The sequence below is a fragment of the Gluconobacter albidus genome, from assembly GCF_002723915.1.
Lineage (GTDB): Bacteria > Pseudomonadota > Alphaproteobacteria > Acetobacterales > Acetobacteraceae > Gluconobacter > Gluconobacter albidus.
The window spans coordinates 1-57,671 of the sequence record NZ_BEWL01000011.1 but is presented as its reverse complement, the minus strand read 5'-3'; the positions used below and the strand labels follow the sequence as shown (position 1 = coordinate 57,671).

General features: G+C 60.7%; 45 protein-coding genes (1 of these 45 running past the window's edge). 20 read left to right on the top strand and 25 right to left on the bottom strand.

Annotated elements, in window-relative coordinates; all coding sequences use genetic code 11:
• The 3 genes from GAL01_RS12350 to GAL01_RS12340 form a co-directional block, all read left to right on the top strand.
• On the top strand, window positions 1-101 hold the 3' portion of the coding sequence (locus GAL01_RS12350) for a TonB-dependent receptor (protein ID WP_082780135.1). Its footprint begins 2,290 nt before the window's first position; only the last 101 of its 2,391 coding nucleotides appear in the window; its start codon lies off the left edge, out of view; its stop codon occupies window positions 99-101.
• A gap of 65 nt (window positions 102-166) precedes the next feature.
• Window positions 167-1,843 (top strand): urocanate hydratase, encoded by a 1,677-nt coding sequence (gene hutU / locus GAL01_RS12345; RefSeq protein WP_103143254.1) that lies wholly within the window; start codon window positions 167-169, stop codon window positions 1,841-1,843.
• Window positions 1,844-1,909: 66 nt separating this feature from the next.
• Window positions 1,910-3,112 (top strand): MFS transporter, encoded by a 1,203-nt coding sequence (locus GAL01_RS12340; protein ID WP_062032450.1) that lies wholly within the window; start codon window positions 1,910-1,912, stop codon window positions 3,110-3,112.
• On the opposite strand, the gene GAL01_RS12335 is transcribed toward GAL01_RS12340, so the two are convergent.
• Window positions 3,051-4,559 (bottom strand): HAL/PAL/TAL family ammonia-lyase, encoded by a 1,509-nt coding sequence (locus tag GAL01_RS12335; RefSeq protein WP_062032453.1) that lies wholly within the window; start codon window positions 4,557-4,559, stop codon window positions 3,051-3,053. The genes GAL01_RS12340 and GAL01_RS12335 overlap by 62 nt on opposite strands.
• 93 nt (window positions 4,560-4,652) lie before the next feature.
• A complete protein-coding gene (hutC, locus tag GAL01_RS12330) occupies window positions 4,653-5,378 on the bottom strand; it encodes a histidine utilization repressor (RefSeq protein ID WP_062032547.1) in 726 nt (241 codons plus the stop codon).
• A 124-nt stretch (window positions 5,379-5,502) separates the two neighbouring features.
• Here hutC and GAL01_RS12325 point away from each other — a divergent pair, with 124 nt between their 5' ends.
• On the top strand, window positions 5,503-6,087 hold the full coding sequence (locus GAL01_RS12325) for a HutD/Ves family protein (protein WP_062032457.1): 585 nt from the start codon (window positions 5,503-5,505) through the stop codon (window positions 6,085-6,087).
• A 3-nt stretch (window positions 6,088-6,090) separates the two neighbouring features.
• Here the strand turns inward: GAL01_RS12325 and hutG are convergent, their stop codons facing one another.
• Together hutG and GAL01_RS12315 are read right to left on the bottom strand one after the other, a co-directional pair.
• Entirely contained in the window at window positions 6,091-6,894 is an 804-nt protein-coding gene (gene hutG / locus GAL01_RS12320; protein ID WP_174694487.1) for an N-formylglutamate deformylase, read from the bottom strand.
• A gap of 19 nt (window positions 6,895-6,913) precedes the next feature.
• On the bottom strand, window positions 6,914-8,284 hold the full coding sequence (locus GAL01_RS12315; RefSeq protein WP_062032465.1) for a formimidoylglutamate deiminase: 1,371 nt from the start codon (window positions 8,282-8,284) through the stop codon (window positions 6,914-6,916).
• A gap of 133 nt (window positions 8,285-8,417) precedes the next feature.
• On the opposite strand from GAL01_RS12315, the gene hutI reads away from it, so the two are divergent.
• A complete protein-coding gene (gene hutI / locus GAL01_RS12310) occupies window positions 8,418-9,656 on the top strand; it encodes an imidazolonepropionase (protein ID WP_062032469.1) in 1,239 nt (412 codons plus the stop codon).
• Here hutI and GAL01_RS12305 read toward each other — a convergent pair.
• The 4 genes from GAL01_RS12305 to GAL01_RS12290 are packed head-to-tail and all read right to left on the bottom strand — an operon-like array spanning window position 9,644 to window position 13,891.
• A complete protein-coding gene (locus tag GAL01_RS12305) occupies window positions 9,644-11,041 on the bottom strand; it encodes a PepSY-associated TM helix domain-containing protein (protein ID WP_062032473.1) in 1,398 nt (465 codons plus the stop codon). The two genes, hutI and GAL01_RS12305, sit on opposite strands and share 13 nt — an antisense overlap.
• A complete protein-coding gene (locus tag GAL01_RS12300; protein ID WP_062032476.1) occupies window positions 11,041-11,340 on the bottom strand; it encodes a hypothetical protein in 300 nt (99 codons plus the stop codon). Before GAL01_RS12300 ends, GAL01_RS12305 begins: the two co-directional genes overlap by 1 nt.
• The gene (locus tag GAL01_RS12295) at window positions 11,337-11,615 is read right to left on the bottom strand and encodes a hypothetical protein (RefSeq protein ID WP_062032481.1); all 279 of its coding nucleotides are present in this window, start codon (window positions 11,613-11,615) and stop codon (window positions 11,337-11,339) included. Before GAL01_RS12295 ends, GAL01_RS12300 begins: the two co-directional genes overlap by 4 nt.
• Window positions 11,612-13,891 carry a TonB-dependent siderophore receptor gene (locus GAL01_RS12290; RefSeq protein WP_062032484.1) on the bottom strand — a complete coding sequence of 760 codons (2,280 nt, stop codon included), beginning with the start codon at window positions 13,889-13,891 and terminating at the stop codon, window positions 11,612-11,614. Before GAL01_RS12290 ends, GAL01_RS12295 begins: the two co-directional genes overlap by 4 nt.
• Window positions 13,892-14,087: 196 nt before the next feature.
• On the opposite strand from GAL01_RS12290, the gene GAL01_RS12285 reads away from it, so the two are divergent.
• The 5 genes from GAL01_RS12285 to GAL01_RS12265 all read left to right on the top strand — a co-directional run bounded on the left by GAL01_RS12285 (window position 14,088) and on the right by GAL01_RS12265 (window position 20,511).
• Window positions 14,088-15,104, top strand: a complete 1,017-nt coding sequence (locus GAL01_RS12285) for a threonine ammonia-lyase (RefSeq protein WP_408735591.1) — start codon at window positions 14,088-14,090, stop codon at window positions 15,102-15,104.
• 18 nt (window positions 15,105-15,122) lie between these two features.
• A complete protein-coding gene (locus GAL01_RS12280; RefSeq protein ID WP_099253315.1) occupies window positions 15,123-16,193 on the top strand; it encodes a DUF4392 domain-containing protein in 1,071 nt (356 codons plus the stop codon).
• Window positions 16,186-16,647 (top strand): RidA family protein, encoded by a 462-nt coding sequence (locus GAL01_RS12275; protein WP_062032488.1) that lies wholly within the window; start codon window positions 16,186-16,188, stop codon window positions 16,645-16,647. Before GAL01_RS12280 ends, GAL01_RS12275 begins: the two co-directional genes overlap by 8 nt.
• Window positions 16,648-17,090: 443 nt before the next feature.
• A complete protein-coding gene (locus tag GAL01_RS12270; RefSeq protein WP_231865413.1) occupies window positions 17,091-19,463 on the top strand; it encodes a TonB-dependent receptor plug domain-containing protein in 2,373 nt (790 codons plus the stop codon).
• A 157-nt stretch (window positions 19,464-19,620) separates the two neighbouring features.
• On the top strand, window positions 19,621-20,511 hold the full coding sequence (locus GAL01_RS12265; RefSeq protein ID WP_231865414.1) for a LysR family transcriptional regulator: 891 nt from the start codon (window positions 19,621-19,623) through the stop codon (window positions 20,509-20,511).
• A 3-nt stretch (window positions 20,512-20,514) separates the two neighbouring features.
• On the opposite strand, the gene GAL01_RS12260 is transcribed toward GAL01_RS12265, so the two are convergent.
• Complete coding sequence (locus tag GAL01_RS12260) at window positions 20,515-21,792, bottom strand: MFS transporter (RefSeq protein ID WP_231865415.1); 1,278 nt, start codon at window positions 21,790-21,792, stop codon at window positions 20,515-20,517.
• Between the two features lie 36 nt (window positions 21,793-21,828).
• The gene (locus GAL01_RS12255; protein ID WP_062032495.1) at window positions 21,829-22,668 is read right to left on the bottom strand and encodes a putative hydro-lyase; all 840 of its coding nucleotides are present in this window, start codon (window positions 22,666-22,668) and stop codon (window positions 21,829-21,831) included.
• A 289-nt stretch (window positions 22,669-22,957) separates the two neighbouring features.
• On the opposite strand from GAL01_RS12255, the gene GAL01_RS12250 reads away from it, so the two are divergent.
• The 3 genes from GAL01_RS12250 to GAL01_RS12240 all read left to right on the top strand — a co-directional run bounded on the left by GAL01_RS12250 (window position 22,958) and on the right by GAL01_RS12240 (window position 25,930).
• Window positions 22,958-24,214, top strand: coding sequence for an MFS transporter (locus GAL01_RS12250; protein WP_197458992.1), 1,257 nt, complete (start codon window positions 22,958-22,960; stop codon window positions 24,212-24,214).
• A gap of 35 nt (window positions 24,215-24,249) precedes the next feature.
• Window positions 24,250-24,903: a DUF2848 domain-containing protein gene (locus GAL01_RS12245; protein ID WP_062032503.1), complete on the top strand. Its 654-nt coding sequence runs from the start codon at window positions 24,250-24,252 to the stop codon at window positions 24,901-24,903.
• Window positions 24,904-24,985: 82 nt separating this feature from the next.
• Window positions 24,986-25,930: a hydroxyacid dehydrogenase gene (locus tag GAL01_RS12240; protein WP_062032508.1), complete on the top strand. Its 945-nt coding sequence runs from the start codon at window positions 24,986-24,988 to the stop codon at window positions 25,928-25,930.
• A gap of 48 nt (window positions 25,931-25,978) precedes the next feature.
• On the opposite strand, the gene GAL01_RS12235 is transcribed toward GAL01_RS12240, so the two are convergent.
• Window positions 25,979-27,547 carry a hydantoinase B/oxoprolinase family protein gene (locus GAL01_RS12235; RefSeq protein WP_062032511.1) on the bottom strand — a complete coding sequence of 523 codons (1,569 nt, stop codon included), beginning with the start codon at window positions 27,545-27,547 and terminating at the stop codon, window positions 25,979-25,981.
• Window positions 27,547-29,637 (bottom strand): hydantoinase/oxoprolinase family protein, encoded by a 2,091-nt coding sequence (locus GAL01_RS12230; RefSeq protein WP_062032516.1) that lies wholly within the window; start codon window positions 29,635-29,637, stop codon window positions 27,547-27,549. The genes GAL01_RS12235 and GAL01_RS12230 overlap by 1 nt, the downstream gene beginning before the upstream one ends.
• Window positions 29,638-29,712: 75 nt before the next feature.
• Between GAL01_RS12230 and GAL01_RS12225 the strand changes: the two genes are divergently transcribed.
• Window positions 29,713-30,276 carry a winged helix DNA-binding protein gene (locus GAL01_RS12225; RefSeq protein ID WP_062032519.1) on the top strand — a complete coding sequence of 188 codons (564 nt, stop codon included), beginning with the start codon at window positions 29,713-29,715 and terminating at the stop codon, window positions 30,274-30,276.
• Window positions 30,277-30,286: 10 nt separating this feature from the next.
• On the opposite strand, the gene GAL01_RS12220 is transcribed toward GAL01_RS12225, so the two are convergent.
• From GAL01_RS12220 to GAL01_RS12185, 8 genes are read right to left on the bottom strand one after another with little or no spacing between them, the layout of a single operon-like run.
• The gene (locus tag GAL01_RS12220) at window positions 30,287-30,685 is read right to left on the bottom strand and encodes a hypothetical protein (protein ID WP_062032523.1); all 399 of its coding nucleotides are present in this window, start codon (window positions 30,683-30,685) and stop codon (window positions 30,287-30,289) included.
• On the bottom strand, window positions 30,682-32,052 hold the full coding sequence (accC, locus tag GAL01_RS12215) for an acetyl-CoA carboxylase biotin carboxylase subunit (RefSeq protein WP_099253313.1): 1,371 nt from the start codon (window positions 32,050-32,052) through the stop codon (window positions 30,682-30,684). The genes GAL01_RS12220 and accC overlap by 4 nt, the downstream gene beginning before the upstream one ends.
• Window positions 32,045-32,497 carry an acetyl-CoA carboxylase biotin carboxyl carrier protein gene (locus GAL01_RS12210; protein WP_062027906.1) on the bottom strand — a complete coding sequence of 151 codons (453 nt, stop codon included), beginning with the start codon at window positions 32,495-32,497 and terminating at the stop codon, window positions 32,045-32,047. The genes accC and GAL01_RS12210 overlap by 8 nt, the downstream gene beginning before the upstream one ends.
• A 25-nt stretch (window positions 32,498-32,522) precedes the next feature.
• Complete coding sequence (locus tag GAL01_RS12205) at window positions 32,523-33,287, bottom strand: LamB/YcsF family protein (protein WP_062027903.1); 765 nt, start codon at window positions 33,285-33,287, stop codon at window positions 32,523-32,525.
• A gap of 54 nt (window positions 33,288-33,341) precedes the next feature.
• A complete protein-coding gene (locus GAL01_RS12200) occupies window positions 33,342-34,313 on the bottom strand; it encodes a 5-oxoprolinase subunit C family protein (RefSeq protein ID WP_062027902.1) in 972 nt (323 codons plus the stop codon).
• Entirely contained in the window at window positions 34,310-34,951 is a 642-nt protein-coding gene (pxpB, locus tag GAL01_RS12195; RefSeq protein ID WP_062027901.1) for a 5-oxoprolinase subunit PxpB, read from the bottom strand. Before pxpB ends, GAL01_RS12200 begins: the two co-directional genes overlap by 4 nt.
• The gene (locus GAL01_RS12190) at window positions 34,948-36,189 is read right to left on the bottom strand and encodes an MFS transporter (protein WP_062027900.1); all 1,242 of its coding nucleotides are present in this window, start codon (window positions 36,187-36,189) and stop codon (window positions 34,948-34,950) included. The genes pxpB and GAL01_RS12190 overlap by 4 nt, the downstream gene beginning before the upstream one ends.
• 51 nt (window positions 36,190-36,240) lie before the next feature.
• A complete protein-coding gene (locus GAL01_RS12185) occupies window positions 36,241-38,739 on the bottom strand; it encodes a TonB-dependent receptor plug domain-containing protein (protein ID WP_062027899.1) in 2,499 nt (832 codons plus the stop codon).
• A gap of 267 nt (window positions 38,740-39,006) precedes the next feature.
• On the opposite strand from GAL01_RS12185, the gene GAL01_RS12180 reads away from it, so the two are divergent.
• The 5 genes from GAL01_RS12180 (at window position 39,007) to GAL01_RS12160 (ending at window position 43,563) form a co-directional block, all read left to right on the top strand.
• Window positions 39,007-39,897, top strand: coding sequence for a LysR substrate-binding domain-containing protein (locus GAL01_RS12180; protein ID WP_062027894.1), 891 nt, complete (start codon window positions 39,007-39,009; stop codon window positions 39,895-39,897).
• A 506-nt stretch (window positions 39,898-40,403) separates the two neighbouring features.
• Window positions 40,404-41,318: a LysR family transcriptional regulator gene (locus GAL01_RS12175; RefSeq protein ID WP_062027892.1), complete on the top strand. Its 915-nt coding sequence runs from the start codon at window positions 40,404-40,406 to the stop codon at window positions 41,316-41,318.
• Between the two features lie 101 nt (window positions 41,319-41,419).
• Complete coding sequence (locus GAL01_RS12170; protein ID WP_062027890.1) at window positions 41,420-42,202, top strand: class I SAM-dependent methyltransferase; 783 nt, start codon at window positions 41,420-41,422, stop codon at window positions 42,200-42,202.
• Window positions 42,203-42,220: 18 nt separating this feature from the next.
• Window positions 42,221-42,967 (top strand): SDR family oxidoreductase, encoded by a 747-nt coding sequence (locus GAL01_RS12165; RefSeq protein WP_062027888.1) that lies wholly within the window; start codon window positions 42,221-42,223, stop codon window positions 42,965-42,967.
• A 200-nt stretch (window positions 42,968-43,167) separates the two neighbouring features.
• The gene (locus tag GAL01_RS12160) at window positions 43,168-43,563 is read left to right on the top strand and encodes a (R)-mandelonitrile lyase (protein ID WP_062027885.1); all 396 of its coding nucleotides are present in this window, start codon (window positions 43,168-43,170) and stop codon (window positions 43,561-43,563) included.
• A 22-nt stretch (window positions 43,564-43,585) separates the two neighbouring features.
• Here GAL01_RS12160 and GAL01_RS12155 read toward each other — a convergent pair whose 3' ends face one another.
• The 5 genes from GAL01_RS12155 to GAL01_RS12135 all read right to left on the bottom strand — a co-directional run bounded on the left by GAL01_RS12155 (window position 43,586) and on the right by GAL01_RS12135 (window position 57,015).
• A complete protein-coding gene (locus GAL01_RS12155) occupies window positions 43,586-45,601 on the bottom strand; it encodes a phosphocholine-specific phospholipase C (RefSeq protein WP_062027883.1) in 2,016 nt (671 codons plus the stop codon).
• A gap of 29 nt (window positions 45,602-45,630) precedes the next feature.
• On the bottom strand, window positions 45,631-48,021 hold the full coding sequence (locus GAL01_RS12150; RefSeq protein ID WP_062027909.1) for a TonB-dependent receptor: 2,391 nt from the start codon (window positions 48,019-48,021) through the stop codon (window positions 45,631-45,633).
• Window positions 48,022-48,259: 238 nt separating this feature from the next.
• Window positions 48,260-50,569 carry a GH92 family glycosyl hydrolase gene (locus tag GAL01_RS12145; protein WP_082790625.1) on the bottom strand — a complete coding sequence of 770 codons (2,310 nt, stop codon included), beginning with the start codon at window positions 50,567-50,569 and terminating at the stop codon, window positions 48,260-48,262.
• 29 nt (window positions 50,570-50,598) lie between these two features.
• On the bottom strand, window positions 50,599-53,829 hold the full coding sequence (locus tag GAL01_RS12140; RefSeq protein ID WP_255308590.1) for a GH92 family glycosyl hydrolase: 3,231 nt from the start codon (window positions 53,827-53,829) through the stop codon (window positions 50,599-50,601).
• 126 nt (window positions 53,830-53,955) lie between these two features.
• Entirely contained in the window at window positions 53,956-57,015 is a 3,060-nt protein-coding gene (locus GAL01_RS12135) for a TonB-dependent receptor plug domain-containing protein (protein WP_082790573.1), read from the bottom strand.
• 420 nt (window positions 57,016-57,435) lie between these two features.
• On the opposite strand from GAL01_RS12135, the gene GAL01_RS12130 reads away from it, so the two are divergent.
• Window positions 57,436-57,671 (top strand): solute carrier family 23 protein (locus tag GAL01_RS12130; protein ID WP_276526890.1); only part of this gene is annotated, 236 nt, incomplete at its 3' end.

Genomic DNA, 57,671 nt, shown 5'->3' with positions numbered 1-57,671 from the left:
CCACCCGTGGCATTTACGGGACATCCATTGATGGAAGCTCCCCCGGATATTACATCGCGCCGCGATTTACGACGGCGATGACCGTGGCTGCGGGCTTCTGAACTTTTCCAAACCTCTTTCTGTTTTTCTGAAAATGGAGACCTTACTCATGGTCAATTCTCCTTCCGTGTCGTCCCGTCTGTCGAATGATCGTGTGATCCGTGCCGACCATGGCTCCGAGATCAGTGCGAAGTCGTGGCAGACCGAAGCGGCCATGCGGATGCTGATGAACAATCTCGATCCGGAAGTCGCGGAGAAGCCGTCGGAGCTTGTGGTTTATGGCGGGATTGGAAGGGCTGCGCGGAACTGGGACTGCTATGACCGGATCGTGGAAGCCCTGCGAGAGCTGGAGGATGAAGAGACGCTGATCGTTCAGTCCGGCAAGCCGGTTGGTGTGTTCCGGACGCATGCCAATGCGCCGCGTGTTCTGATTGCGAATTCCAATCTCGTGCCGCACTGGGCGACCTGGGAGAAGTTCAACGAGCTCGATCGGGCGGGGCTGATGATGTACGGCCAGATGACGGCCGGGTCCTGGATCTATATCGGAAGTCAGGGGATTGTTCAGGGGACGTATGAGACGTTCGTTGAGATGGGGCGCCAGTATTACGGTGGCGACCTCAAGGGCCGCTGGATTCTGACGGGTGGTCTGGGGGGTATGAGCGGTGCGCAGCCGCTGGCCGCCGTGATGGCCGGAGCGTCCATGCTGGCGGTGGAATGTGAGCCGTCGCGCATTCAGAAGCGTCTGGAGACGGGCTATCTGGACCGGCAGGTGCAGGATCTGGATGAGGCGTTGCAGATCATTCATGAGGCCTGCGCGAAGGGCGAGGCGGTTTCCGTGGGGCTTCTGGGCAATGCGGCTGAAGTCTTCCCGGAGCTGGTGCGCCGTGGCATCCGTCCGGATGGTGTGACGGACCAGACATCCGCGCATGATCCGCTGAATGGATATCTCCCGGCTGGATGGTCGCTGGAGAAGGCCGAGAAGCTGCGGATTACGGACCCGGCGGCGGTTGAGAAAGCGGCGCGGGAGTCCATGCGGCTTCAGGTCGAGGCAATGGTAGAGTTCCATCGGATGGGGGTGCCGACCTTCGATTACGGCAACAACATCCGCCAGATGGCGCTGGAAGAAGGGCTGGAAGATGCCTTTGCGTTTCCGGGATTTGTACCGGCCTATATCCGCCCGCTGTTCTGCCGGGGGATCGGTCCGTTCCGCTGGGCGGCGCTGTCAGGCGATCCGGAGGACATCTACAAGACCGATGCGAAGGTCAAGGAACTGCTGCCGGACGACAAGCATCTGCACAACTGGCTGGATATGGCACGGGAGAAAATCCAGTTCCAGGGTCTGCCGTCCCGGATCTGCTGGGTGGGGCTCGGGGACCGTCACCGGCTGGGTCTGGCGTTTAACGAGATGGTGGCCAAGGGTGAGCTGAAGGCGCCGATTGTGATCGGACGGGATCATCTGGACAGTGGGTCGGTGGCCAGTCCCAATCGTGAAACGGAGGCCATGCGGGATGGATCGGACGCTGTTTCCGACTGGCCGTTGCTGAATGCTCTGCTCAATACCGCTTCGGGTGCGACCTGGGTATCACTGCATCATGGCGGTGGTGTCGGGATGGGATTCTCCCAGCATTCGGGCATGGTCATTGTCGCAGATGGCACAGAGGATGCCGCAGCCCGTTTGGGGCGTGTGCTGTGGAATGATCCGGCCACGGGCGTGATGCGGCATGCTGATGCCGGCTACGACATTGCTGTTTCCTGTGCGCATGAAAAGGGCTTGAACCTGCCCATGATTACGAACAAGGAATGAGGTCTCAGAGGCGCATTCTTCGGGAATGCGCCTTTTTTTGATTATGACAGGATAACTGCGATCATCATGACAGGGATACAGGCGACCCGTTATCTTCCGGGGCGGCAGCTTCTGCTGCTGTCTCTGGGGCTCAGCATCTGCTCCGGGTGTGCGTATCTCGGTTCGTCCGTGATGCCCTTTCAGATTGATGCACTGATGTCAGGGCTGCATCAGTCCGCCAGTCGGGCGGGGATGTTCGGCTTTTTCGAAATCATTTCCTTTGCGGTTTTCATGGTGGTGCTGTCCCGTCTGACGGGGCGCGTTTCGGTGGTCATGACGGCGTTTCTGGGTGCGGGGCTGGCGGTTCTGTCGTCTCTGCTGACGGCGACAGGCCTGTCTTCTTCGGCATGGACGTGGGGCTGTGCGCTTCTGTTTGGTCTGGGCGAGGCGCTGCTGGGGCGGTCCTATGTCTGTGCGGCGTCGGCGAGTGAAAACCCTGACCGGATGTATGCCATTTCCAATGGCGGGGGGCTGATCGTTCTGGTGGCGGTGATCGACGCCATCCCTTACGCCACGCGCAGTTTTGGCGAACTGGGGGTTTTTGTCGGGATCGCGGTTATTGTTGCGGTGATTGCGCCGTTCATGGCAACACTGCGCCATGCGCCCCCATTGCCGGTCCGGCAGAGTACGGAAAAGATGCGTCTGACGCGTGGCGGGGTGGCGCTGCTGTTTATCTGGGTGGGGTCGTCTCTGGGATCGAGCATGGCGTGGTCCTTTGCCGAGCGGGTCGGGCGGGCCATTCATCTGTCAGTTGATTATATCGTTTTTCTCTCGACGGTGGGTATCGTGTCCAGCGTTCTGGTCAGTTTCATTGTCGGCGCGCTGGCGCAGCGGCTGCGGCGGGAGATCATTCTGCCGCTGACGCTGGTGGGAACGGGCGTGGGCGGGTTGCTGGCGTGTTGCGCGTGGGATTCCTGGAGCTATACGGCGGGCGTCATCATCTACTGGAACTGTTCCATGCTGTCTTATGCGTGGCTGCTGGGAAGTGCAGCTGCGCTGGATCATACGGGTCGGGTCGGGACGTTCTGCGGCGGCATGGACCGTATGGGATATGCCCTGGGGGCACCGCTTGGGGGGCTGATTGTTGATCATGCCTCTTTCACGATGCTTGGCATTGCCGGGTGTGTGGCCTGTGTGGTCAGCCTTCCGTTCGGGCTGCCTGTTCTCCTCAGGGAGATCCGGGCGTCCGGCACGGAGGGTCGGCCTGCATCAGGGCTTCAAGTCGGGTGATATCGTCCGCTAGCGGGTGGTCTTCCTCGTAAAGGGGCAGGACGGCCCGCACGCTGTTGTAAAGCTCCAGCGTTCGGGGGGCGATTTTTCCGGTGAGGCCGGCGAGGTCCACGGCCTGACAGAGGGCCAGAAGTTCGATCGCGAGAATGGATCGCGTATTGGCGACAACGTCCCGTGCCTTGAGAGCCGCTGGTGTGGCGTGGACAAGAATGTCTTCCTGAAGACCTGAGGTAATGCCGCCATCCAGACTGGCGGGGAGGGCGTTGCGGCGGTTGGTGCTGACAAGCGAGGCCGCCGTGTATTGCGCGATCATGAAGCCGCTTCCCGTGCCGGAATCGCTCGACAGGAACGCCGGGAACGGGCTGAGCAGGGGGTTGACCATGCGGTCCAGACGGCGTTCGGAGACGGCGCCCAGAGAGGCCAGCGCGATGGCGGCTTCGTCCATGACGCGGGCGATGCTGGCGCCGACGGCATGGGCTTCGGAGAATGCGCCGATGCCTGTTTCGTCCTCAATGATGGCGGGGTTGTCGGACAGGCTTTGCAGTTCGTGTGTGACGGTGTGGCGGATGCCGGTCAGGGCGTCATGGACCGATCCATGAATATGGGGGATGGCGCGCAGACTCAGGGCGTCCTGTGTGCGCTGGCCACGGGCGTCCGCAAGGCGGGCGGAATCTGCCAGATTCTGGTTGAGGGTTTGTGAGACGGCGCGATGGCCGGGCGGGATGCGGAGGTTTGCAGAGCGTGGATCGAAGGCGCGCTGTTGTCCGCCAAGGACATCAAAAGTTGCGGCGGCGATCCGATCTGCCCAGTGGAGGCAGGCGGCGGCTTCTTCCGTGACGAGGCTGGCAATTCCGGTGGCGCAGGAGAGGCCGTTGACCAGACACAGCCCTTCCTTGGCTTCAAGAACGAGTGGGGTGAAACCGAGCCGTTCCAGCACCTCGGCGGCGGGCTGTTCCGTGGCATTGGTCCGGAGCGTTCCGTGACCGATCAGGGTCAGGGAAATATGGGCCATGTGTGTGAGATATCCGACCGATCCGTCTCTTGGCACGATCGGCAGGCAATCGTGGTTGAGGAAAGCGACGAGGCGATCGACGATCTCCGCGCGCAGGCCGGAATAGCCCAGACAATACTGGTTGACGGCGCAGGCCATGATGGCGCGCGTTGCTTCGGCACTGAGGGGCGGGCCGAGCCCCGTGGCATGGCTGAAGAGAATCTTGCGGGAGAGAGTGGACTGTTTTTCGGGCGTGATGCGTGTGTCCGACAGGCCGCCCACGCCCGTATTGAGGCCGTAGGCGGCGGACTTGCTCTCGACCAGCACACGCAGGCGCCGGTTGGCGTCCTCAAGCCGCTGCCGCGCGGCCTGCGACAGCCGGACCGTTTTTCTGTTCCGGGCAATGTCGCAGATGTCCTGCGGAGAGAAAGGCTGATCGAGCAGAAGTTCGGTCACGGCGGGTCTCTTGGTTGTCTATACAAGAGAGAACTCTAGAGGCGGCGTGTCGGGGGCGTCAATCCGCCGGGCGTTGTTTTCAGGGTGTTGTCTTTAGGGGCGGTAGCGCCCGCCGAAGCTGTAGCGGTTGCCGGAATAGGTGAAGATGCCCTTCATGACGACGCGGCCGTCGACCCATGTGCGGCGCATCAGTTGCAGGCAGGCTTCCGGTTCGTCGAGTTGCAGAAGGGTGCAGATCTCCTGCGGCGGCGTGACGGCGAAGACCACATGTTCGATTTCTTCCGGTCCGGCGATTCCGTAGAGATGGCGGTGCGGATTGATGTGGGTGAAATCCTGTTCCAGATAATCCGGGGCGAAATGCGGAGAGACGTAGCGCTCTTCAAGCTGAAGGGGCACATCGTCTTCGTAATGGACGATCAGGGAGCGGAACAGACGTGTGCCGGGGCGCTGTTCGAACGCCGTGGCCAGATCGCTGTCGGCGCGCACCGTCTCCACGGCGATGACTTCGGCGCGGTGCTGGTGGCCGCTGGCGACGATGTCGTCGATGATATCGCGGATTTCCAGAAGTTCGACGCGTTTGGCGGGCTGGGCCACGAAGGTGCCGACCCCCTGTGCCCGTCGGACGATCCCTTCGGCTGTCAGTTCCCGCAGCGCCCGGTGGATCGTCATGCGGGAAATACCGAGCTGTTCGACGAATTCATGTTCGGAGGGGAGGCGGTGGCCGACTTTCCATTCCCCGCAGTCGATCCGTTCGATGATGAATGCTTTCACCTGCTCGTAACGTGCGATGGTCTTCGTCTTGTCCAGGATCTGCGACACGGCGCCCGCTGCCTTTTCTTCTCTTGAGGACTGGTCTGCCCTCTGTGGGCGGGAGAGCATTTCTGATCCTGCCGGGTTGTTGTACTTACATATGAGACACACCCCTAAGCAGGCGTATGACCATATGAAGCCGGATCCGGAAAATGACAATCTTTTCCCGTTGTCCCGTGGGCCGCAGCCGGTTGAAAACCTTGTCGCGCAGGCGTGGAAAAACGGTGGTGGCCTGACGCGGGTCATTGTTTCTGGCGAAGAGTGGCGTCTGAGCGTTGCGGAGATTACGCAGGATGGCGCTTTCTCGCGGTTTCCGGGAATTTCGAGGCAGATTGCGCTGCTGACGGGGCAGGGCGTGCGGCTTCGTCTTTCGGACGGGACGGAGCGGGAAGTCGTCCGGGCCGGGGAAATTCTGACGTTTTCCGGTGATCTGGATGTGGAAGCCGTTCTTGTGGACGGGCCGGTTCAGGTGGTGAACCTGATGCATCCTGCGGACCGCCCGTGGCGGATGGAGGCGGTTCGGGGCGGGGATGCTTCGGGTTTTGAAGTGTCTGCGGCGCGCGCGGTGGTTGTCGCGCGGGGATGCTGGGTGTTTGAGGGAGCGTCGGGGCAGCCCCGGACCTGCGTGGCCGGGGCGTATCTGGTGCTGCCGGAAGGGAGTGGCAGGCGGCTGGAATCGGCCGGGGACGGCCTTTTGTATTGCGTTGCCCCCGGCTGATGTTCAGGAGCTTTCGGGGCGCCAGTCTGCGGCTGTTGCCAACAGGGGTTCGATGGCGGCCGAGAGACTGGCGGCGGCCTGAAGGTCGATGGGCCAGGGGTCCTGCTCTGAGGCAAGATAGGTGGACTGGGCGATTTCGAGCTGGATGGCGTGGATGTTGTCCGCTGGCTGGCCGTAATGGCGCGTTGTGTAGCCGCCTTTGAATCGGCCGTCGCGGACATGGGTGTAGGCGGTGAGCGTTTCTGCGCGGGCAAGGAGCGCTTCGGCCAGTGAGGGTGCGCAGGAGGTCCCGCTGTTGGTGCCGAAGTTCAGGTCCGGCAGGCGCCCTTCGAACAGTCTGGGAATTTCCGAGCAGATGGAATGGGCATCCCACAGGATCGCCCATCCGAACTGTTCCCGGAGGCGCGTCAGTTCGGCCTGTACGGCGTCGTGATAGGGCTGCCAGTACTGCTCTGTCCGTGCGGCGATTTCGTCGGCATCCGGCGCCTGACCGTCCTGATAGATGGGCTGTCCGTCAAAGCCCAGCAGCGGCACCAGACCCGTGCTGGGCCGTCCGGCATAAAGGGCGGCGTCATCCCGGCCTCGGTTCAGGTCCACGACATAACGGGAGAAATTTGCGCGCAGGATGCCGATCCCTTTTGACAGCGCGAAGGCATAGAGATGTTCCATGTACCAGTCGGTATCGGGCAGTTTTCTGCCGCGCGGGGTCATGCGCTCGTCCATGCCCGGCGCCAGACGGTCGCCCGCATGGGGGATTGTGATCAGGATCGGGAGGGTGCCGGGAGTAAAGGAAAAAACGGTCGTCATGGTTGTGATCCGGGAAATCTCAGGCAGCCATCAGGGTGCGCAGGGTTGCATGAAAAGCCCTGGTCAGGCGGGCTTCGTCGGGGTGGTGGCCATCGGTGATGCGCCATTGTCCGGCGCACATGACGTGCCGGACGGGGGGGCTTGAGGTCGCGAAAATGGCAGAGTCGAGAATGTCGTCGTTCTGAAGGTCCGGCAGGGACAGGGCCTGTTCGTCGAGGACGCACAGATCGGCGCGGGCGCCGGGTTGCAGGCCGCTGAGGGGCAGGCCGCTGGCCTGCGTCCCCCCGGCGAGGCTCTGGCGGTACAGCCATGCGCCGATCGACCCCTTGTGGTCCGGGGGGAGGGCCACGCAGCGTCTCTGGCTTTGCAGGCGCAGGCCATATTCCAGAAGGCGGAGCTCTTCCCACGGGCTGAGCAGGACGTTGCTGTCGCTGCCAATGCCGAAGCGACCTGATTGCGCGACATAGGCTTCGAACGGGAAAATGCCGTCTCCCAGATTGGCTTCCGTGATCGGGCAGAGACCGGCCACGGCCTCGGAGCGGGCGATGGCGGTGACTTCTTCGGCCGAGAGATGGGTGGCGTGGACGAGGCACCAGCGGGCATCGACGGGCAGGTGGCTCATCAGATGCTCTACGGGGCGTTGTCCCGTGACGGAGAGGCAGGTTTCCACCTCGCGCTGCTGTTCGGCGATGTGAATATGGATCGGGGCGGCGGGGCCTGCTGCGCGGAGCAGGTCGCCGAGGGTGTGGATGTCCACGGCGCGGAGGGAGTGCAGGCCTATCCCGGCCGTCACCAGTGGCGAACCGTGCCAGTCGGACTGGAGGTCGGACAGGATGCGGGCGATCATGTCCGGGGTGCTGGCGAAGCGTTTCTGGGCGTCGTTCAGCGGGCTGCCGTCAAACCCGCCACGGGCGTAGAGGGTGGGGAGGAGCGTGATGCCGATACCTGCATCGGTGGCGGCTGCGGCGAGGCGTGAGGACATTTCGGCCGGGGACGCATAGGGGCGTCCGTCGACGGCGTTGTGCAGGTAATGGAATTCGGCGACCTGCGCGTAGCCGGCCTTGAGCATCTGCATATACAGGAAGGCGGCCACGTCCTGCATCTGCTCCGGGGAGATGCGATGCGCGAGCTGGTACATGCGCGTGCGCCACGTCCAGAAGGTGTCGTCCGGGTTCTGTCGGCGCTCTGCCAGTCCTGCCATGGCGCGCTGGAAGGCGTGGGAATGCAGGCTGATCTGCGGGGGCACGACCATGTCCAGAAGCTGCATATCCGGGCCAGGTGTGCTGTCGGGGGTGACGGAGGTGAACGTCCCGTCAGCGGCGATGGTGATCTGGACGTTGCGGCGCCACCCCTGTGGCAGGAGGGCCTGTTTTGCAAACACTTCGGTCATAACAAAATTCCAGGTTGCACGAGGGGAAGGCGCTTTGGGCAAGCGGGTTCCGTTTTCCGGGCAGGATCATAATGGGATTGACTGATATGTATATACATATATCACCGTAACCGGAACAATTCGGAGAAGAACCATGTGGGACGTCCTTTGGCTCAATGTCCATCTTGCGACGGGTGGTGAGGCTCTCGTCACGGCCGGGGATGGGTATGGATGTATCCGCAATGGTGCAGTGGGCGTGCACGACGGGGCGATCTGCTGGATTGGCGCGCAGGCGGATCTGCCGGATGTGCCGGAAAATCTGGCCATCCGGATCGAGGACGGGCGCGGCGGCTGGCTGACGCCGGGGCTGGTCGACGCGCATACGCATGTCGTGTTTGCGGGCGATCGCAGTCGTGAGTTCGCGGAAAGGCTGAACGGGGCGTCCTATGAGGAGATTGCGCGCAAGGGCGGCGGTATTCTCTCGACGGTTGCGGCGACGCGCGCGGCATCGGAGCAGGAGCTTCTGGAGGCGTCCCTCAAGCGGGTGCGTACGATGATCCGCGAAGGCACCACGACGCTGGAAGTGAAGTCAGGCTACGGACTGACCCTTGCGGACGAACTCAAACAGTTGCGGGTGGCGCGGGCGATCGGCGAGCAGCTGCCGGTCCGTGTGCACAAGACGTTTCTGGGCGCGCATGCGGTGCCGCCCGAATATCAGGGGCGTGCGGACGCGTATGTGACGTTTCTGGTCGAGGAAGTTCTGCCGGTTCTTCATGAAGAAAAGCTGGTTGATAGCGTGGATGCGTTCTGTGAGACGATCGCCTTTTCACCCGCCCAGACGGAAATCCTGTTCGAGGCGGCCCAGACGCTCGGACTGCCCGTCCGCATTCATGCCGAGCAGCTTTCTCTGGGCGGAGGGACGGTTCTGGCCGCGCGGTATCATGGGTTGTCTGCGGATCATCTGGAATATGCGGATGAGCAGGCTGTCATGAGCATGGCGCGTCATGGGACGGTTGCGATGCTGCTTCCTGGCGCATTCTATTTCATCCGCGAAAAGCAGCTTCCGCCTGTCGCATTGCTGCGTGAGCATGGCGTGGGTATCGGACTTGCGACAGACTGCAATCCGGGGACGTCCCCTGTTCTGGGGCTGACGGCCGTCATGAACATGGGCTGCACGCTGTTTCGTCTGACGCCCGAAGAGAGCTTCCGGGCGGTGACGTCCGTGGGGGCGCGGGCTCTGGGGCTGGGGCAGCAGGTGGGTATGCTGCGGCAGGGGATGCGGGCGGATATGGCGCTGTGGGATGTGACTGGCCCGCATGAACTGTCTTACTGGGTGGGCGGTCTGCGCCCCACGCGTCGTATTTTTGAGGGGCGCTGCGTTCAGGACATTTGAGACGTTGACTGGGGCGTTGAGCGGAGCCTCTGGGGTTTGAACAGGAAGACCGCGATGCATCCGAGGAAAACGCCGTAATATGCGGAGGTCACGACGGTTTCGGTCATGAGGTCAGGCTTTAGCAGTCCTGCCAGAAGGATCACGCCGGTTCCGCTGATGCAGCCTGCGGTCCAGCCGGGGGTCAGGCGGGCCAGAATGCTGGTGGGGAGGCTGTCATGGGGAAGGCCTGCCGCTTTTTCGCGGCGGCGGCGGGCGTCGATCCAGAGCCGGTTGCCGGTATAGAACATGCCAGCCCCTGCAAGACCCAGAACGACATAGCCCCAGCGGATTGCGTTGCCGCCGAAACTGCCGAAATGCAGGGCGAAGAAAACCGTCAGGATGGCAAAGCCGGTTTTCTGATGGCCGGGGAGATAATCTGCGGACAGGATTTTGCCGCTGCGGGGATCGACCGTGGCGAAGCCTGCCGTGGGGCCGCGCATGCTGTAGCGGCTGTCCTGCCCGCTGACACGCAGCATCATGCCGCCATGGCCCTGGCTATAGGCCAGTGTGGTGGGGACGAAGCCAGGGGCCTGTGTTCCGAGGGACGTCACGAGTTCGGTCGGGGTGAGGAGCCGTGCGTCGGGGTGTTGGTCCGCAGTGATGGGATGAGGCCTTGTATGCGTCGGAAGATGCTGGGAGGCATGGGATGTGGCGAAAACCCGGCTTTGCACTGCGAAAATGGGGTCATGGAATGCGAAGACCACAGAGGTCAGGGCCATGACGATGTGAAAGGGCAGCGAAAAGAAACCCAGCAGATTGTGCAGGTCCAGCCAGAGTTTGCGCGGTCCCTCGCGGAAGCGGAACGCGAACAGGTTGCGGGCCAGCGTGGGCAGGAACAGCAGCACGCCCGAGATCAGGGCCATGCCGTAGAGGAGCGCGATGATGCCCATGAACGGTCGGCTGATTGCATGGGGCAGGGGGATGCCCAGTTCCTGATGCAGCATGTCGATGAAATGCGCGACCGGGGTGATGGCCTGCTGACGGACGACCAGCGCGCCGTCGGGGGCAAGCGTTGCGACGAACATCGGCCCTGCGTCGTGGCCGTGGGGCGGGTGTACAGGCCATGCCAGGCGGCCAGGAAGGGTGCGGTCCGGGGCGAGCAGGATTGTGTAGGTCTGCCGGGCCTGCGGATAGGCGCTGAAGACCTTTTCGAGCAGATCTGGTGTCTTGGACAAAGGTACCGGGGGCGGCATGTCGAGTTGGGGTGAGGTCAGGTTCTGGAGGGGCTGTTCGAACATGCTGATCGCACCGGCGAAGAACGCCACGAACAGAAGCAGTCCGGCACAGATCCCGACCCAGCTATGGACCTCGCGGTAGACGCGCAGGATGTCGGAGCGGATTTTCATCAGGATAATGCTCTCAGGAGCAGGAAGAGACCCCAGAAGGCGACGCAGCCCCCGCCCAGCACCGCCCAGGCCCGGCGGCCCGTGGAGAACAGGAAGCAGGTTCCCAGCATCAGCACCCAGAGAACGGCCGTCAGCCACATCAGGGCCTGGGCAGAGAGGCTTCTGGGGTCGCCATTGGCGCCGATGAGTCGTCCGAGGACGGCCATGATGGCGAACGTCATCCCGCCGCCCGCGAGGATGGCGGCGGAGACTTTCGCGACCCAGTGCCGGTTGTCGAGGGTTTGGGGCAGCTTCGTCATGGACGGGATCTGGCCGCGAGAAGAGATGCGCTCAATGGCAGCAGGCACCAGACGATCATGAGCAGGGTCATGCTCATCAGGCAGGCGGTGCAGAAGCTCGTTGTGGTTGTCAGGATGGCCGTTCCGGCAGGCAGAAACCCGACCCCGAGCAGAACCGGAATGTTGCCTTGCAGGGGGTGGTTCAGGAGTTTCTGGTTGGCGGAACATGCATAGAGCAGTGCTCCGCCCCCTGCGATGAACAGGGTTGCGAGAGCGTAGGACAGGGGCGGACTCACCAGCGGTATTCCAGCCGGGCGGTGAGATTTCTGCCCTGTCCGTAATAGCAGGCGGCCACCGCCGTACAGGTTGCGACGAAGCGCTTGTTGGCGACGTTGCGCATGTTGAGCGAGAGCATCAGGCCCTTATAGGCGGGGTGGGCATCGCCGACATCGTAGCGGAGGAAAGTGTCGAACAGTGTGTAGTCCGGGATGGCCAGTTTATTGGCCGTGTCGCCGTAGCTTGTGCCGGTGTAGCGCACGCCGCCGCCGACCCCCAGACCGCGGAGAGCGCCGTAGCGGATGCGCTGGTCGATGAAGAGCGAGGCCATCCATTTCGGGGCCTGCGGCAGGTAGTTGCCGATCTGCCCTGCCGTGTTGGACTGCCGGATGCGGGCGTCGCTGCGCGTTCCGGTGAAGATCACGGCCATGTCCCATGGAAGGGTGGCGCGCCCTTCGAGTTCGAGGCCGCGGACGCGACCTTTGCCTGTCTGGATCAGGCAGGTCGCGGTGCCGCAGGTTTCGCCGTCGGGGTCGGGGGTCGTCATGTTCTTCTGGGTGATCTGATAACCGCCGAACGTGACATAGATGCTCTTGCCGTACTGGTAGCGGATGCCGGCTTCGTACTGGTCTCCGGTGGTCGGCTTGAAGGGCAGGCCGTTCTTGGCCGTGGACGGATCGGAGACGGTCGGCTGGAAGGACTGGGCATAGCTGAAATAGGGTGCCAGTCCGTTATCGAACAGATAGACGCCGCCCGCGCGCCAGGTGAAGGCCTGCGAGGGGGTGATGTAGCGTTTGCGGGTCAGGATATTGTAGGTGTTGTCATTGGCCCAGTCCTGACGGCCGCCGATCGTAACGCGCAGGCGCTCGAACTTGAGCTGGTCCTGAAAATAGATTCCGTTCTGGCGGCTGACCGTGGACGTATAGACCTGCGGGGACAGGTTGCTTTCGTAACCCGCGCTGCCGCGGCTGACAGGATCGAAAATGTTCAGAAGCGGCTTGACCAGTGTCGCGCTGACGAGATCGCGGTCATGGTTCCAGTCCGTATAGAAATAGTCCGTTCCGGCAAGGATGAGGTGACGTACGGGGCCGGTGCGGACATGGCCTTCGACCTGTGTGTCCATGGCGACGCCCTGTGACCGCCCCCGGCCTTCGACGGCGCGGCGGTTGACCGTCTCTCCCGCCACGCATCCCGCAACGGTACTGGTACATTTCGCAAGCGTATCGCCTGAGAGGACCGTGGAGCGGTAGAGCGTGTCGAGATAGGTGTAGCGGACGTTGTTCCGAACCGTCAGGAAACGGTTGAAGCGATGTTCCAGGAACGATCCGAAAAGAGCCTGATTGCGGTCGAATGTGTTCCAGTCGGGTTCGCCGATATTGGCATCATTGGCGATGTAGCGGCCTTTGGATGCGTAAAGCGTGCCTGTTGCGGGCAGGAACTGGAATGTCGAGCCGCCGACATCGCGCTGGTATTGCGCAAGCAGTGTCCATGTCGAATGGGGGGCGAATTTCCATGTCAGACTGGGCGAGACATAATAGCGGCCTGCCGTGACATCATTGACCTGTGTGCCGCCATATTTCGCCAGAGCGACCATCCGGCCCGTGAGGCTGCCGCTATGGGTCAGTTTTCCCGATATATCGCCGGAAGCCTGCCCCTGCCAGTTTTCCAGATCGGTATATCCGCTGCTCTGGAGGAAGAACTCGCCTTCGCTTTTTTCCGTCGGACGTTTCGTGACCAGATTGACCACGCCGCCGGGCGCCGTCTGGCCGTACAATGCTCCGGAGGGGCCTTTCAGGACGTCGATCTGCTGGAGGGCGAACGGATCGAACGATGTGCGCGTCCACTGGCCGCCGGCGGGCAGGCGCAGGCCGTCCACGAAATTGTTGTTCGATGAAAAACCGCCCGCCCCAAATCCACGCACGGACACTTCGTCAACCCGGTTGTCGATGCCCTGTGGTTCGGCCTGGACGCCTGCGGTGTAGGCGAGGGCGTCGGCGATGGTGGGGGAGGAGCGCAGTTCGATTTCGTCGCGGCTGACGATCGAGATCGTCTGGGGAGATTCGATGATGGGTGTGCGGGTTTTGGTCGAGGCTCCGGCCTGCGACAGGCCTGTTGCGGTGACGGTGATGATTTCGGCAGGCGAACCCGTCGCTTTCGGTTGCGCAGGCCCGGCGGTCTGGCCGGACGTGGTTTTCCCCGTGCGCTTGTCCTGCGGATCAGAGGGGGTTGCGGATGCGATCTGTGCGCTCAGGGCGAGGCAGGACGCCGTACCACAGATAAGCCGGGAGAAACTCATGGAGCGCCTTCATTAAAACTAAATTTACCCTTCCTATTTCGATAATGAGAATCATTGTCAACTGGAGATTTTTTAAAAACGGGATTTTTCAGGCGAAACGCGAGGCCGCATCGGGCGCGAAGGTGCGGCAGGCATAAGCGTTCTTTATGGCGGGTTATACAAAGATAATATTTGATTTGAGAAACGTTTGAAAAGAATGATGACCCCATCAGAAGTGGGGAAAGTATCTGTGATGCAGTCTGAAAACAGAACGCTGAATTTTTCCGAAATATTCGCAGCGTCGTGTCGCATACGCGATCATGTGGTCCGGACGCCTCTTCTTGAAAGTCCCGTGTTGAACGAAAGGCTGGGGGGGCGTATTCTGGTTAAACCGGAAATGCTTCAGAAAACGGGTTCGTTCAAGTTTCGTGGGGCCTGTAACCGTATTCTGCAACTCACGCCGGGCGAACGGCGCGGCGGTGTGGTGGCGTGGTCTTCGGGAAATCATGCCCTGGCGATTTCGGCGGTCTGTGCGCTGCTGGATATTCCGGCTCATATCATCATGCCCGAGAGTGCCCCGCAGATGAAAATCGAGGGTGCGCGCCGTTATGGCGCCAAGGTCAGGCTCTATGACCGCGCGACGGAAAACCGCGAGGAAATCGGCGCGCAGATTGCGGAATCCGAGGGCGCCGTCATTGTTCCGCCCTATGATGATTTCAACGTCATGGCGGGTCAGGGCACGGTGGGCCTTGAGATCATGGAGCAGTGCCGGGAGCTGGGTGTCATGCCCGACAATGTGCTTTCCAGTGCGAGTGGCGGTGGACTGGTGGCGGGGATTGCGACGGCTGTCCGCACCTGTCGCCCGGAAACGTCCATCTATTCCGTGGAGCCCGCAGGGTTTGACGATCTGGCCAGATCGCTGGCGTCCGGGCATCGGGTCGAGAACGCGGCTGGCATGAACACGCTGTGTGATTCGCTGATGGTGCCTACGCCGGGCGCACTCACCTTTCCGACCAATCACGCCCTGCTGGCGGACGGTCTGGTTGTGAATGATGCCGAGATCCGGGTCGGCATGGCCAACTGCTTCGAGCATTTCAAACTTGTGGCGGAGCCCGGCGGAGCCGCACCGCTTGCGGCTATTCTTTCGGGAAAGCTCGATGTACGGGGGAAGGTGACGGTGGCGGTGCTGAGTGGCGGGAATGTCGATCCGTCTGTCTATTCTTCAATACTGTAAATAAAAGGCGTATTCAGAATGTTGAAGAGTGGAACAGCGCTGTATGAACGTCTGTCCGCAACCATTGATGACTTCATGGTGCTGGATTATACGGGTGTTGGCAGTATCGGCATGATTTACGCTGCGCTCCAGAAGCGTCAGCCGGGCAGCATGTGCATGGCTGCGGCCGAGATGATTGTCGGACAGGTGGCGGAGCGTCCGGGGCCTGTTCTGATCGCCACGGGTTTCCCCGAAGGCGGCGGCGTTCCGGAAACGGATGGGCCTGTGGGCGCTGCATTTATTGCGCGCTCGATCTTTCTGGGCCTGTCGCGCGAAACGGTCATTGTCGTGGACGAGGACTGGCGGGAGATGATGTTCGCGACCTGTCGCGGCGCGGGTCTTGCACCGTTCGATCTGCCCGCAGACGGGAAGATCGTACCGGTTCCCTATCTGCGGCCGGTTTATGTTGCGACTGTGCCCAAGGATGACGCCGGCAGTCGCAAAGCGTGCGATGCATTGCTCGATCAGGTTCAGCCGAGCCTCCTGATTGCGATCGAACGGCCTGGCGTCAATGACAGGGGATTGTATCATGGTCTGGGTGGCCGTCCGCTGGATGGAATGGTTGCGGATCTGGACTACCTGTTCGCACAGGCACGGGTGCGGGGGCTGCGTTCCATCGGGATCGGGGATGGCGGCAATGAACTCGGCATGGGTGTGATCGCTGCGGAACTGAAACAGAAGATCGCCAAGGCCCGTGACTGCGGCATTGAAGGACGGGGTGGTGTGGCGGCTGAGACGGCAACGGACCATCTTATCGTCGCGAATGTCTCGAACTGGGGGGCGACCGGTCTTGTGGCGGCTCTGGCCTGTCTGGTGGAAAATCAGGCTGTTTTTCACGAGCCGGAGCTGGAAGTCCGCTGTATTGAAGCCTGTGTGGCGAGTGGCGGTGTGGACGGGATGTTCATGGGGCCGGAGCCTGCGACGGACGGAATTGCTGCGGAGGAATGGCGCGGTTTGATTCAGGTATTCCGTAAAACGTTGCAACGTCATCTCGGGATGGTCACCAACTGGCAGGGCCAGTCCGGGGACTGGAGGCAGATCCGTGCGTGAGGCGGGGGCTGTGCTTGAGGGTGGCGTAATTCTTCCGCCCGTCAGTGTTCCGCGAGGCAATTATACGCCGATCCTCTCCTGCGACGGTTTTCTGTTTGTCGCGGGACAGGGGCCACGCTGGGGAGACGATCTTCGCTACAAGGGGGTCGTGGGCAGGGATCTTTCCGTCGAGGAGGGGCAGCAGGCGGCGCGGCTGTGTGGGCTCAACATCCTGGCGCATGTCTGGAATTTCCTTGAGGGAGATTTGTCCCGGATCAGGCGGCTCGTCCGGGTGGCGGGGGTGGTGCGGTGTTTGGAAGACTTCGAACAGCAGGCCAAAGTTTTGAACGGTGCCTCCGATCTGTTCGGGGAGGTTCTGGGGGACGCAGGATGCCATGTGCGGATCGCGACCGGGACCTCCTCGTTGCCATCCGGGATGGCGGTCGAGGTGGAAGCCATGTTCAAAATCGACTGATTCCTGTCCGGCCGGTCGGCTGTGATCGTCCCCCAGAGGGGTATAAAAGAAATTTATTGGCGCGGATAACAAGATAAACGTTCCAATAACGTATCAAGTTTTCGTATTATCAACTGGAAATGAAAGCGAAAATACTGACCGGGCGGAACGAACACTGCCGGAGGGAAGGTAATCGCGTCTCATATGAAGAAATTCCGGCGGAAAGCTGCCTTTTGATCCCCAGATCCCAGGAGTGCGTGAAAATGTTCGCCTTGAAATACCTCTCCCGCTCTCTCTCCCTGAGCACGGCGTGTCTTCTGACGACGTCGCTGTGTCATGCTGCACTGGCGCAAGGAACATTACAGGGCAGGGACGTGACTTCGTCGTCCGGGAAAAAGACCGTCCATGTTGCTCATCCCACTGACGCCTCCTCTCGTTCCGTTAAAAAAACGGATCGCAGGAAGGTGACTCAGATCAGTGCGAAGGACACGGAAAGCATTGCCGTTCGCGGGACGCAGGTTCCAGGAGAAAGCGTTTTTTCGGCCTCCACGCGGGAGCATAGTACGGTACAGGTTTTCCGGTATTCCTCGCAGCAGCTCAAGGAGACCGGTCAGACCAACATCCTCGCCGCGCTGTCCCAGCTTTCCGCTGCCGTGACGTCATCTCCTTTCGGCGGCATGGGCAGCAACGGCTTCAACAAGACGATGCAGTTGCGAAATCTTGGCGCGGATCAGACGCTGATGCTGGTCAACGGCAAGCGCCGGCATGTGGACGCCAATTTCAATTATTATCAGGCCGGTCCGAACTACGGGACGGACCCGGCGGATCTGTCCCTGATCCCGGTCAGCGCGATTGACCATGTCGAGATCATTACTGAAGGCGCGAGTGCGCTGTACGGTCAGGATGCCGAGGCCGGTGCGGTCAATATTGTTCTGAAGAAAGACAGCAAGGGCGGCTCGATCAATCTCCAGAACAGCGGCTTTTATGCGGGAGACGGGCAGTCCTTCGATGGCAATGCCGATTACGGCTTTGCCCTGGGGCGTCATGGTGGTTATCTGAACGTGGCGGCCCAGATCAACAACCAGCTTTCCACCAACCGTTCGGGCGATTATCCGTCCAACCTGTATTTTGCGGGGGATCCACGCAACGAGACCGCCAGCAAGGACGTGCAGCGTCTGGCAGGCAATATCCGGATGCTGCTTGAAACCGCCAGCGTCAACATGGCCTATCCGGTGACGGATAACTGGGAAGTCTACAATACCTCGACTTTTGCCCATAAGGACATCATTGCGCCTGAGACGTATCGTGCGCCGTCCAACGATAACGTTGTGCGCGCGCTCCATCCGAATGGTATGGAGCCGATGTGGCATGCCGCGGAATGGGATTTTCAGGTCAATAATGGTATCCGCGCGCATAGTTTTCTGGGAATGCAGTGGGATTTCTTCGTCAATTATGGTCGTAATCAGCAGATCAACCATATTGTTGATACAGACAATCCCACGATGGGACTGGACAGCCCGACGAGTTTTTACACGGGACAGTTTGTCTCTACCGAGCTGGATGCCGGGTTCAACAGCACGAAGATCATCAAGACGTCCTTTCTGCCACGTCCGGTCAATCTGAGTTATGGTTTCGATTATCGTTTCGATACCTATCAGGTTGGCAAGGGTGATGAAGCGTCTGTGGAGAATGGCGGGGTTCCCATTCTCGATGGGCCTAATGCCGGAAAAATGGCGTCTGCGGGTGCGGTGGACAAATTCGGAATTCCTGCGGCGGCTGGCAGCATTCTGAACCGTGGTATTTTTGATGGGCACGTCAATCTGGATTTCTACGTCACGCCCAAATGGGAATGGACGCTCGGTGGCCATGCGGTCAGCTATGACGATCTTGGCGTTCATCCTTCGGGGTCAGTCGGAACACGCTATAATGTGAGCAAGAACCTTGCGTTCCGGGGGAACGTCAACACGGGATACCGGGCGCCGACGCTTGCGGAGGAAGGGTTCTTTGCCGAAACGACATTCCCGACATACCGGACGGCGCAGCTTCCGGTGAATTCGAACTGGGCCAAGGTTCTGGGCGCAACGAAGCTGCGGGGTGAGCAGTCCCGGAGCTACAGCATTGGTGTGGATGCCACGCTGCTGCCGAACTGGACGCTGACGGCTAATCTCTATCGGATTTCCATCAACGACCGTCTGTATAACAGCACCCAGTTCGGCGGGACCGAAGTGGAAAGCCTGCTCTCTGCGGCCGGGCTGCCCAACGTGCTGTATGCGGCCTATTACGGCAATCCGGTCAATACGGTTACGAATGGTGGGGACGTCACGACGGCCTATCATCTGAAGACTGGACATCTTGGTGATTTCGACTTCCGCTTCTCCCTCAATATCGCGGATAGTGAAATTTCGCACCATAACGCGACCCCCTCGACCCTTCAGCAGCTTGGGCTGTCGTCATTCAACCGGACGAATGCGGAATATCTGCTGCATTCTTCGCCCAAGAATATTGAGAACCTGACGGTTGTCTGGCATCGCGGACCGTTCTCGGCCCGTGTGCAGGAGCAGCGTTTCGGGTCTTATACATGGGTTGCGGCACCGTCTCTGACGCAGGCCCAGTGGACCTATGCCAAGCCGTCCTATATCACCAATCTTGAACTGGGATATGACATCACCAAACGCTGGCATATCGCAGGGGGCGCTTTCAACCTTGGGAATCATTATCCGGGCAAGGCGAACGCTGCCTCGCGCGCCGCACTGCAGAATGCGTTTATTTATCCCAACAACTCGCCTTACGGCTTCAGTGGCGGCATGTATTACGTCAAGACGGCCTTCCAGTTCTGAGGGGCTGTTCCTGAACCATTGTCCTGCCGGTTCTGCGATATCCTGCCCTTCGGGGCAGGATATTTTTTTACCGGTACGGTTGGTGGCGGGTCTCCTGTTCCGGTATCGTAAAAAGATCGGCGTCATTGTCGGAGCATAGGAAAGGACAGAGACGTTCATGATGGATTTCAAGTCTCTTGAGACGGTTCTGTGGATCGAGCGGCTGGGGAGTTTCCGGGCGGCAGCCGATGCCCTGCGGATGACGCAGCCAGCGGTGTCCGTCCGGATTTCGCATCTTGAGGCGCTTCTGGGGGCCAGTATTTTTCATCGGGCCCCCAAATCCATCACGCTCACGCCGGTCGGAATGACGGTGGTGCAGTATGCCCGTCAGATCCTCGATCTGCGTGATGAAATGATCCAGACGGTCAAAGGACATCAGGACGCAACAGGAATCCTGCGTATCGGAGCGATCGAAACCATTTCCCAGACCTGGATTTCGGATCTTCTGATCGAGATCCGCCACAAATATCCAAATCTGACAGTGGACCTGGAGATTTCGGTTTCTGATGAAATTTCCCGGAAAATCACCAAAGGAATGCTGGATGTGGGGTTCTTTCTGGGGCCGGTCAATTCACCGCGTCTGATCGAAAGCGAGCTGTGCAACTACGAGACTGCGATGGTTGGCAGGGAGCATTTCGCACTGCCGAGTAATGGCAAGCTGGATCTGGGGCAGGCGCCGTCGATTTCCATCATGACCCTGTCGCGCAACACCATTCCCCATTCGGCGATCCGCAATTTTCTGGCGCGGGAGGGGATCGTCCATCACCGGGTGGACACCATGAGTTCCCTGCCGTCCATTCTGGCGCTCACGCTGGGGGGAGAAGGGCTGGCTCTGCTGCCCTATGCGGTCATGCGGGATTATCTGGCCAGCGGGAAGCTTCGGGTGTTCGAGACGGGCATGAAGCTTCCTTTGCTGCGATGTGTCGCAGGGCGGCTGATCAGTCATGGTTCGGCGATTGTCGAGGACGTTATCTCCATTGCGGAACGTGTGTCGGCCAATGTGACCTGAGGGTCAGGCTGTCCGCCGGACGGGCGAGGAGAGCGTGTAGACCGTCGTTATGGCGCCCAGGGTGGCACAGGCTGCGACCAGAAAGACCCCCGAGAGCGGAGAGTGCAGATGCTCGCGCATCCAGCCGATGCCGTAGGGGCCCACAAGGCCGCCGATCGCGCCAAGGCTGTTGATCCATGCAAGCCCTGTCGCCAGTGTGCGTTTTTCGAGCACATGGGGCGTTACGGTGAAGATCATGGCTGTGACGCAGAGGGCTGCTGCGAGTGCGATGGTCAGGAAAACCAGTGCGATTGCGCCGTGGGACTGCAACAGGAAAGTCAGGACCAGACAGAGGGCAACTGTCAGGAAAGGGCCGGCCAGATGCCAGCAGCGTTCGTTATGTCTGTCGGAGCTGCGGGCGTTGAGCACCATGGCCAGGGCGGCGACGGCGAAGGGAATGGCCGTATAGAAGCCGAGCTGTCCGGGAGCGGGAGCGATGACCTGTTCGATGAAGGTCGGGACCCAGAAGACGATTCCGTAATTGCAGACGGCCTGACAGAAACAGATGACGACGAGGAGCAGGACTTCAGGCTGTTTCAGCGCAGCGAATACGGATGTCGTGTCGTTTGTGGAGATGTTCTGGGCCGGAAGGCGGGTCAGGATGGCCTGTTTCGTGGGGGCATCCAGCCATGCGGCGGAGGCCGGTCCGTCGTCAAGGCGTTTCAGAACCGTCAGTCCGAGCAGCAGGGGCGGGATTGCCTCGATCAGGATCATCCATTTCCATGCGTGGACTGACAGGACCTGATCGAAGGCGCCCAGAAGATAGGTGGAAACCGGGCCGCCGATGGCGCCTGAGAGCGGTATGGCGATCAGGAAGCCCGTAGTGACGCGCGCACGGATCGAGTCCGGGAACCAGAGGGCCAGATAGTACAGAACGGCCGGATAAAAGCCTGCCTCCGCGGCGCCGAGCAGGACACGCAGGGCGCAGAATTCCCAGGCTGTACTGATGATGACGAACAGGAAGGAAATCAGGCTCCATGCGATCATGATTGCGGCGATCGTCCGGCGGGGTCCGAATTTTTCGAGCAGGAGCGCGGAGGGGACCTGAAAGACGATGTAGCCTACGAAGAACAGCCCGGCGCCCAGCCCGAAGGTTGCATCCGAGAAGTGGAGGTCCTGTTCCATCGCCGCGCGGGCGAAGCTGAGATTGATGCGATCCAGATAGGAAAACATGTAGCAGACGACCAGCAGCGGGATGATGCGCCGGACGGCCACCCGGAAGAGCGTGTGATCAGAGGGCACGGAATCATCCTGAGCGTGTGGAGGCATAACTTTGGTTTATATTATTTTTCCGGAATGTTCCGAGACAAGATTTTCATAATCGGGAATGGGAATATCCGTCACGAGCATGGCGCCGGGAGCATGTGTGATGGCAAAGGGAAGACGGCTTGCGGCCAGAACGGCCTGGGGCGTCACTCCGCAGGCCCAGAAGGCGGGGAACTCATGGGAGCGGATTTCGGTGCGGGCGCCGTAATCGGGTTTTTCGATGTCGATGATGCCGATTTCTTCGGGAAAGCCGATCTGGACTGGTCCGCCATGAGCCAGAGGGATGCGGGAACTGATTTCCGTGGCCTTGATCAGGTCTGGCGAGCGGAAAGGACGCATCGAGACGACGACTGGGCCGGAAAATGGTCCGACGGGTGTGCAGGCAATATTCGTGCGGTACATGGACACGCCCAGACCCGTTTCGAAATGCCGCATGGGGACGTTGCAGGCCATGAAGGCGTTTTCGAAGGAAAAGGAACATCCCAGCGCAAAAACGACGAAATCGTCCTGCCAGAACGACAGAATATCCGTCACTTCGTCTGTTAAAACTCCATCCTGCCAGACGCGGTAAAGCGGCAGGTCGGTCCGGATGTCGAGGTTACGTCCCAGCGCCGGGGTATCATATTCGCCGGGTTGGGACATGCCGACGAGAGGGCAGGGCTTGGGGTTCAGGCGGCAGAATTCTGCGAAATCCTCGGCATATGCTTTGGGGAGGATGACCAGATTGGCCTGGATGAAACCTGCGGCCATGCCTGCGGTGACGGTTCCGGCCGTATTGGACCGGCACAGCGCGCGGACGTCTTCGGGCGATGTGTGGAAAAGGGGAGGGATCGGCAAAGCGGATTCAGACATCGTTTGCGTCCTTGTTCGCGGCAGACAGGCCGGGCGATGACAGTGATGGTTCCGGAAGGCTAACAGTCGTTGCGTTCGGGATTCAAATCATCAAAATAAATGTTGAGGTATAAATATCCGTTATGGGCCTTTTTTGTGCTTAAATCTTTTGACGGCATTGCATTGGAATGTTCAGAATGAATGCTCCGGAATAAAAATCCGACGCTTTTGGATATTGTATGCATCATGAAACGAACCGGTTCTCAGGCGCCCGGCAGGCTGGATCTTCCGTGAGCGGATGTTCTGGCGCATGACGACGTCGCCTGTGCGTCTTGCTCTGGGGAGCGCGATCGGGACCACGTTCGAGTGGTATGATTTCATGGTTTACAACACGCTTGCGGCACTCGTGTTTAACCATGTCTTTTTTCCCGAGGCGCTGCCGTGGATGGGAACCCTTCTGGCGTTCTCGACCTATGCCGTGGGATATGTGTCGCGGCCTTTGGGCAGTGTGATTTTCGGCTGGCTCGGGGACCGGACCGGTCGCAGGCATGTTCTCATGCTGACGCTGGCGCTTATGGGGCTGACGACGGGTCTGATTGCACTGCTGCCCGGTTATGCGCGGCTTGGGGCGATCAGTCCGGTTCTGCTTGTTCTGCTGCGGTTTTTGCAGGGGATCGCATTGGGTGGAGAGTGGGCCGGCGCGCTCCTTCTGACGGCGGAACAGAATTCGGAAACGGCGATGGGCATGGGGGCGACATGGTCCCAGCTTGGACCGGGGCTTGGAACGGTCCTGTCCGCAGGGGTGATCTGGGGGGTGACGCGCTCCATGGATGCCGCGTCCTTTCAGGACTGGGGATGGCGTCTGCCGCTGTTTCTGAGCCTGCTGCTTCTGGCGGCGGGATGGGTGGTCAGGTCTTCCCTTTCAGAGCCGCCCCAGTTTGCCGAACGCAAAGCGCAGGGTGAGGTTCTGGCCAACCCGGTGGGCGCGGTCCTGCGTCATCATGGGCGCTCCCTGCTGATCGCTGCGAGTACCCGGATCGGGCCGGATGTTCTGTATGCGCTGCTGACGGTTTTCAGTCTGAGCTATGTGACCCAGACGGGGGAGCATACGCGGTCTGCGGCGCTGATGGCCGTGTTTGCAGGATCGGCCTGGGGGGTGATCGTCACGCTGCTGGCGGGGCGCTTCAGCAACCGCTGGGGGGCGAAACGGATTTTCCTTGTGGGGACGGTTTGCGCCCTGCCTGCCGCGTTTGTGTTTTTCTGGTGTGCGGCTTCCCATCAGGCGCTCATGCTGGGCTTCGGAATCTGTCTTGGTCTGTCGGTTCACGCCATCATGTATGCGGTTCAGGGCGCGCTCATCAGCCAGCAGTTTCCGGTCGAGGTCCGTTATTCCGGCTCTTCGATCGCTTATACCTGTGGCAGTCTTGCGGGGGGTGGGGCTTTTGCGCCGCTTATCATGGTGACGCTGTTCCGGGCGACGCATCTCGAACTGTCCATTTCTCTTTATGTGGTCGTGGCACTTCTCGTTTCTGGCGCGGGCGCGATGCTGGCCCGCGGGACGCGCTGAGTGTGGCTGACTGATTCCAACAGGAACGCTGAAATATGGAAATTTTCTATCCCGATCTGACTGCGGTCAGGGAGGTCATTGTGGCTGGCTGGGCCGGGCGGGATGCGGCGGATGTGCAGCATCATATCGACGAGCTGGCGGCCCTTGGGGTGGCGCCGCCTTCGGACGTGCCGCTGTTTTACCGGGTCGGGCATGAAACCCTGAGCATGGCGCCTGTGATTGATGTGCTGGGCGGCCAGACTTCGGGCGAGGTCGAGCCGGTTTTGTTGCGTACACAGAGCGATCTGCTGGTGGGCGTGGGGTCCGACCATACGGATCGTGAAAGCGAAGCCTATAGTGTGGCGTTGTCCAAGCAGGTTTGTCCCAAGGTCAGCGGTCGGGCGTTCTGGCGGTTTGCGGATGTGGCGGATCGGTGGGACGAGATGGTGCTGCGGTCCTTTACGGCTGAAAGAACGCCTTATCAGGAAGGCCTTGCGGCGTCCCTGCTCAATCCGCTGGATCTGGTGTCGCGCTGGGAGCAGCGGGAGGGCCGGGTCTTTGGGCCGGGGAGCCTGATGTTCTGTGGAACCGTTCCTACGCTCAATGGGATTGTCCGGACCGAGAGTCTTACCGTCGAGCTGTCTGATCCGCGGACCGGCAGTGTGCTGTCACACCATTACGCCATCCGGGAGCTTCCCGTGGTTGCGTGAAGGGGCTTTTGGGCATGGACAAGCGGGCGCGGTATGCCATCATTCCGCTCCTTGAGCTTCTTTACTGTGGAAAACCAGCACCATGAGTCTGTGTTTCATTACACAACAGATCCATCCCGATGCCGTAACCTGTCTGAACGAGGCCGGAATCACGACCCGTTATGCTACGGAACCTTCGATGGAGGCGGTGATTCGCGAAATCGGCGACGCGGATGCGGTGATTACGCGCGATCTGGGACTGAGCGAAGAGGCGCTGCGCGCCGCGCCGAAGCTGAAAATCATTTCCTGTCACGGTTCGGGCACGAACCGGATCGCCAAGGCTGCTGCAGCGGAGCGGGGCGTTCTGGTGACGAATGCGCCCAATACCAACAGTCGGTCCGTTGCGGAAATGACGATCGGGCTTCTGCTGGCGGTCATGCGGCGTCTGTGCGAGGCGGATCGTGCCGTGCGGGAGGGGAACTGGGCGTTTCGGTATACGAACAACGGCACGGAACTGCACGGACGGACGATCGGGCTCGTGGGGTTTGGCGCCATTGCCCGGCATGTCGCGCAGATTGCGGGTCAGGGGTTGGGAATGCGCGTTGTGGCGTGGTCTCCGAGCGTTCCGGCGGAGGTGTTCGAGGCCGCGGGCGTGGAGCGGGCGCAGAGCCTTGAGGACCTTCTGGGCGTCTCGGATGTGCTGTCGCTGCATCGTCCGGCGCAGGGGAGCGGTCAGCCCACGATTGACGCTCAGGCGCTGTCGCGCCTGAAGAAAGGCGCAGTTCTGATCAATACCAGCCGGGGCGGGGAGGTGGATGGTCCTGCGCTGGCGAAGGCTCTGGAGACCGGGTATGTCGGCGGAGCGGGGCTGGACGTGATGTCGCCCGAGCCTCCGCTGTCGGATGATCCGTTGCTGCGGGCGCCGAATGTGGTTCTGACGCCGCATATCGGCGCGACGACGGAACAGGCCTTGCGCCGTATGGCGATGCTGTGTGCGTCGCAGGTTCAGGACGCTCTTGCGGGGCGTGTGCCGCCGCATTGTCTTTGAACAGTTGAGTTCCGCGCCCTTCCGTTTCGGGAAGGGCGCGGGAGACAATCAGGGGGCGCCGAGGCCGCCGCCGCCTGGTGTCAGGAGGACGAGCACATCGTCCGCTTCCAGAATCTGAAGGCCCTTGCCCGCGAGCTTGCGGCCTGAGGCGGTTTCGACCCGGCCTGCCGCGCCGTCCTGTCCGCCGAGTGCGCCACGGGCCGGGTGATCGACGCGGTCAAAGGCGGCCAGCAGCTCGAAGGGCTGTTTCTGGGTGGTGCCGATCTTCATGATCTGCCCGTCGCCGCCTTTGGTCAGGCCAAGCCCGCCGCTGTTTTCGCGCAGTTCTTTTTCCCAGAAGATGAGCGGGCACTGGATTTCCGCGATTTCAATCGGGGTGCCGTGTACGCCGGATGGAAAAGCCGTGGCGGACAGGCCGTTCAGGCCGGGGCGGGCCCCGGTACCGCCATTGGTCGTGATGGCGAGCGCGTAGGTCTGGGGCGTGGTTGCTCCTTTCGGGAACCACTGTCCGCGCACGGCAATGTTCCACAGGCAGGATGTGCCTTCTGCTGGAACGCGCTCGGGCAGGGGCGTGCGGAGGCATCCGAACACCATGTCCGGCAGCATCTGTCCGATGACGTGGCGGGAGGAGACGGGGGCGGGACGCATTGCGTTCAGGACGGACCCTTCTGGTGCCTCGACGTGATAGGGAGCCAGTGAGCCTGCGTTGTTGGGGACGTCTGGCGAGATCGCACAGGCCAGTCCGAAGACCGTATAGGCGCGTGTATAGGCCATCGGGACATTGATCCCGCGTCCCACGGCTGGGGGGGAGCCGTCATAGCTGACGCTGACATAGTCACCGCCGACAGTGAGCTTTGCCTTGAGCGTGAGCGGTGCGTTGTAGCCGTCGATGGTCATCTCATGAGACCATGTTCCTTGCGGAAGGGCCGCGATCTTGTCCAGAACGGCCTGGCGGGAGCGTTCGATGATGAAATCGGCCAGCGGGTCGAGTGTGTCGAGCCGGAATTCGTCCATCATATCGCACAGGGCTCGGACGCCGACATCGTTACAGGCCGCCAGCGAATAGGTATCGCCTTCCGTATCCACCGGCAGGCGCGTATTGGCGCGGATCATGGCCATCAACGTCTCGTTGACCTGTCCCTGATCAATCAGCTTGAGCATCGGGATCGAGAGGCCTTCCATGAAGACGTCCGTTGCTTCCGGCCCGTTGCCCAGGCCGCCGATATCCATCAGATGGCTGGTGCAGGAGAACAGTCCGACCAGACGGCCCTTGTGGAACGCCGGGGTCGTAATGACGAAATCGTTGAGATGCCCGGTTCCCATCCACGGATCGTTCGTGATGTAGGCATCTCCCTCCTTCATGGACGAGATCGGGAAGTGGCGCAGGAAATGGCCGACGGATTCCGCCATGGAATTGACGTGCCCGGGCGTGCCTGTCACGGCCTGCGCAATCATCCGGCCTTGCAGATCGAAAATGCCTGCCGAGATATCCTCGCATTCCCGCACGATGGGGCTGAATGCCGTGCGGATCAGCACCTGGGCCTGTTCGCCGACGACGGCGATCAGGCGGTTCCACATGATCTGGAAATCGATTTCCTTATGGGAGTGCGCGCTCATCAGACGGCGTCCTTCATGTCCAGAATGATGTTGCCGCTACCGTCCAGATGGGCGGTGTAGCGGGAGGAGACGTAGGTCGTGGTTTCTTTTTCGGCGATCAGGGCAGGGCCGGAAACACGGCTGCCCGGCCCCATATCGGTCCGTTCGTAGACCGGCAGATCGACATGAGTGCCGGTTGCGCCGTCGAAGAGTTTCCGGATATCGGCGGAAACTGCGTCATGCAGGGTCGGAGCGGCCTCAAAAGGCGGGTATTTTCGCGGGGTGGTGGACACGCTGACGGACCAGTTCAGGATTTCGACGGCGGCATGCGGGATGACCCGGGCAAACTGGCGCGCATATTCCGCCTCGAACGCGTCCCGAAGCGCGGACAGGTGATCGCTGCTGATGGCGCCGTCCGGGAGGGTCACGATGATTTCATGGCCCTGACCGACATAGCGCATGAACCCCGCGCGCCGGATATGGAGGGTTTCCGTCCGGGCATCGTCCTGAACCATGCCGTGTGCGGCCTGCGTCATGTCATCCAGCAGGGCTGAAACCTCTTCCGAATTGAAGCTGTCGTCCAGACGCATGGGGAAAGAACGCACCAGTTCGAACGAGACTGGTGCAGCGAGAAAGCCCACGGCTGAGCCGACACCCGCATTGGATGGAATGACGAGGCGCTGGATTCCAAGCTTTTCCGCAACACGCGCAGCATGGAGGGGGGCTGCGCCACCAAAGGCGATCATGGTATGGTCGCCGATGACGGCGCCACGCTCGGCCGCATGAACGCGGGCGGCGCTGGCCATGTTTTCGCAGACAATTTCATAGACCGCATGGGCGGACATTTCTGCCGACAGGCCTAGCGGGGTGCCGATATCGGCCAGAAGGGCTTCGGCGGAGCGGTCCGGCTGGAGCTGGATGCTGCCGCCCGCGAAGTTTTCCGGTCGGATCAGGCCGAGCATCACGTCCGCATCCGTAACGGCGGGGCGCTTGCCTCCAAGCCCGTAACAGGCCGGTCCGGGAACGGAAGACGCGCTTTCCGGCCCGACGACGACGCGCTTCATCGCATCCAGATGGGCGATGGAGCCGCCGCCCGCGCCGATCTCGACCATTTCGATCACAGGGATCCGTAAGGGCAGGCCGGATCCTTTCATGAATCGGGCCGTGCGGTCCACTTCGAAGAAACGGGAGGATGCGGGCTCTCCGTCTTCGATCAGGCAGACTTTTGCGGTCGTGCCGCCCATGTCGAAGGACAGGACGCGGTCTTCCCCCAGACGCTCGGCGCATTGTGCGGCGAAGATCGCCCCCCCCGCCGGGCCGGATTCCACAAGCCGGACGGGGAACTGCCGCGCCGTTTCCAGCGCGGTGAGACCGCCGCCGGATGTGACGAGATAGAGCGCGCCCTGAAAGCCCTTTGCATTAAGGGCTTCGCGCAGGCGTCCCAGATAGCCTGCCATCAGGGGCTGGACATAAGCATTCGCGACCGTGGTGGAGGTGCGTTCGTACTCCCGGATTTCGGGGCAGACGTCGCTTGAAATGGAAATGGTGATGTCCGGCATGGCCTCCTGAAGAAGGGCCTGCACGCGGCGTTCATGAGCCGGATTGGCATAGGCATGGAGGAACGCCACAGCGATGCTCTCGACCTGGGCCTCTCGGAGTTGCGGCACGAGGGCCAGAACGGCCGCCTCATCCAGCGGAAGCTGGACCGTGCCGCGGGCGTCCATGCGCTCGGGGACGGTGAAACGCAGATCACGGGGGACGAGGGGGCTGGGTTTTTGCAGCATCAGGTCATACTGGTTGAACCGGCTTTCAGTGCCGATTTCGAGAATGTCCCGAAAGCCCTGCGTTCCGATGAGGGCCGTGCGGGCGCCCCGGCGTTCGATGATGGCGTTTGTGGCAAGCGTCGTGCCATGCACGAAGACCGTCACGTCCGGAAAGCGCAGTCCGGCGTCTTCGATCACGAGGCCGATGCCGCTCATGACCCCTTCTTCGGGGGCGGCGGGGGTGGTGAGGACCTTGCGGGTCAGACGTCCCTGCGGGGTCTGGAGGACCACGTCCGTGAATGTGCCACCGATATCAGCGGCGAGACGGATTTGTGTGCTGTCGACCATGCCTGTGTTTTCCGTATCGGGTTAGAGTGCAATAGGATATCGGGAAGAGATGTTCGCTGACGGAGAGGACGAACCATGAAGGACGGGAAAACCGAGAGCCCTGCGCCGGCGATGCCGGATGTTGCGGATATGGAACGGGCCTTCATCGTGTCCTCGTCGCATCTGGCGGTGCCGGGCAACGAGGATCTGAGCGAATTCGAATTTGCCCTGACTGTCGTGAACCATGCGTTTCATCGCTGGATGTCTCGGGGGATGGCGGCGGCGGGTCTGCCGGATCTCTCGGCGCTCGACACGCTCATTCTGCATAGCGTCAATCACCGGAACCGCGAGAAGAGCATTGCGGACCTGATGTTCACCCTGAACCTGTCCGAGCGGCATTACCTGAACTACGCGATGAAGAAGCTCGACGAACACGGGCTGATCCGGCGCAGGCGGCATGGCAAGGAAGTCTTCGTCACCACCACACAGAAGGGGCGGGAAGTCTGCATGGAATATGCGCGTCTGCGCCGGATCTGCCTGTTGGAGCATATTCCCCAGAACCGGGAAGTCGGCGGCGTCACGATCGCCGAGGTTGCCAAGGCGCTGCGTGTGCTGACGGGCTTTTACGAGCAGGCGTCGCGGTCTGCCGCGTCTCTCTGAACGCGGCGTCTCAGCCATCCGGGTGAATCCGGAAGAGCACGTCATGATAGCCTACGACGCAGCCATCCCCGATCAGCGCGGGGCCGAGCGTGCCGTCTGCCGTGGCGGTAACGGGCAGGCGGAGGGGGCCTGCCTCGACAAAACCCACGATCTCGCCGGAGCGAACGGGGTGGTTTTCACCCAGCCCGTTTGAGCGGAATACGCCCATTTCGGGGCTGGGAACGGGCGTGTTTTCCGCTTTTGCGGGTGGGGCGACAGGGTGCGCCGGAGGCGTCTGACCGGCGTTCTCCGACAGTGTCAGGGCAAGCGCGCCTGTCCCGTTTTTCAGAGAAACATGACGGACATCGTGATGTCTCATCCGGCCAACCAGTTCGGGAAGGTCGTTCAGAAGGTCTTCAAGAAAAGTCATGATCCGGACTTTCGCATGAGGGCTTCGAGATAGTGCACGCTGACGCTGCCTTCGCGCACGCCGGGCTCGTTCATCAGGCGCAGATGCAGGGGCGTGGTGGTGGCGATGCCGGTGATTTGCATTTCCGAAAGGGCGGCATGCATGCGGTTGAGGGCATCCGTGCGGTCCGTGCCGTGGACGATCAGCTTGGCGATCAGGGAGTCGTAATTCGGGGGCACGACATAGCCGTCATAGAGATGCGTATCGATACGGACGCCGGGGCCGCCGGGCGCGCGCCAGTTCAGGACTTTTCCAGGGGCGGGGCGAAAAGTTTCAGGATCTTCGGCGTTGATGCGGCACTCGATGGCATGGCCTTGCGTGCGGATGTCGGCCTGCGTGAAGGAGAGGGGCTGTCCCATTGCGATCAGGAGTTGCTCGCGGACGATGTCGATGCCGGTCGTCATTTCCGTGACGGGGTGTTCGACCTGAAGGCGGGTGTTCATTTCGATGAAGGAAAATGCGCCGTCTTCGTACAGGAACTCAAACGTGCCCGCGCCGGTATAGCCCATCAGGGTGCAGGCGTTTGCACAGCGCTCGCCCAGTTCGGCAATGGCCTGCGGGTTAATGCCGGTGGCCGGGGCTTCCTCGACCAGTTTCTGGTGGCGGCGCTGGATGGAGCAGTCCCGCGCGCCGAGCCAGACGGCATTGCCCTGCCGGTCGGCGAGAACCTGGATTTCGATATGGCGGGGGTGCTGGAGGAACCGTTCGGCGTACACGGACGGATTGCCGAAGGCGCGTCCGGCTTCTTCGCGAGCCGTTTCGATGGCGTCGCGGAGGTCTGCTGCGGTCATGACCACGCGCATACCGCGCCCGCCGCCGCCGCCTGCCGCCTTGACGATCAGCGGATAGCCGATGGCGTCGCAGATCGTCTGGGCTTCGGACAGGTCAGTCGGCAGGGCGTCTTCCGTACCGGGCAGGCAGGGGACGCCCGAGCGGCGCATCTGCTGTTTGGCGCTGATCTTGTCGCCCATCAGGCGCATGATGGCGGCGGTTGGGCCTGCCAGCGTGCGGCCGGACTGTTCCACAGCCTCGGCGAAATCAGCATTTTCGGACAGGAAGCCGTAGCCGGGATGGATGATGTCGGCGTTCGTGAGTTCGGCGGCGCGCAGGACGCGGGCGGCGTCCAGATAGCTGCCGGATGCTGCTGCCGGGCCGATGCAGAGCGTCTCGTCCACGAGGCGCAGATGGGCGAGGCTGGCATCGGCTTCGGAATGGATGCCGATGCTGTGCAGTCCGAGCAGGCGGCAGGCCCGCGTGATGCGCAGGGCGATTTCACCGCGATTGGCGATCAGGACACGGCGGGGGACGGACACTGCGGGCTCACGCATCGAGTGGCTCCACGGTGAAGAGCGGCGTTCCGGGGGAGACGGCATCTGCATTCGCGGCCAGCACGGCGACGATCCGGCAGGAGAACTCGGCCTCGATGCGCGAGAGTGTTTTCATGACTTCGAGAATATAGAGCGGTTGTCCTTCCGCCACGATGTCGCCCGGCTTGACGAAAGGCGGCGCATCCGGGGCCGGGGAGGCGTAGAACTGGCCGTGCATGGGGGCGTCGATCGTGGTTTCGGTTTTGGCCGGAGCGGAGGCTTTTTCGAGGACAGAAAGCGTGGAGGCTGCGGCCGCCGGGGCCGGGCTGGTCGGCTGGGGGCTGCTGTCCTGTGCGCCGCGCACCAGACGGATGTGCTCGCCGTCGCGGGAATAGTCGAGTTCGGTAATGCCCAGCGCCTGCATCCGGGCCATCAGGGCGTCGAGGATCTTGAGATCGGGGATCATGGGGCGGTTGGCTTTCCGGTCTGCTTCAGGTCAGGGCGCGCAAAGTGATGCCCGCGGCTTCGAAGCCCGCGCGGACCTTGCGGGCGACATCCACGGATTCCGCGTTGTCCCCATGCACGCAGATCGTATCAATGCGGGTCGGCAGCATTTTTCCGGAGATGGTTTCGATGGCGCCGGCCTGCACCATGCGCACGGCGCGGGCGGCCGCGAATTCGGCATCATGCAGGACCGCTCCCGGCTCCTTGCGCGAGACGAGATGTCCGTCTTCCGTATAGGCGCGGTCCGCGAAGATTTCCGAGAACACGGTCAGGCCCCGCTCGCGTCCGATGCGGTCCAGATGGCTCAGGGCGATGGCCATGATGGGGAGGTTCGGATCGACCGCCTTGACCGCATTGACGATGGCTTCGGCAACGGCGGGATCGCGTTCGGTCAGGTTGCCCAGCGCGCCATGGGTTTTCATGTAGGTTATGCGGTGGCCGGAATAGGTGGCGAGGGCCTGGGCCGCGCCCATCTGGTAGGCCACGATCCGTTCGATCTGGGCGGGTGTGAAGGGCATGACGCGGCGTCCGAAGCCCCACAGGTCCGGGAAGCCGGGATGGGAGCCGACGGAGACGCCTTTTTCGCGTGCGATGCGGAAGGTCTCGGCCATGACTTCCGGGTCGCCGCCGTGAAAGCCGCAGGCGACGTTGGCGGAGGTCACGATGTCCAGCATCGCGCTGTCATTGCCCATTGTGTAATGGCCGAAGCTCTCGCCCAGATCGGCGTTCAGGTCGATGGTTTTGGCGGTCATGGTGTCAGAACTCCCGGACATGGAAAAACAGGGCCGTGAAAACAGGATGGGGCATCAGAAAACGAGCTGTGTGCGGAGTGTGGCGATTTCGGCAGCAAGCCGAATCAACTCCGCAGCTTCCCGCCGGATAATCTGCACCGCGTCATCGCGCGTGATGGTTTCGAAATGGACAGGTGTGCCGACGACTGTTTGGGACAGCAGGCGCAGGTCCGGCGCAATGACGGTGGCGATCTTGGGATAGCCGCCGCAGGTATTGGCATCCATCATCTGGATGATCGGCTGGCCTGCGGGCGGCACCTGAACGGTTCCGGGAAGGATGCCGTGGGAAAACAGGCTGAGCGGCCGTGAGAGTTTCAGAACGTTCTGCCCTTCGAGCCGATAGCCCATGCGGTTTGCGCTGGGGGTCAGGGTCCAGGCTGCGGAGTGGAAGGTTTGCAGGCTTTCGGGCGTGAAGACGTCATGTTCGGCGGCAGGCAGGACGCGGATCCGGGTGCGGTCTGCGGGGGGAAGCGGGCAGGGGCGCGTGAGACCGTAGCCTGCGGCGGGCATGCGCAGTGTGGAGGCTGCGAGGCAGGAGAGGCGGTCGCCTTTCTGCAGGGCGCGCCCCTCAAGGCCGCCGAAGCCGCCTTTGAGATCCGTCGAACGCGCGCCCAGAACCGGGGGCACGTCCAGACCGCCCCGGAATGTCAGATAGGCGCGGGCGCCCTGTTCCGGCGCGCGGAGCGTCAGAGTCTGGCCGGGTCTGGCGGTGATGGCCCAGTCGCGTGGGAGTTTCAGGTCGTCCAGCGTGGCGGGGCAGGCGGCACCGGTGACGGCAAAGGACGTCTCGGCGTGAAAGCGCACGCGGAAGGGGAAAAATACGATCTCAATCCCGGCGGCGTCCACCGGATTGTCGAGGAGCAGGTTGCCGTGGCTCAGGGCCAGACGGTCCATGGCGCCGCCCTGCGCCACGCCCATGGCCATGGCGTGAGGACGGCCGAAATCCTGAATGGTGTTGAGGGAGGAGCCGGTCAGGATTTCGATCATGAGGCCCTCACAAAACGGACGGTGTCGCCCAGACGCAGCAGGCCGGGCTCGGGACGGAAGGCGTCGAACAGGCACAGATCCGTCCGGCCGAGGATATGCCAGCCAGACGGCGAGGTGCAGGGCATCATGCCTGCGTGGCCGCCGCCGATGACCACAGCCCCTTCCTCCACCCGCAGACGCGGGGAGTCGCGGCGGGGGATGGCCAGACGCGGGTCCAGTCCGGTCAGGTACACGAAACCCGCCATGGCGCCGATGGCGGCGACGCTGTAGCGACCGGCCATGTGGGCGTTGATGGTTTCCTCTTCCGTCAGGTTGGCGAAGCGGGCGACGAGCGCCAGATCTTCGCCGAATGCCCCGCCATAGACGACCGGCACCACGATCTCGCGGGACGGCACCTCTTCGGCAGAGGCCTGTGTCCAGACGGTCCGGAGCAGCTCTTCCATGGCGGAAGGGTCAGTCTGTACGGCGTCGAACGTGACGAGAAGGTTGTTGACGCCGGGGATTGTCTGGAGGACGTCTGGCCGGGTGTTCAGTTCGCGGCTGGTGGCCCAGATGCGGCGCTGTGTCGTGTCGCTGAACGGGCCGTCGGCGGCGTCCAGCAGGAGGCCGCCCGCGCCTGCCATGTGAATACGGGTCATGCAGTCTGATCCGGCTGGGTGCGGCCATGGAACGGCCGCCGGGGAAGGAGGGCAGCGGCCAGCGCGCCGCACAGGATGATGATGCCTGTGATGTAGAAAACGCCGTGGAAATTGCCGGTGGCCTGAAGCAGATATCCCGTCATGACCGGGGCCAGAATGCCGAGGCCGTTGGAGAAGGTCAGGGTCAGGCCGGTCACGGAGCCGAGGATTTCGTCTTCCACAAGCAGGTCCGCCAGGAGGGCCATGTTGGCCCCCGTTCCGCCTGCCATGAAGGCCATGGAGACGGCGAGGAGCGGAATGATGGTCGCGGCCGTTCCGCAGAGCGGCAGAAACCCCATGGAAGAGGCCAGAACGAGGTACAGGCACACGACCTTTCGGCGCCCTCCCAGAGAAAGGTTTGATCCGCGAACGAGCGTTTCGCCGATTTTTCCAGCCGTGATCGAGAGGATGGCCGCGCCGACATAGCAGCAGGCCGTATAGGCTCCGGACTGTTCGGTGCCGAGATGCAGGGTCTGGCGCATGATGATCGGCAGCCAGGACATCAGCAGGAAGTTGGCATAATTGGCGCAGCACTGCGCGATCACGATGCCCCAGAAAGCCGAGGAGCGGAACAGGGTCGGCACCGAGATCAGGGAAAAGGATGTGGCCTGTGTGCCGCGTGCGGGGCGCGGGTGGGTCAGGAGCCAGACCACGGACCAGACCAGCCCCAGCGCGCCGAGCAACGAAAATGCCGGGCGCCAGCCGTAATGGGCAATCAGCCACCCGCCCGAGGCGGCACCGCAGGCCAGCCCGATGGGGATGCCGCAGATGAAGGCGGTCATCATAAGCCCACGTTCGTGTAGCGGCGCCCAGGCCCGGACGACCTTGTTGCCGAGTGCGAAGGTGGGGGCTTCTCCGACGCCCAGCAGGATGCGGGTGGCGATGAAGGCCGGGACGGTGGCGGTCAGGCTGCCGAGGATCATGGCGAGCGACCACAGGGCTACGGCGGCCGCACCGATGATCCGCACGCCGAAGCGGTCCAGAAGGATCGCGCTGGGCAGGTTCAGGATGAAATAGGACCAGAGGAAGCTGGAGAGGACCCAGCCCGTCTCCCCCGGTGTGAGGGCAAATTCATGGGCGATCTGGGGCATGCCCACGGACAGGGCGGCCCGGTCTCCGTAGCAGATCACGCACATGGTGATGGTGAGGGCGTATATGACGAACCGGAAAGGCCGGCGATCTTCTGGAACTGTCTGCAAGAAATGCGCCTCTTTCCGGTGGATCTCAGTCGGTCTGTCTTTGGAAAAATCTTAGAAAGTCAGGCCGGTCTGGACATAGTACATGCCGCCGTTGAAGCCGTAAGGCGAATAGTAGGCATATTTGTATTCGTTGAAGAGCGGTGCTGCGGTCGCCTTGGGGACGCGGGTCGGGTATTTGTTGCCCAGGTTGTTCGCGCCTACCGTGACGCTCCATTTCGGCAGGATCTTGTAGCTGACGGACATGTTGGTCAGGAAAGCCGGGCGCTGTTCCATCGGGGCCGCCGTGGGGCTGGCGAGGAAGATGATGGAGCCGTAGCGCTGTTCCTGCACCATGACGTTCCACTTGCCGTAATTCCAGTTGACCGTGAGGTTTTCGCGGTTCTTTGGTGCGGAGTGCAGAAGCATTTCTTCGGCATAGGTGTTGAACGTGGACAGGCCCATGTTTGACAGGACGGCAGGGGTCTTGTTGCGGCTGCGGATTTCGTTGTCGGAGTAGTTGAATGTGAAGTCGAAGCGGAACGTGCCGGCGCGTTTGGTGTGCAGGGTGTAGTTGGTGTCGATGTCACCGCCGTAGGTCTGGGTGTTGACGGGGTTTGTGTAATAGGAGGCGTAGGTGACGTTGTTCAGGCCTGAAGCCTCGAGAATGTCGGCCACACCTGCGCCGCCGAGGGTCGTGGTGCTGGCCAGACGGTCATTGATCGCGATGTAATACAGGTTTGCGGTGACGTTCCAGTCCTTGAGGGGCGTGGCGTCGATGCCGATGCTGTAGTTGCGGGAATATTCACCCTTGATGTGACCTGCGCCGAGCGCCTTTGCGGCGGCGCTGCTGTTGGGAAGCTGGTCCACGGCGTAGTTGGCGAAGGGGGCGTTATAGAAATAATAGGTCTGGCCCAGTGTTGGCGGGCGATAACCGGTGTTGATGCTGGCGCGGATGGCCCAGTGTTTGTTGAAGTTGTAGCGCGTTCCGATCGAGCCGGTCGTGACGGTGGCGAGATGGTTGTAGCTCGTGGCACGACCGCCGAGGGACCATTCCCATTTTTTCGTGACGTAAAAATCGAGGTTGACGTTGCCGTCATAGATGTCGCGTCCACGGTTGGTGACGGCGAGCGGGACGTTGCCGGCGTGGTCGGTTGCGCCGAGGCCGACCCATGAGGCTTCTTCGCCTTCGGTCATCTGGAAGGTGTCACGGCGATATTCGCCGCCAAAGCGCAGGGCAATCGGCTTGGGCAGCCATGACGTGTTGAAGAAGCGTGAGCCGCGCAGGCCGGTCGAAAGCTCTGAAGTGATGGTTTTGCCGTCATAAAAATCGCGCGGGCTGGCATCGCCGAGAGACATGTTGTTGCTGTCGAGGGTGGAATAGGCCTGATCGTCACGGCCGTAATTGACGTAAGCGTCCCAGGCGAAGCCGAATTTATGCGCCTTGATGCCGTTGTCTGTTTCGAAGTCGTACTGGTCCATGCCGATATAGGGCTGTGCGCCATTGGGCCAGAGATTGATGTTGGTCAGGCTGTTTCCGGCACTGCGGTAGGTTTCGGCCACATGAGCCTTGCGGTGGCTGAAAGTCGAAGTGCTGTAGAGGCTGAGGTTTTCGTTCAGCGGGATCGCCATGTTTTCGCTGATGGTTTCCAGCGTTGATTTTGGAATACCGAGGCCGCGCTGCACATCGCGGCTGGCTGTTTCGTTGCGGGAATCGCCGACCGGATACAGCTGTCCCACGAAAAGGCCGCTGCGGTTGGTGGGAAGCTGGTGGGTAACCTGCGCCGCCAGGTCGAGATAGCCGCCGTTTTTACCAAGTGCTGTGGCCCAATCCGCGTAACCGTTCAGCGCCTGCCCGTCACCGGCGTAAAAACCACTGTTCTGGAAATTGATGGAGCCGCCATGCGTACGCTGCTTGAGGACGATGTTGACCGCACCTGCCAGAGCGTCCTGACCGTAGAGTGCGGTGGCACCTTCGGTAATGACCTCGATGTGGTCGATTGCCGAAATCGGGATCAGGGAGATGTCGGTGGGTTCGGTGCCCCAGTTGGGGCCGGCATTGGCGTTGAAATTGGCACCGATATGGCGGCGGTGTCCGTTGACGAGGATGAGCGTATCGTCGGCGGACTGGCCGCGAAGCTGCATGGTCTGGATGAAGCCGCTGTTTCCGACGCCGGACTGGGGTGGGGACGTGATGGATGCCGATGCCTGCGCCAGTGCCTGCATGACATTTGTCTGGCCGGTGGCCAGAAGCTGCGCGCCCGAAACGACTGTGACCTGTGTGGTGCTGTGAACCGGCGTCGAGGTGTTCATCACGGATTGGCCGGTGGTTGCCGTGCCGGTAACGCGCATTTCTTCAGGAGCGGATTTCGAAACGATTGAATGGCGTGTGGGCGCCTGGGGGGGCTTTGCGGCCGGGCGCGCCGTGATCTGTTTGCGGCTCTTGGCGGGGGAGGAATGTACTGGCGTTCTGGCCCGCGTCGTCGCGCCCAGTGCAGCCGGGCTGAGTGATACGATTGTGCTGAGGGCTGCGCCGCACATCAAGAAAGCCTTGGGACCAAAACACTTGTGCATGGGCATTTCCTCAATGTCCTCCGGGTCTCGAAGGGCGGCTGGTGTTATGTGCTTTTCATGAACAAATCATACATATAACGATCCTGCAATTAAAATGTTTCCCTCAGAGAACGGAGTCGGTTTCTCTCCGTTGCGTACTGAAAAACCCTGTTTCAGGCTTGGGAAACTGGCTGTGTTGGGACAGGGTTTCGTACACTTTAGTTGTTGAATATCAAAATAAAATGTCTGATGATGATCTAAAGGAAGAATATTTATGATCCTTCGCCTGTGATCTCCGAACTCCGCACATTTGTTGTCGCCGCGCAGATGGAAAGTTTTGCCGCAGCTGCAAAAACCATCGGGCTGACCCAGTCGGCTATCAGTGCCCAGATCCGCCGACTGGAAGACGAGCTGGGCTACGGGCTCTTTGAACGCTCGGGGCGGTCCGTGATGCTGACGGCGGCGGGGCGGGCCATACTCTGTCAGGTCGAGGACCTGCTGTCGTCTTTCGATGCGCTTCGCAGTGCGACGCGTGGCAGGCCCGAAACTGCGCTTTTGCGGATCGGGGCTATTTCCACCGTTCAGACCAGCCTGCTGGCTCCGGCCGTGACGAGGCTGCATGTGGAATTTCCAGACCTGAAAATCCGGATCGTTCCGGGGCTTTCAATGGGGCTTCTGGAGCGGCTGGATGCCGGGGAGCTGGATGCTGCGGTGATCGTGCGACCACCATTCGGGCTGATGCCGTATATGCAGTGGCATCCTGTGGTTAGTCAGGATTATGTCATGGTGGTGCCTGCGCCCCTGGAGAATGAGGACTGGCGCCAGATTCTGGAGACGCAGCCCTTTATCCGGTATGACAGCCGCTCCTTTGGGGGGCGCACTCTGGACCGTTTCCTGAAAATGCAGGGCCTGTCTCCGCGTCAGGTGATTGAGACCGAGGACCTGCATACGATCCTCCAGATGGTCGCCAACAATATGGGCTGTACGATCATGCCCCAGATTGGGGCAGTCAGTGTTGTTCCGAACATTCGCATGCTGCCTCTGGGGGAACCGGGTATTACACGCGAAGTGGGGGTCATGACGTTGCGTGGCCGCGTGTCGGAAGGGCGGGACGCTCTGATTCGTTATCTGGACGAGGTGTCCGGGAATCATACTCCGTCTGCGTCCCGGAAATCCTGAGGGGGCTTCTCCGCCAATCATACGGAAAAAAGGCGCCCTGAAATCAAAGCTGCATGCCATGTGTAATGGTCACGGTCAGCCTGTTCGCCTGCATCTGATAGCGGGTCAGATCGTGATTTTAAAAGCACAGGCGTGCTGCGGGCAGATTTCCCCGACGAGACAGAAGAAGTCATCGGGGACAGAGGCCGTGACCGCACCCGGATCAGGTTATCGTTTGCAGAACTGAAAAGCTGGCGAGGTGTTGCAGCCAGATACGATCGCTGCGCTCATATATTCATGCCTGCAATCCGCGTCGCAGTAAGCTTCATCTTCTCTCTCAAAAAATGATTCATGAAACTGTATATTCCAAATATGATGATGAATTTCTGAAAGATTATCAGTGTCATTATGCTGTGCGATCCGTTTCGGGAAGACGACAGGGTCTGCGGCGCATTGAGGGAGTGTCTGGACGGCTGGTCGTGTGCTGCCTAAAATAATGTGAGAATTTTGATGAGGAACGCTCATAGATGTCGCGCGAGAACTTGAATGACCTGCTCGCGTTTCTGGCCGTGGCCCGTGAGAAGAGTTTTACGCGCGCCGCCGCGAAGTTGGGCGTGTCGCAGTCGGCGCTGAGTCATACGATCCGGCTTCTGGAGGAGCGGCTTGGCCTGCGCCTTCTGACCCGGACGACACGCAGCGTGACGCCAACGACTGCGGGCGAGTATCTGTTGCGCAATATTGGTCCGCATTTTGATCAGATCGAGGTGCAGCTTGCCTCACTGGGGCAGTTGCGAGGCACGCCAAGCGGTATGATCCGCATCACTGCGACAGATGACATCACGGCCTATATCCTGCGTCCGAAGATCGAGGCCTTTCTGAAAAAATATCCTGATGTGAAAATCGAAATCAATGCTGATCTCAGGCTGATTGATATCGTATCGGAACGTTTTGACGCGGCCGTCCGTCTGGGAGAGCAGGTGACAAAAGAAATGGCGTCGGTTCCGCTGACGCCGGATATCCGTTTTGTGGTCGTAGGGTCAAAGTCCTATTTCAAGCAAAACCCGAAACCCAAGGTCCCGCCTGATCTTCTGAAGCATTCCTGTATTACGATCCGCCTGCCGACGCATGGCGGAATCTATGCTTGGGAATTTGAGAAAGACGGGCGCGATGTCAGGGTCCGTGTTGATGGGCCGTTGATTTTCAACAACGTTTTTTCCATTCGCGATGCCTGTCTGGACGGGCTGGGGCTGGCGCATTTACCGGAAATGGTCGCGGAAAAATATGTCGCCGAAGGACGTCTGGTTCAGGTTCTGGAAGACTGGTGCCCATATTGGACCGGATATCACCTCTGCTTCCCGCACCATCATCAGAATACGATGCCGTTCTCACTGTTTGTTGAAGAGATGCGGCATAGGGCGGCTGAGTTTCGCATTCATGAGTAAAGCCGAAGACTTTATGCAGTTTTGAGGGGCTAATCGTGCGGGCAATGAGACCCTACATAAACATGTGTCGGGCATTTCCCGCAGCGACGAGGGAAGAGATCATGAAAGCGGTTTATCCTGTCATCTGTGCGCTCACTATGCTTGCGTCAGGCCCGGCGCTGAGGGCGGCTGATCTGAATCAGGCGATCCAGTCCACAAGCAGGGACGAGCGGTTCGTGGCGCGTGATCCGGTGCGGCATCCTCTGGAGGAATTGCAGTTTTTCGGACTGCGGCCGGATGCGAATGTTGTCGAGATCTGGCCGGGCGGAGGGTACTGGACACAGATCCTTGGCCCGTATCTACATGATAAAGGCACCTATACGCTGGCTCTTGGGCCGGAGGACAAGGCGGGCTCGGCATTCAGCAAAATGCTGGCGGCGCATCCCGCGCTTGAGGGAAGTTTCAGAACTACGCAGTTTGATGCGGGGCATCTCGACTTCGCGCCGGCTGACAGTGCGGATCTGGTGCTGACGTTCCGCAATCTTCACAACTGGATGGAAGCGGGGAATGCGCCGCAGATGCTTGCGGCCATTCATCGGGTTCTGAAGCCGGGCGGGATTTTTGGCGTCGAAGACCATCGGGGTCATACGACGGCTCCGCAGGACCCTAGCGCGAAGGACGGATATGTCCGCCAGTCTTACGCCATTGGGCTGATTGAAAAAGCGGGTTTCAGGCTGGTTGGATCATCGGAAATCAACGCCAATCCAAAGGATACGGCCAACTGGCCCAAAGGTGTGTGGACCCTGCCGCCGACCTTTGCCCTCAAGGACAGGGACCACGCCAAATATGCGGCCATAGGCGAGGGGGATAATTTTGTCCTCAAATTTGAAAAAATTGCACATTGATCAAGACGGAGCCGGATCATGAACAAGGCTATTGCCAGCAAGATTGTTGTCATTACGGGTGCGAGCAGCGGTCTGGGAGCGCAGGCTGCCCTTCATCTTGCGGAGCAGGGTGCGACTGTAGTGCTGGGCGCACGGCGTGAAGACCGGATCAGGGCCCTTGCGGAAGAGATTATCGCCAAGGGTGGAACGGCGCTTGCAGTCGAAACTGATGTGACGGACCGCGCTTCGGTTCAAAACCTTGTCGATACTGCCGTCAGGACCTATGGCCGGATTGACGTTCTGCTCAATAATGCGGGCGTCATGCCTCTCTCACCGCTGGAAAATCTGCGCGTCGATGAGTGGGACCTGATGATTGATGTGAATATCAAAGGTGTTCTGTATGGAATTGCCGCAGCTCTGCCGCATATGAAGGCGAAAAAAAGCGGCCATATCATCAATGTGTCTTCGGTTGCTGGCCATCGCGTTCTTGAAAACAGTGCCGTGTATTCCGCCACGAAATTTGCCGTGCGGGCGCTCTCCGAAGGGCTGCGGGGGGAAGTGAAGCCCTACAATCTGCGTACGACCGTTATTTCCCCGGGCGCTGTGCAATCGGAACTGCTCGACGGCATTCATGACGAAGCGACTGCGGAACAGCTTCGGAATTTCGTACCCGGTATTGCGATCAGTGCTGAGTCTTTTGCCCGGTGTGTGGCTTTTGCGATCAGTCAGCCCGAAGATGTGGACATCAACGAAATTCTTTTCCGTCCGACCAAACAGCAGGTCTGACGCATTCCGGAGCAGGTCTGCCGCGATGGCTGAAACAGGCAGGCGCGTAAAAGGCGCCCCCTGATGTCCTGCGCGGCAGCCAGAAAAATTCATTACGAAAACATATCGTAATATCCGGGTTGAGCGCGCGCAATGATGCGGCGGCCTTCATAAAAAAAACAGAATTCAACGGTTTTGCGGCATATACAGGAGTATCGGTCATGGAAATTACGCGCATTGGATCTCAGTCTTCCGTGAAGGGACCGTCTGACTGGTTTACAGGGAGGGTGCGGATTGACCCGCTTTTCAATCCTCCCGAACCAGCGCGGGTGACGACGGCACTTGTCACTTTTGAGCCGGGGGCGCGGACTGCATGGCACACCCATCCGCTCGGGCAGACGCTGATCGTGACTGCTGGCTGTGGCTGGGTGCAGCGCGAAGGTGGGCCGGTTGAAGAAATACGTCCGGGTGATACCGTCTGGTTCGCGCCTGATGAAAAGCACTGGCATGGCGCCACGGCCACCACGGCGATGAGCCATATTGCCATTCAGGAAAAGCAGGATGGCTCTCCGGTGGACTGGCTGGAGCAGGTTTCCGAGAACCAGTATCGCGGTTGAGTTTCCACCAGGTGGTCAGATGCTATGGCTTCGCGTGAGGCTCTGTCAGGCTCGGCTGGCCATTTTCGATGTGCCCCGCCAGTTGCAGGGTTGTGTGGGGCCGTTCGGCGGACTGGATGAGCAGATCGTACCAGTATGAAGCCGGGGCAATGGCCCAGGGGGTCGTCAGGGTTTCGTCGGGCTGCAGGGAAATTGTGCGATCTCTGGCGCTGTGTTTTTCCGTGATGTGGAAGTTCTGGAGCTTGGGCGTCCCGTTGCGAAGCGACAGCAGCAGGACGTCACGCTGCGGATCGTACTGGAGTGTGGCTTCGGGAAGCTCCTGTCCGCGCAGGGCGCGATAAAAGCCGTTGGGGCCGTGAACCGTGACGGAATTCTGATCGGAAGGGTTTGCCGGAACGGACAGGCTGGTGCGGGCATCGAGGGTGTAATGTCGGGTGGTGCCGTTGGAACGGACCCGGAAGACGGTGCCCTGTAGGCCCGTATTGGTCAGTCTGAGGGTTTCGGGGGCGAGGAAATCGGCCTGTAAATGATAGGGCAGGGCGCGGGCCGGGCGTTGTCCAGTTTCCTGTCGGGGCAGTTTCTGGACTGTCGGGACGACCGGATGGGGAAGCACGCAGGAGCGTCGCGTTTCGGGGAGATAGTCGTCCGTGTTTGGGAGGCTTGCGGTCCATGTCCGGTCTGTCTGGGCAAAATCGAACACGGATGTCAGGTCGCCGCATACGCTGCGACGCCACGGCGTGATGTTCGGGCATTTAACACCAAACCGCGCTTCAAGAAAGCGCAGAACGGAGGTGTGGTCGAACACCTGCGAATTGACCCAGCCGCCTTTTGTCCAGGGCGAGACGATGATGGCGGGGACGCGCGGGCCGAGTCCGACCGGAACATCGTGATAGGACTCTCCCTGTGTTGAAACCGTCCCACCGCCCTGCTCCGCGGTCAGTGCGGGGACCGGGGCGGGGACGTGGTCGAAAAACCCGTCATTTTCATCGTAATTGAGGATGAAGACGGTGCGTGACCAGACGTCGGGATGGCGGACGAAAACGTCCATGAGCTGGGAAATGAGGTGTTCGCCGTAGCCGGGTGGGGCGTTGGGGTGTTCGCTCAGGGCTGTGGGCGGGACGATCCATGAGACCTGAGGCAGGCGTCCTTCCGAGATGTCGCGTTCGAATTCGGCGACAAGATAGCGACCTTCGGTTGTGTGCATGTCGGTTTCGGTGGAGCCGGGCACGATCTGACGCGCCCTGCGATACTGCCAGGATGCCGGGTCGAGGTTGCGAAACTGCGCGAAGGACGCCAGCGGGTTGTCGCCGAAATTGTCGTATTCCTGATAGACGCGCCATGAGACACCGGCGTCCTGAAGTTTTTCTGGATAGGTGTCCCAGCGGAACGGCGTGAAATCGGGGTGGTCATGGGCCATGTCGGCCGACCAGTTCCCGTCATCTACATTCTCAACGGCCTGTTTGCCGGAATGGCCAACGGCCAGACCGCTCGTTCCGGAAAACAGGAAGAGACGGTTGGGATTGGTCGGGCCGAAAAGGGAGGCGTGATAGGCGTCGCAGATCGTAAAAGCGTCGGCGAGGGCGTAATAATAGGGAATTTCAGCGCGGGTGAAATGACCCATGGTCATGGGCCCCTTGTGGGAGATCCATGTGTTCCAGTCGTTCCATGCGGCCTGGGTGCCTTTCCAGCTGTGATCGAGACTGGCGAGGCAGGCGCTGGAGGTGTGGGCTGTGTTGAACAGGAACGGGAGGACGGTGCCTCCCTTTCCGTCCGGCTGGGCAAAGACGCTGCTGCCGTCCGGCAGGCGTTCGGCGCGGGGGTCTGCGTGGCCGCGCACCCCCTGAAGGCAGCCGAAATAGTGATCGAAAGACCGGTTTTCCTGCATCAGGATGACGACATGTTCCACGTCCTGAATCGTGCCTGTGACGGTATGCGGCGCGATGGCGAGAGCACGCTTCAGGTTCTCGGGCAGGAGGGCTGCCGCCGCGGTGGCGGAGCCGAACCGGAGAAACTGTCGACGGCTGGGGGAACGTGGCATCAGGGCGTCATCCGTGAAGAGGTCAGCGATCAGAAGAAGTGCTTGCGCAGGGTAAAGAACACCATGCGGGGGGCACCGGCCTGAAGGGTCTGCAGGCTTCCGGTCGGGTCGCTGACGGCAAAGCCCGTGCTGCCGACGGTGGCGACATAGCGTTTGTCGAACAGGTTGGTGACGTTGATCTGGGCGTCCAGACCATGCAGCACCCAGTTATGGCTATGGAAGCGATAGCCGACATTCAGGTTGAAGATGTCGTTCGGCTTGATCCACTGGTCGTTGGTGTAGGTGTAGGTTCTGCGGCCTTGATACTGCATGCCGACATTGCCCCAGATCGAGCCGTCGTCGTAGCTGAGCTGTACGTTGGCCAGATTGCGCGGCATGGCGACAACGCTCTTGCCTTTGGTGGCGTATGTCACGCCGCCGGTCGTCAGGTTGTCGTCATAGGTGGACTGGTTGTAGGCGTAGGAGGCGTAAATCGACCAGTTATCGGTGAAATGGTAGTTGAAGGCAGCGTCGATGCCGCGTGCCGTGACACCGCCGACATTGCTCAGGATGCTGGCATAGCCCTGAACGTTCGTGCCGCTGGACACAGGTGAGATGGAGGCAAGGCGGTTTTCAAATTCGATGTAATAGCCGGTCAGTGACGCCTGGATGCGGTGGTCGTGATAGCGGTAGCCGATTTCTTCGCTGTAGGACATTTCAGGATGCAGCGAATTCTTGGCCGCTGCATATGCTGCGGTCGTCATTGCAAAAGGGCTGGTCGCGCCGGTTGTGGAATTGTCGAAGGCCGCCATGTTGCGTGCGAAATCGGCGAAGATTTCGTTGTGACGATTGATTCGGTAATTGCCGCCAAGCTGCGGCAGGAAGCCGTTGGCTGATGTGATGGACCCTCCGGCATAGGTGTTGGCGACCGGCGTGCCCATGTAATTGCCTTCAAGCTGGCGGGCGTGATTGTCGACGACCAGCGACTTGAAGCCGTAATTCAGCTTGAAGGCCGGAGTGATCTGCCAGGTGTCCTGAAGGTGGAACTGGTATGTCTTGGTATTGAACGCGCTCTGCCACTGCGTGGCGAACGGATTGTTGCGGAACCAGTGAACTGAACTGCCGGTATAGCCGCTTTCGCTCAGCGGATAAAAACGGCGTGCCTGTTCGAAGTCGTTGTTTTCGAACCAGAAGCCGCCGTCGATCGTGTGATGGGCGATTTTGTAGGTCAGGCCGCCGATAAAGCCTTCGCGGTGGATATCATATTCGGTGGTTCGTACCGAAATGGGCGAGCCACCCAGTGAGTCAGGCGTGGGTTCGTAGGGTGTGGCGTAAATGCCTTCGCCGGTATTGGTATGGCCGTAGACCGTGGCGTAGCCTTTGAGGCGGCTGGTAATGTCAAAGTCCAGTCGTCCGTAGCCCAGCGCGTCCTGACGCAGGCCGGCGGAGTTGTAATAGGACTGGTCCTGATTGGTGATGCCCTGCGGGAAGGCCGTGCCGTTCTGGTAGGCCCGGGCGATCTGCTTGGCCAGTCCGTAGTCGTTGGTGACGTTATCGACATTGTAGCCGCGGGTGTGGATCAGCTGCAGGGACAGATCCTGATAATCATTTTCCGCGCGCTGGCTGTAATCGCCGAACAGGGTCAGCTTGACCTTCTCCCCCAGCGGCTGGATGAACTTGGCGTTTGCCTGCTGTTGCTGCTGGATGCCGTCGCCTTTCCATTTGTTGGCGTCCTGATAATCGTATGAGACGTACAGTCGTCCGCCGCCCGGCAGCGTGCCGGAATTGACGCGGGCGAATGTGCGCCATGTGCCGTAGGATCCAACCGTTCCGGCGACGTCCACGCCATATTTGGTGGTGGGGTCGATGGACGTGAATTCGAGTGCGCCGCCGAGGTCGTTCGAGGCGGCAACGCCGACTGATCCTGCACCCTGGGCGAGTGTTGCGGGGCCGTTGTTTTCGGTCTGCAGGGCGCGGCCGATCGACAGACCGTTATCGTTGCCATAGGCGAGGTTGCCGAGCGGGATGCCATCCATCGTAAAGCCCAGACGGCTCTGGTCGAAGCCACGAATAATGATCTGCTGCGACCATTCGTAAGCGCCCAGCGGGTCTGAAGACGTGAACATGACGCCGGGGAGTTTCGAGAGCGTCTTCAGCGGGCTGGTGCCGGGGGCGACTTCCTGTAGCGCCAGATGGGAAAGGGTCTGGGTTTCGCGTGAGGCGCCGGAGCCGAGAACGACGATGGATTCTGATTTGTTGGAAATGGCAGCGTCCGGTGTGCTGCTTTTTCTGGCGGCGGCCTTCTGGGGGGCTGGCCGGGGTGTCCTGTGCTGGGCAGCGTCTCCGTGGGAGGATGTTTTTGCAGGGACTGGAGCCGCATGGGCGCTGTAGAAGACCAACGAACTCAGACAGGTGGTGAGCAGGACACCATTCTTTTTCATTTCGCGTTTTCCCGGCATCAAGAAGATAAAATCTGGGCGGTGATAACGCGGCGAACATTATGTTCGCGTATCTGTGATGTCGTGTAATAGTTTCATGACAAATATGTTTCATAAATATTATGAAGAAGTAAATAATTTTTCAGAATAGGTTCTCGTCCTTTAATGCGGAGTATAGTTCTGATTCAGGTTCCGGTCGGGAAGACCGCGCGTTACTGCGGGTCTTCCCTTTCATCAGACGTTATGCCGGTGGCTGGGCCTGCATGACGAAGTGCAGTTCGCCGCCTGCGAGAACGTCCTGCTGATGCAGGAACGGGGTGCTTAAAGGCTGACCGTTGAGCGTCATCTGGCCGACGTAGGGATGAGCGTCGTCCAGATTGTCGGCTGTGACCGTAAAATCATGTCCGTTGCCCAGATGCATGGTGGCACGGGAGACGAAGGGCCGGCCGATTGCATATTCCTGACTGGCCGGGGCGACAGGGTAGAAACCCATGGCCGTGAACAGATACCATGCGGACATCTGGCCCAGATCGTCATTGCCCGCCAGACCGTCGGGGCGCAGGGCGTATTGCGTCTGCATGATCTGTGTCAGACGCTGCTGCGTTTTCCACGGGGCACCTGCGTAGTCGTAGAGATAGGCGACATGATGGTCGGGTTCGTTGCCATGTGCGTACCAGCCGATCAGACCGCTGATATCCTCGACGTTCTTGAAAATCGCGGGATCGACCTTCGTGTCGAACAGTTCGTCGATCCGTGACGTGAATTTTTCGCGGCCGCCCAGGACCTTGATCAGGCCCGGAATATTCTGCGGCACATACCACGAATACTGCCAGGCATTGCCTTCGGTATAATCGCTTCCATAAGCGGCCGCGGCGGGGGTGAAGGGCGTGTGGAACGCGCCTGAGGATGTGCGGGCGCGCATGAAGCGCGTTTCGGGGTCCCAGACTTTCCGCCAGTTGTCGGAGCGCTTTTCGAACGTGCGCGCCACGTCGGTTTTGCCCATCGCGCGCGCCATGCGGGCCAGTGCCCAGTCGTCATAGGCGTATTCCAGTGTCTTGGAAGCGCCCTCGGGCTCCTTGTCGATCGGGACGTAGCCGATTTTCATGTAGTCGGTCAGATCGCCGTAGGGTCCGTAGGTCGCGCTGCGGATCATGCCCTTGAGCGCGGCTTCGGCATCAAAGCCGCGCACGCCCGCCAGATACGCATCCGCAATGACCGGTACGGCGTGATAGCCGATCATGCACCAGGTCTCGAGGCCCTGATACGCCCAGACCGGCAGCAGGCCGAACGGGCTGGTCTGCTGGGATGCGATGAGCGAGCGGATGAAATGTGAGCTCATATCGGGGCGCAGGATGGCCAGAAGCGGCTGTTGCGCGCGGTAAACGTCCCACATTGACCATGTGGAGTAGAACTCGAACCCATCCGCGCGGTGGCGCTGATAGTCCGGGCCGGTGAAGTCGCCGTTGGCATCCATGCTGAGCGTGGGGGCCAGCATGACGTGATAGAGCGCGGTATAGAACTGCGTCCGCTGCTCCGCCGTGCCCTGCATGTCGATGACTGACAGGGCCTCGTTCCATGCGCCCAGGGCCGTGTTGTGCTGTGCGTCGAAATCCCAGCCCTGTCCTTCGCTGTCGAGATTGGCGACGGCGTTTTCCTCGCTGACCGGGGAGATGGAGGTTTTGACGAGGAGCGGCTCTTTCAGGCGTCCGAAATCGAACACGCCTTCCAGTTCGCGGCCATTCTGGGCCTCATGGTCGACAGGGTGGTTCCCGGGGCCGCCGAAGCCGCGATAGGCCACTTTCGTTTCGCGGTTATACAGTGTGCGTTCCGTCATGGGTTTTGAAAAACGCATGGCAAAACACAGGGTCCGCCCCGGCGCCCATCCCCGCGTGGTCCGGCAGCCCGAGACCGTCCCATCGGGGGCAACATGCAGGCGCGCCCACAGAACCTTGCCCGGATAGTCGTAGATGCTGGGTCGCAGGTCCAGCAGCAGATGGGCGGGTTTGCCTTTGGGGAACGTATAGCGGTGCCATCCGACACGGCGGGAGGCGCTCAGTTCGGCGCGGATTTTATAGTCGTCGAGCGTGACGGCGTAATAGCCCGGAGTTTCCACTTCCGTGGCGTGGCGGAAGCGGGAGCGGTATCCGCTTTCCGGCACGGCGGCGTCGCCGGGCTCCAGTCGTACGTCGCCCGTAATCGGCATCATCAGAACGTCGCCGAGATCGGAATGGCCTGCGCCCGAGAAATGGGTGTGCGAGAAGCCCAGGATCGTCGGATCATCATACTGATAGCCCGCCGCCCAGGCGTAGGCGTGATGGAAATCCGTCATCGCGGTATCGGGGGAGAGCTGGATCATTCCGAATGGCATGGTGGCGCCGGGATAGGTATGTCCGGCGCCTCCGGTTCCGATGCGCGGATCTACAGCAGAGGCGGGAGAGGCGTCCGGCTTTGGGGGCTGCTGCGGTGTGGTCTGGGCATGGACGGGCAGGAAAGCCGTTCCGGACAGGAGGGTTGCGGCCAGAAGGCTTCGGGCGAGTGTGGAAAGCGACATAAGGGCTTGGGACTCCGGGAAATAAACGGTCAGGGGGACGGGGGGTGAGCGTGGCCCAGCAGTTCAAACTCTCCGGCCTCGGCAGAAGCGGGCTGGAGCACATGCCAGCGATACAGTCTGTGCGGCGTATGGTCGGGTAGAAGGAACGGGCGTGTCTGGTGTTTCCAGGGGAATGTTTCGTTCTCGCGATGGTCGATTTTCTGCCATGTCTTTCCGTCATCCGAAGCCAGTACGTCCCATGCGGACGGAGCATGGCCGGGCATGTCGGTGGAGGTGAGCGTATAGGCCAGCGCGGAAGCTCCGGCAGGGCGTGTGACGGTGACGTCTGCGCCGTCAAGGGAAGCGGAGGTCAGGGCGTCATTGTCGAACAGCGCGTCCGGTCCGGTATGGGTTGCCCCGGCGATATCGGCCAGATCGACCGCGGGGTCAGGGCTGTGTCCGGCCGGGGTCAGGGAGGGCAGCGACGCTTCTGGCGCGGTTCCCCAGTGCGAGGGATGCGGCCCCATGCGGAACAGCAGGTCGCCTCCATCCGCGATGTCGTCATGGCCCAGCCACCAGCGCGTGAGCGGTTTGCCGTTCAGGCTGACGGACTGGACGAAGCGGTTGCGGTCGCTGATACCGGGCGCCCGGACTGTCAGGACATGTCCTTTTCCGAGCGTCAGCCGCATGGTCTCGAAGCGCGGCGCGCCGATGGCGTAGGTCGGTGTGCCCATGCGCAGCGGATAGAACCCCGCCGCGCTGAAGATCCACCAGGCCGACATTTCGCCGTTATCCTCATCGCCCGGATAGCCCTGGCCGATCGCCGTGCCGCGATACAGCCGGTTCATGACGTCGCGGATTTTGTCCTGCGCTTTCCAGGGTTGGCCGGCGGTGTCGTACAGATAGAGGATATGATGTGCGGGCTGGTTGCTGTGGCTGTACTGGCCCATGCGGATGTCGTGCATTTCCCGCATTTCGTGGATTACGCCGCCATAGGCGCCGGTGTGATAGACGCCGGGTGTTGCGAAATAGGCGTCCAGCTTGCGCGCCAGTCCGTCGCGTCCGCCGTAGAGGCTGGCAAGTCCCTGCCCGTCCTGAACGGGGTCGAAGGCCATGGTCCAGGCGTTTGTCTCGGTATAGTCGCCACCCCAGGCGAGCGGATCGAACTGTTCTTTCGTGGTTCTCCACTGTCCGTCCGGGCGGCGGCCGACGAAAAACCCGACATCCCGGTCGAACAGATGGACGTAGTTCAGGGCCCGGTTGTGCAGATACCAGCTTTCCGCCGCGTAATCGGCTTTTGTCGCATCGGGCGTGGAAGCGGACAGGGAGGCAGCCATTTCACCCAGAGCAAAATCATTGAGTGTGGCGGCATTGGACCATGACAGGGCTTCGTCCGTATCGGTGTCGGTGTAGCCTCTGAACATGGAACGGTTGAGGCCTTTGCGGCCCACGCCGGGATTGTCGGGCATGACGGTCGCGTCCTTCAGGCCTGCGCGATAGAAGGACGCGGCATCGAAGTTGCGGACATGTTTGGCGTAGGCGTCCGCGAAGGCGACGTCTGCACTTGTTCCGGTCATGAGGTCGGCATAGCCGGGCGAAGACCAGCGCGCGATCCAGCCGCCTTCGCGGTATTGCTGGACGAAACCGTCGATCAACTGGCCGTCTTCTTCGGGTGTCAGCAGTGCATAGGCGGGCCATGCCGTGCGGTATGTGTCCCAGAAACCGTTATTGACGTAGAGCGGGCCGTCCACAACCGGAGCGCCGGTCTGCGTTGGGCCGTCGGGGTGCTGTCTCGGCTGGAACGGGCTGGCATGTCGCAGATGCGGTGCCTCCATTGTGCCGACATTTTCAGCCGCGTTGTTGGGGTAGAGATAGAGGCGGTAGAGGTTGCCGTAGAGCGTGCGCTGCTCATCCGGAGGTGCGACGGGGATCTGGATGCGGTCCAGCCTGCTGTTCCAGGCGGCTTTCGCAGCCTGTGCGACTGTTTCCAGTGTGGCGCCGTTTGGTAGTTCGAGCGCGAGATTGTGTTGCGCCTGATCGGAACTGATGAGAGAGGTTGCGATCCGGACCGTGACCGTAGGATCGGCTGTGGTGTCGAACGCGGCCCAGGCTTGCACGTCGTCGCGTTTCTGGCCGGTCAGGCGGCCTTGTGTGACGGCGGGACGGTCGAATTCGAGATGGACATACATCCGGCTTGCGCCGGTGGAGAGGTCGCTGGCGACATCCGTGTAGCCGTCTGCACTGCGTCCGTCCGGAGCGATTTTCAGACGGCCCTGATTGGTAATGTTGTCGAACACGACCTGTCCGCGCGTTGTGCCGCCGGGATAGCGGAAGTGCAGGATGGCCGCGTGGTCGGTCGCGGACATGTCTGCCGCGATTCCGTTATCCAGTATGACGGCATAGCGGTAGGGCAGGGCGGTTTCGTGGTCGTGCGTGAAGCCGATGGCGCGTGCGGTCCGGTCTGCGGAAGGCGTGTCTGGGCCGAGGGCTGGCATGATCTGGAAGGTATCATGATCGCCCATCCACGGGCTGGGTTCGTGGCTGAGGGACAGGGCTTCGAGGCGCGGATGGTTATCGGGGCCGTTGCGTTCCTGATACTGGTAAAGCCAGTTGGAATTGCCCCGCGTCACGGGTGTCCAGAAGTTGAACCCGTGCGGCACGGCCACGGCGGGGAAGTTGTTTCCGCGCGAATAATGGCCGTTCGCATTGGTGCCGCGCCGCGTGTCCACGAGGTCGGCGGGCGTCAGGCTGGTTTGATCCGGGATATTGGTGATGAAGGCTGCATCAAGATACACGCGGCGTGTTGTGCTATTTGGCGCGTGGGACGTCAGTTCGAGGGCTGCAACAGTCCGGCCCGCGGCGATGTTGCCGAGAGGCACGTCCACGAGCGTCCACTGGTTGGGGTAGAGTGCGCGTCCTGCGCCCTGACCCTGTGCTGTCAGGTCGGCGCCGGAAAGATCATGGGCGCCGAGTGTGGAGGCGCGGGTGCCATCGGTGAACAGGATGTCGAGGCTGGTGTATGTGGCGTCGTCTGTCAGGGAGAGCGGGTCGGCGACAGGGAAGATGGTGTAGGTGAGGTGCGAGTGTCGGGCGACGCGAAAGGCGGAACCGGGTTTTGCGATGACCGTCCGCAGGTCTGTTGCAGTGGTGTCGAGGCGAAGGGTTCGGAGGTTGGTCAGGCCGCTTCCGGCACGGGCCGTTAGAACTTCGTCTTTAGTGGGGCCGTCTGCACTGGTCAGGCTCCAGTCCGGGCCGGAGCCCGGCTGGAGGGTGAATGGCACAGGCGCCTCCGTTCTGCCGGAGGGCGCGGGGGGTGCCGGAAAGGCTCGGGGCACCCCCATGGCGATCATCGCCATGAGGAATGCCGTGCGCGAAGAGGAGCGCCTGATTGTGTGGTGCATCACGCCTTACAGTGTTGCCGTAACTCCGAAGCGGAAGGCCCGCCCCAGGGCACCACTCTGCGCCCAGGATGAGTTGTAAAGATAGGACCCATAGGTGCCAAAATCATATGGCGCCTTGAAACCGGCCAGATTGTAGATGTTGACGTAGCCGGCCCACTGTTTGTTGAACTGGTAGTTCACGGTCATGTCGAGATCCCAGAAATGGCGGACATTGCACTGGGACGGATAGAAGCTGCTGACATCCTGATAGAGGGCGTAATTGCAGTTTCCGGCCGTGCCCGGACCATCGTTGTCTTCTGCCGTGCCGTGATAGCCGCTGGTGTAATAGACCGTGAAAGTCGTCGAGAGTTTGTTCCAGGTGAAGGTGTTCTGCCAGTTGGCGCGCCAGCGGGGCGTTCCCGAGGCTGAGGTCGTGTTCCACGGGCCTTCGGTTCCGGCAAAACGTTCGACGCCTACGCCGGGGATGGTCTGGTTGAAGCGGTGGACCCATGTTGCATGGCCGTTGCTGTACCAGTTGATCATCTTCAGCGGGCCGGGCAGGCGATGGGTGATCGACAGGTTGAGGTCAACGCCGTCGGTCATCATGCTGTTGGCGTTGATGTAAGACGATTCAATGATTCCTGCACGGCGGGGTGCGTCAGGATGCAGCGGATCCGCAATGTCCGGGACCACGGTGTTGCCGTCGATCATTACCGTCTGGTTGGTGTTCATGGCCTCGTAGGCTGCCGCCACGGTTGCTGCCGGGGTCGGGTTGGAGACGATGACATTCTTCTCGCGGATGTACCAGTATTCCGCGCTGAACGTCATCCACGGGAAGGGGTGAAAGACCGGGCCACCCGTAAAGGTGTTGTTTGTCATGGGCTTGAGGTTCGGGTTGCCGACGCTCTGGCCGCCGAGGCTATAGGCCTGTGCGTAGCTGTCCTTGCTGCCGTTGGAATCCAGATGCTGGTTGATCCAGGTCAGGTTCGACGGGCCGTAGGACGTATAGCCAATGGTGGTGCCGTTGGTTTCATAGAAACTCGGAACCTGAAAGCCCTGCGACCAGGTGCCACGGAGCATGAACTCTTTGCTCGGCTTGAAGGTGGCGCCGATTTTTGGAGAAAAATGGCTGAAACCCGTAGAATAGGAGTCGTAACGTCCCTGGAAGTCGGCGTTCAGCATTTTCACGATGGGCGCGTTCAGTTCGAAATAGCCCGAATAGACGTAACGATGGCCGATCGCGCTGAACGGGTTGATGCTTTCGTACTGGTTGTTGACGTCAGTGGTGTCGACCGGGTTGGCGTTAGGGGCGCTGAAGCCTTCGTAGCGGACGTTGGTTCCGATCGCGAGGTTCAGCATGCCGCCGGGCAGTCGGACGAGCCCTTTGGTGACGGAGGCCTGCCAGGAATATTCTTCTGTCTTGGAATGGACGATTTCTGTCGGCGCGATGGCGTTCTTTGCTGCCGTGGAATTGGCGCTCTGGTCGACGAAATTATAGGTGCCGTTCTCGATCGCATTATTGAGATCGCCGATATTGATGTAGTTGCCGTATTTTGTTGAAAGATCGGTATTCATGCCGACCATGCTGGAGTCATAGTTCCAGTCACCGCCCCAGCTTGAGGGTTCCCAGCCTGTCAGATGCATGGATCCGCGGTAGTTCTGTGAGAACTGCGTGACTTCCGTGGGGTCGATGAAGCGTCCGTAAAGCTGTGCGCTTTCGTTGAGGGATGCATAGGGGTTGTTCGGGTTCAGTGAACCGTCCGGCAGATAGGCCGGGGCGAGCACGCCTTTGCTCGTTCCGAGCTGTGATTGTGTGTTGGCATAAAACGCGCTGGGTGTGCCGCTGTAGGAGGACAGGTTCTGGGAGTAGGTGAACATGCTGACGAGCTTGGCGCGCGGGCCGAGCTTGACCGTGAGATGCGCGGTGGCTTCCACACGGCGGTCATACGGTGAGATCACGCTGTATTTCGAGACTGTGTCCTGCTGGCACAGGCTGCTGACGGACCCTGTTGGCGTGCCGGTTACATAGCCCGAATGCGCTCCGGACAGACCGTTGCAGCCCGAGGTCGGATTGAGTAACTGATAGCCACTGAGGGATTTTCCGCTGCTGTCGACGGCCTTGGCCGCGACGCCTGTGGTCTGCGTGACGGCATTGCTGAATGTGCCGTCTGAGCCGAGGATGTTTCCATCCGCGTTGCCGCCACCGATGCCTGTCAGGTTGCTGGTGTTGTAGGGATAGCCGATCTGGCTGTTGGTGATCATGTCATCGGACTGGTATTCCGAATTGACATAGAAATTGTAGCCGTCCTTCTCCACGTCACCCACGCCGTAATTGGCGTAGAGACGCTGGTGGCCGCCATAGCCGCCCTGATTGAGGCCGCCTTCGGCGTTGCCTTCGAAGCCCTTGATCTGTTCGCGCGTGATCATGTTGATGACGCCGGCCACGGCGTCAGCGCCGTACAGTGCGGAGCCGCCATCCTGCTGCACGTCGATGGTCTGCACCAGAGACGCCGGCATCCAGTTCGTATCAACGAAGTTGCGCGCGCCATCATCGCCTGCGGGATAATAGGACAGGCGCATGCCGTCCATCATCACGAGTGTTGCGGAGGTCTGGAGGCCGCGAAGAGAGGGGGCAGACGCGCCGCCCGCGAAGGCGCCATTTGCAGAGAAAGCGTTGGTCAGGTTGCCAGAACCGTTGGATGACAGAAGCTGGAGAGCATCGGTCACGGTTTTGATGCCGCGTTGCTGGAGCTGTTTGGCCGTGATCTGTTCGATCGGGGACGCGCTGCTCAGGTTCTTGTCGTGGAACAGCGTTCCCGTGACGACAACACTTTCCGCACGGGTTGAATTGACGCCTGTTGCGGCGGCTTTTTGCAGCGTGGCCTTGCGGGATAATGTGGTTGCCGAGGCTTTTCCCGTGGCAGTGCGGCTTTGGGGCTTGGTCTGTTTCGGAACGGCAGTGCTGTCTTGTGAGGCGCTGACGGCCTGGGCCAGCGCCGAGCCGGTGGGTGCTGTTACAGCGGCCCCGGTCAGCGCGGAAAAGGCGAAAAGCATGATGTTTCGACGTGGTGCTGATCTGGCTTTCATAGAAACACAATCCTCACGCTGGGAGAGAAAACTTGGGGATTCGTTACCGGGTGATGTCATTCCGCAAAAATAACATAATGATCTGATAGCTTGGCTTTATTGACTGAAGAACTGGAGAGTCGCGCCAAAACGTATTAAATATAAATTTAATATCGTTGTGTTGCATGAAAACCTGATTCTGGCCATTTGTTACGAAATGAAACGGAAGTTATTACCGGAATTATGGAAATTTATAATTTCGAAGTGGGGTATTGTATTTTAATTTTGTTCAAACTTTGTTCATGTATTTGGTTGTTGTTTTAACGGAATGATAATTTCGCGGCAGGATTGATGACGATGCGCGCGTATTTCCAAGTCGGCTGTGGAGGCCCATGTAGCCCGGCTCCGTGCTCAGATCCGCGCGAACGGAGGACACTGAGGATGGGTGAACGCTGGCTTCCGGTTTGGCGCCGGGCCCAACGGACGGACATGATCGCGCCTGACGAGCATCCGGGCGTGGGACAGACGGTCCTGCTCGGCGGCCAGCATGTCCTTGCGATGACGGGATCGACCGTTGTGGGGCCGCTGCTGATGGGGTTTGACCCCAATGTGGCGATCCTGTGCTCGGGGCTGGGGACGATCCTGTTCTTCCTCATCACCGGCGGTCGGATCCCGAG

What these genes read in the sequence shown, in the direction of transcription:
- GAL01_RS12340 (WP_062032450.1), top strand. Translation starts at nt 1,910, where the DNA reads ATGACAGGGATACAGGCGACCCGTTATCTTCCGGGGCGGCAGCTTCTG.
- GAL01_RS12325 (WP_062032457.1), top strand. Translation starts at nt 5,503, where the DNA reads ATGAAGCCGGATCCGGAAAATGACAATCTTTTCCCGTTGTCCCGTGGG.
- hutG (WP_174694487.1), bottom strand. Translation starts at nt 6,894, where the DNA reads ATGACGACCGTTTTTTCCTTTACTCCCGGCACCCTCCCGATCCTGATC.
- GAL01_RS12315 (WP_062032465.1), bottom strand. Translation starts at nt 8,284, where the DNA reads ATGACCGAAGTGTTTGCAAAACAGGCCCTCCTGCCACAGGGGTGGCGC.
- hutI (WP_062032469.1), top strand. Translation starts at nt 8,418, where the DNA reads ATGTGGGACGTCCTTTGGCTCAATGTCCATCTTGCGACGGGTGGTGAG.
- GAL01_RS12305 (WP_062032473.1), bottom strand. Translation starts at nt 11,041, where the DNA reads ATGAAAATCCGCTCCGACATCCTGCGCGTCTACCGCGAGGTCCATAGC.
- GAL01_RS12300 (WP_062032476.1), bottom strand. Translation starts at nt 11,340, where the DNA reads ATGACGAAGCTGCCCCAAACCCTCGACAACCGGCACTGGGTCGCGAAA.
- GAL01_RS12290 (WP_062032484.1), bottom strand. Translation starts at nt 13,891, where the DNA reads ATGAGTTTCTCCCGGCTTATCTGTGGTACGGCGTCCTGCCTCGCCCTG.
- GAL01_RS12285 (WP_408735591.1), top strand. Translation starts at nt 14,088, where the DNA reads ATGATGACCCCATCAGAAGTGGGGAAAGTATCTGTGATGCAGTCTGAA.
- GAL01_RS12280 (WP_099253315.1), top strand. Translation starts at nt 15,123, where the DNA reads ATGTTGAAGAGTGGAACAGCGCTGTATGAACGTCTGTCCGCAACCATT.
- GAL01_RS12265 (WP_231865414.1), top strand. Translation starts at nt 19,621, where the DNA reads ATGATGGATTTCAAGTCTCTTGAGACGGTTCTGTGGATCGAGCGGCTG.
- GAL01_RS12255 (WP_062032495.1), bottom strand. Translation starts at nt 22,668, where the DNA reads ATGTCTGAATCCGCTTTGCCGATCCCTCCCCTTTTCCACACATCGCCC.
- GAL01_RS12250 (WP_197458992.1), top strand. Translation starts at nt 22,958, where the DNA reads ATGACGACGTCGCCTGTGCGTCTTGCTCTGGGGAGCGCGATCGGGACC.
- GAL01_RS12245 (WP_062032503.1), top strand. Translation starts at nt 24,250, where the DNA reads ATGGAAATTTTCTATCCCGATCTGACTGCGGTCAGGGAGGTCATTGTG.
- GAL01_RS12240 (WP_062032508.1), top strand. Translation starts at nt 24,986, where the DNA reads ATGAGTCTGTGTTTCATTACACAACAGATCCATCCCGATGCCGTAACC.
- GAL01_RS12235 (WP_062032511.1), bottom strand. Translation starts at nt 27,547, where the DNA reads ATGAGCGCGCACTCCCATAAGGAAATCGATTTCCAGATCATGTGGAAC.
- GAL01_RS12230 (WP_062032516.1), bottom strand. Translation starts at nt 29,637, where the DNA reads ATGGTCGACAGCACACAAATCCGTCTCGCCGCTGATATCGGTGGCACA.
- GAL01_RS12225 (WP_062032519.1), top strand. Translation starts at nt 29,713, where the DNA reads ATGAAGGACGGGAAAACCGAGAGCCCTGCGCCGGCGATGCCGGATGTT.
- GAL01_RS12220 (WP_062032523.1), bottom strand. Translation starts at nt 30,685, where the DNA reads ATGACTTTTCTTGAAGACCTTCTGAACGACCTTCCCGAACTGGTTGGC.
- accC (WP_099253313.1), bottom strand. Translation starts at nt 32,052, where the DNA reads ATGCGTGAGCCCGCAGTGTCCGTCCCCCGCCGTGTCCTGATCGCCAAT.
- GAL01_RS12210 (WP_062027906.1), bottom strand. Translation starts at nt 32,497, where the DNA reads ATGATCCCCGATCTCAAGATCCTCGACGCCCTGATGGCCCGGATGCAG.
- GAL01_RS12205 (WP_062027903.1), bottom strand. Translation starts at nt 33,287, where the DNA reads ATGACCGCCAAAACCATCGACCTGAACGCCGATCTGGGCGAGAGCTTC.
- GAL01_RS12200 (WP_062027902.1), bottom strand. Translation starts at nt 34,313, where the DNA reads ATGATCGAAATCCTGACCGGCTCCTCCCTCAACACCATTCAGGATTTC.
- pxpB (WP_062027901.1), bottom strand. Translation starts at nt 34,951, where the DNA reads ATGACCCGTATTCACATGGCAGGCGCGGGCGGCCTCCTGCTGGACGCC.
- GAL01_RS12185 (WP_062027899.1), bottom strand. Translation starts at nt 38,739, where the DNA reads ATGCACAAGTGTTTTGGTCCCAAGGCTTTCTTGATGTGCGGCGCAGCC.
- GAL01_RS12175 (WP_062027892.1), top strand. Translation starts at nt 40,404, where the DNA reads ATGTCGCGCGAGAACTTGAATGACCTGCTCGCGTTTCTGGCCGTGGCC.
- GAL01_RS12170 (WP_062027890.1), top strand. Translation starts at nt 41,420, where the DNA reads ATGAAAGCGGTTTATCCTGTCATCTGTGCGCTCACTATGCTTGCGTCA.
- GAL01_RS12165 (WP_062027888.1), top strand. Translation starts at nt 42,221, where the DNA reads ATGAACAAGGCTATTGCCAGCAAGATTGTTGTCATTACGGGTGCGAGC.
- GAL01_RS12160 (WP_062027885.1), top strand. Translation starts at nt 43,168, where the DNA reads ATGGAAATTACGCGCATTGGATCTCAGTCTTCCGTGAAGGGACCGTCT.
- GAL01_RS12155 (WP_062027883.1), bottom strand. Translation starts at nt 45,601, where the DNA reads ATGCCACGTTCCCCCAGCCGTCGACAGTTTCTCCGGTTCGGCTCCGCC.
- GAL01_RS12150 (WP_062027909.1), bottom strand. Translation starts at nt 48,021, where the DNA reads ATGAAAAAGAATGGTGTCCTGCTCACCACCTGTCTGAGTTCGTTGGTC.
- GAL01_RS12145 (WP_082790625.1), bottom strand. Translation starts at nt 50,569, where the DNA reads ATGTCGCTTTCCACACTCGCCCGAAGCCTTCTGGCCGCAACCCTCCTG.
- GAL01_RS12135 (WP_082790573.1), bottom strand. Translation starts at nt 57,015, where the DNA reads ATGAAAGCCAGATCAGCACCACGTCGAAACATCATGCTTTTCGCCTTT.